This is a genomic window from Olleya sp. 1-3, assembly GCF_002836085.1.
GTDB classification, from domain to species: domain Bacteria; phylum Bacteroidota; class Bacteroidia; order Flavobacteriales; family Flavobacteriaceae; genus Olleya; species Olleya namhaensis.
The window spans coordinates 173015-230685 of sequence record NZ_PJBW01000006.1; the positions used below are offsets into that span (position 1 = coordinate 173015).

At 32.4% G+C, this 57671-nt stretch carries 66 protein-coding genes (2 of these 66 running past the window's edge); 41 read left to right on the forward strand and 25 right to left on the reverse strand.

Annotated elements, in window-relative coordinates:
• The 3 genes in view from lepB to CXF54_RS08595 are tightly spaced (at most 56 nt apart) and all read left to right on the forward strand, a layout consistent with a single transcriptional unit that may run on beyond the window.
• Positions 1 to 567: the end of a signal peptidase I gene (gene lepB, locus CXF54_RS08585; protein WP_101203227.1), read on the forward strand. It extends 1119 nt beyond the left edge of the window; 567 of the gene's 1686 nt are visible here — the last part of the coding sequence; its start codon lies off the left edge, out of view; its stop codon occupies positions 565 to 567.
• Positions 568 to 623: 56 nt separating this feature from the next.
• Positions 624 to 1241 carry a WbqC family protein gene (locus tag CXF54_RS08590; protein WP_101203228.1) on the forward strand — a complete coding sequence of 206 codons (618 nt, stop codon included), beginning with the start codon at positions 624 to 626 and terminating at the stop codon, positions 1239 to 1241.
• The gene (locus tag CXF54_RS08595; RefSeq protein WP_090839880.1) at positions 1242 to 1550 is read left to right on the forward strand and encodes a DUF6122 family protein; all 309 of its coding nucleotides are present in this window, start codon (positions 1242 to 1244) and stop codon (positions 1548 to 1550) included. It abuts the gene before it with no gap.
• A gap of 1 nt (position 1551) precedes the next feature.
• Here CXF54_RS08595 and CXF54_RS08600 read toward each other — a convergent pair whose 3' ends face one another.
• The 8 genes from CXF54_RS08600 to CXF54_RS08635 all read right to left on the reverse strand — a co-directional run bounded on the left by CXF54_RS08600 (position 1552) and on the right by CXF54_RS08635 (position 8017).
• The gene (locus CXF54_RS08600) at positions 1552 to 2568 is read right to left on the reverse strand and encodes an endonuclease/exonuclease/phosphatase family protein (RefSeq protein ID WP_101203229.1); all 1017 of its coding nucleotides are present in this window, start codon (positions 2566 to 2568) and stop codon (positions 1552 to 1554) included.
• Between the two features lie 14 nt (positions 2569 to 2582).
• Positions 2583 to 3449: a rhomboid family intramembrane serine protease gene (locus CXF54_RS08605; RefSeq protein ID WP_101203230.1), complete on the reverse strand. Its 867-nt coding sequence runs from the start codon at positions 3447 to 3449 to the stop codon at positions 2583 to 2585.
• Positions 3450 to 4277: a rhomboid family intramembrane serine protease gene (locus CXF54_RS08610; RefSeq protein WP_101203231.1), complete on the reverse strand. Its 828-nt coding sequence runs from the start codon at positions 4275 to 4277 to the stop codon at positions 3450 to 3452. It abuts the gene before it with no gap.
• 3 nt (positions 4278 to 4280) lie between these two features.
• Entirely contained in the window at positions 4281 to 6155 is a 1875-nt protein-coding gene (mutL, locus tag CXF54_RS08615; protein WP_101203232.1) for a DNA mismatch repair endonuclease MutL, read from the reverse strand.
• Positions 6156 to 6163: 8 nt separating this feature from the next.
• Positions 6164 to 6442, reverse strand: coding sequence for a riboflavin synthase subunit beta (locus CXF54_RS08620; RefSeq protein WP_101203233.1), 279 nt, complete (start codon positions 6440 to 6442; stop codon positions 6164 to 6166).
• Positions 6443 to 6450: 8 nt separating this feature from the next.
• Positions 6451 to 6669, reverse strand: coding sequence for a hypothetical protein (locus CXF54_RS08625; RefSeq protein ID WP_101203234.1), 219 nt, complete (start codon positions 6667 to 6669; stop codon positions 6451 to 6453).
• A 90-nt stretch (positions 6670 to 6759) separates the two neighbouring features.
• Positions 6760 to 7239: a 6,7-dimethyl-8-ribityllumazine synthase gene (gene ribH / locus CXF54_RS08630; RefSeq protein ID WP_101203235.1), complete on the reverse strand. Its 480-nt coding sequence runs from the start codon at positions 7237 to 7239 to the stop codon at positions 6760 to 6762.
• Positions 7240 to 7246: 7 nt separating this feature from the next.
• A complete protein-coding gene (locus CXF54_RS08635) occupies positions 7247 to 8017 on the reverse strand; it encodes a tetratricopeptide repeat protein (protein WP_090839895.1) in 771 nt (256 codons plus the stop codon).
• Positions 8018 to 8150: 133 nt separating this feature from the next.
• Between CXF54_RS08635 and recF the strand changes: the two genes are divergently transcribed.
• The 5 genes from recF to CXF54_RS08660 all read left to right on the forward strand — a co-directional run bounded on the left by recF (position 8151) and on the right by CXF54_RS08660 (position 10611).
• Entirely contained in the window at positions 8151 to 9230 is a 1080-nt protein-coding gene (gene recF, locus CXF54_RS08640) for a DNA replication/repair protein RecF (RefSeq protein WP_101203236.1), read from the forward strand.
• A gap of 1 nt (position 9231) precedes the next feature.
• A complete protein-coding gene (locus CXF54_RS08645; protein WP_090840126.1) occupies positions 9232 to 9645 on the forward strand; it encodes a lipocalin family protein in 414 nt (137 codons plus the stop codon).
• On the forward strand, positions 9645 to 9941 hold the full coding sequence (locus tag CXF54_RS08650) for a DUF721 domain-containing protein (protein WP_090839898.1): 297 nt from the start codon (positions 9645 to 9647) through the stop codon (positions 9939 to 9941). Before CXF54_RS08645 ends, CXF54_RS08650 begins: the two co-directional genes overlap by 1 nt.
• Before the next feature lie 111 nt (positions 9942 to 10052).
• Positions 10053 to 10244, forward strand: coding sequence for a cold-shock protein (locus tag CXF54_RS08655; protein WP_090839900.1), 192 nt, complete (start codon positions 10053 to 10055; stop codon positions 10242 to 10244).
• Positions 10245 to 10419: 175 nt separating this feature from the next.
• The gene (locus CXF54_RS08660; protein ID WP_090839902.1) at positions 10420 to 10611 is read left to right on the forward strand and encodes a cold-shock protein; all 192 of its coding nucleotides are present in this window, start codon (positions 10420 to 10422) and stop codon (positions 10609 to 10611) included.
• Between the two features lie 180 nt (positions 10612 to 10791).
• On the opposite strand, the gene CXF54_RS08665 is transcribed toward CXF54_RS08660, so the two are convergent.
• On the reverse strand, positions 10792 to 11211 hold the full coding sequence (locus CXF54_RS08665) for a nucleoside-diphosphate kinase (RefSeq protein ID WP_101203237.1): 420 nt from the start codon (positions 11209 to 11211) through the stop codon (positions 10792 to 10794).
• 145 nt (positions 11212 to 11356) lie between these two features.
• Between CXF54_RS08665 and CXF54_RS08670 the strand changes: the two genes are divergently transcribed.
• The 15 genes from CXF54_RS08670 (at position 11357) to CXF54_RS08735 (ending at position 23463) form a co-directional block, all read left to right on the forward strand.
• Positions 11357 to 12376, forward strand: a complete 1020-nt coding sequence (locus tag CXF54_RS08670; protein ID WP_090839906.1) for a DHH family phosphoesterase — start codon at positions 11357 to 11359, stop codon at positions 12374 to 12376.
• Entirely contained in the window at positions 12366 to 12911 is a 546-nt protein-coding gene (gene gldI, locus CXF54_RS08675) for a gliding motility-associated peptidyl-prolyl isomerase GldI (RefSeq protein WP_101203238.1), read from the forward strand. Before CXF54_RS08670 ends, gldI begins: the two co-directional genes overlap by 11 nt.
• Positions 12912 to 12928: 17 nt before the next feature.
• On the forward strand, positions 12929 to 14140 hold the full coding sequence (locus tag CXF54_RS08680) for a peptidylprolyl isomerase (protein ID WP_232782598.1): 1212 nt from the start codon (positions 12929 to 12931) through the stop codon (positions 14138 to 14140).
• Positions 14141 to 14341: 201 nt separating this feature from the next.
• The gene (locus CXF54_RS08685; RefSeq protein WP_101203239.1) at positions 14342 to 14974 is read left to right on the forward strand and encodes a low molecular weight phosphatase family protein; all 633 of its coding nucleotides are present in this window, start codon (positions 14342 to 14344) and stop codon (positions 14972 to 14974) included.
• 3 nt (positions 14975 to 14977) lie between these two features.
• Positions 14978 to 16024 carry an ACR3 family arsenite efflux transporter gene (arsB, locus tag CXF54_RS08690; RefSeq protein ID WP_090839912.1) on the forward strand — a complete coding sequence of 349 codons (1047 nt, stop codon included), beginning with the start codon at positions 14978 to 14980 and terminating at the stop codon, positions 16022 to 16024.
• Between the two features lie 334 nt (positions 16025 to 16358).
• Positions 16359 to 16547, forward strand: a complete 189-nt coding sequence (locus tag CXF54_RS08695) for a hypothetical protein (protein ID WP_101203240.1) — start codon at positions 16359 to 16361, stop codon at positions 16545 to 16547.
• A 689-nt stretch (positions 16548 to 17236) separates the two neighbouring features.
• A complete protein-coding gene (locus CXF54_RS08700; protein ID WP_157823420.1) occupies positions 17237 to 19312 on the forward strand; it encodes a T9SS type A sorting domain-containing protein in 2076 nt (691 codons plus the stop codon).
• A gap of 75 nt (positions 19313 to 19387) precedes the next feature.
• Positions 19388 to 19810 carry a hypothetical protein gene (locus CXF54_RS08705; RefSeq protein WP_101203242.1) on the forward strand — a complete coding sequence of 141 codons (423 nt, stop codon included), beginning with the start codon at positions 19388 to 19390 and terminating at the stop codon, positions 19808 to 19810.
• A gap of 84 nt (positions 19811 to 19894) precedes the next feature.
• On the forward strand, positions 19895 to 20140 hold the full coding sequence (locus CXF54_RS15915) for a hypothetical protein (RefSeq protein WP_317044434.1): 246 nt from the start codon (positions 19895 to 19897) through the stop codon (positions 20138 to 20140).
• A 36-nt stretch (positions 20141 to 20176) separates the two neighbouring features.
• On the forward strand, positions 20177 to 20458 hold the full coding sequence (locus tag CXF54_RS15920; protein ID WP_317044435.1) for a hypothetical protein: 282 nt from the start codon (positions 20177 to 20179) through the stop codon (positions 20456 to 20458).
• A 144-nt stretch (positions 20459 to 20602) separates the two neighbouring features.
• On the forward strand, positions 20603 to 21418 hold the full coding sequence (locus CXF54_RS08715) for a type 1 glutamine amidotransferase domain-containing protein (protein WP_101203243.1): 816 nt from the start codon (positions 20603 to 20605) through the stop codon (positions 21416 to 21418).
• On the forward strand, positions 21419 to 21811 hold the full coding sequence (locus CXF54_RS08720; protein WP_101203244.1) for an ACT domain-containing protein: 393 nt from the start codon (positions 21419 to 21421) through the stop codon (positions 21809 to 21811).
• 66 nt (positions 21812 to 21877) lie between these two features.
• Complete coding sequence (locus CXF54_RS08725) at positions 21878 to 22204, forward strand: DMT family transporter (RefSeq protein WP_101203245.1); 327 nt, start codon at positions 21878 to 21880, stop codon at positions 22202 to 22204.
• Between the two features lie 215 nt (positions 22205 to 22419).
• The gene (locus CXF54_RS08730) at positions 22420 to 22854 is read left to right on the forward strand and encodes a cupin domain-containing protein (RefSeq protein ID WP_101203246.1); all 435 of its coding nucleotides are present in this window, start codon (positions 22420 to 22422) and stop codon (positions 22852 to 22854) included.
• A 72-nt stretch (positions 22855 to 22926) separates the two neighbouring features.
• A complete protein-coding gene (locus CXF54_RS08735; RefSeq protein WP_101203247.1) occupies positions 22927 to 23463 on the forward strand; it encodes a peptide-methionine (S)-S-oxide reductase in 537 nt (178 codons plus the stop codon).
• Positions 23464 to 23567: 104 nt separating this feature from the next.
• Here CXF54_RS08735 and CXF54_RS08740 read toward each other — a convergent pair whose 3' ends face one another.
• Entirely contained in the window at positions 23568 to 24443 is an 876-nt protein-coding gene (locus tag CXF54_RS08740) for an EamA family transporter (protein WP_101203248.1), read from the reverse strand.
• A gap of 325 nt (positions 24444 to 24768) precedes the next feature.
• On the opposite strand from CXF54_RS08740, the gene CXF54_RS08745 reads away from it, so the two are divergent.
• A complete protein-coding gene (locus CXF54_RS08745) occupies positions 24769 to 25605 on the forward strand; it encodes a hypothetical protein (protein ID WP_157823421.1) in 837 nt (278 codons plus the stop codon).
• Positions 25606 to 25823: 218 nt separating this feature from the next.
• Here CXF54_RS08745 and CXF54_RS08750 read toward each other — a convergent pair whose 3' ends face one another.
• Positions 25824 to 27284: an aminoacyl-histidine dipeptidase gene (locus CXF54_RS08750; protein WP_090839952.1), complete on the reverse strand. Its 1461-nt coding sequence runs from the start codon at positions 27282 to 27284 to the stop codon at positions 25824 to 25826.
• 197 nt (positions 27285 to 27481) lie between these two features.
• Here CXF54_RS08750 and CXF54_RS08755 point away from each other — a divergent pair, with 197 nt between their 5' ends.
• From CXF54_RS08755 to CXF54_RS08770, 4 genes are all read left to right on the forward strand, one after another.
• Positions 27482 to 28549, forward strand: coding sequence for a DUF3810 domain-containing protein (locus CXF54_RS08755; protein ID WP_101203250.1), 1068 nt, complete (start codon positions 27482 to 27484; stop codon positions 28547 to 28549).
• Between the two features lie 85 nt (positions 28550 to 28634).
• The gene (locus tag CXF54_RS08760) at positions 28635 to 31619 is read left to right on the forward strand and encodes an amidohydrolase family protein (RefSeq protein ID WP_101203251.1); all 2985 of its coding nucleotides are present in this window, start codon (positions 28635 to 28637) and stop codon (positions 31617 to 31619) included.
• Between the two features lie 76 nt (positions 31620 to 31695).
• Positions 31696 to 32988 carry an amidohydrolase family protein gene (locus CXF54_RS08765; protein WP_101203252.1) on the forward strand — a complete coding sequence of 431 codons (1293 nt, stop codon included), beginning with the start codon at positions 31696 to 31698 and terminating at the stop codon, positions 32986 to 32988.
• 26 nt (positions 32989 to 33014) lie between these two features.
• Positions 33015 to 33374, forward strand: a complete 360-nt coding sequence (locus tag CXF54_RS08770) for a hypothetical protein (RefSeq protein ID WP_090839963.1) — start codon at positions 33015 to 33017, stop codon at positions 33372 to 33374.
• Positions 33375 to 33423: 49 nt separating this feature from the next.
• Here the strand turns inward: CXF54_RS08770 and CXF54_RS08775 are convergent, their stop codons facing one another.
• Together CXF54_RS08775 and CXF54_RS08780 are read right to left on the reverse strand one after the other, a co-directional pair.
• Positions 33424 to 34227, reverse strand: coding sequence for a DUF6503 family protein (locus tag CXF54_RS08775; protein ID WP_101203253.1), 804 nt, complete (start codon positions 34225 to 34227; stop codon positions 33424 to 33426).
• A 109-nt stretch (positions 34228 to 34336) separates the two neighbouring features.
• Complete coding sequence (locus CXF54_RS08780; protein WP_101203254.1) at positions 34337 to 35143, reverse strand: DUF6503 family protein; 807 nt, start codon at positions 35141 to 35143, stop codon at positions 34337 to 34339.
• A 243-nt stretch (positions 35144 to 35386) separates the two neighbouring features.
• On the opposite strand from CXF54_RS08780, the gene CXF54_RS08785 reads away from it, so the two are divergent.
• The 4 genes from CXF54_RS08785 to CXF54_RS08800 are packed head-to-tail and all read left to right on the forward strand — an operon-like array spanning position 35387 to position 39040.
• On the forward strand, positions 35387 to 36184 hold the full coding sequence (locus tag CXF54_RS08785; protein WP_101203255.1) for a TrmH family RNA methyltransferase: 798 nt from the start codon (positions 35387 to 35389) through the stop codon (positions 36182 to 36184).
• A gap of 4 nt (positions 36185 to 36188) precedes the next feature.
• Positions 36189 to 37421 (forward strand): M48 family metallopeptidase, encoded by a 1233-nt coding sequence (locus CXF54_RS08790; protein WP_101203256.1) that lies wholly within the window; start codon positions 36189 to 36191, stop codon positions 37419 to 37421.
• Positions 37422 to 37469: 48 nt separating this feature from the next.
• Entirely contained in the window at positions 37470 to 38276 is an 807-nt protein-coding gene (locus tag CXF54_RS08795) for an alpha/beta hydrolase (RefSeq protein WP_101203257.1), read from the forward strand.
• 35 nt (positions 38277 to 38311) lie between these two features.
• Entirely contained in the window at positions 38312 to 39040 is a 729-nt protein-coding gene (locus tag CXF54_RS08800; RefSeq protein WP_101203258.1) for a YoaK family protein, read from the forward strand.
• Between the two features lie 56 nt (positions 39041 to 39096).
• On the opposite strand, the gene CXF54_RS08805 is transcribed toward CXF54_RS08800, so the two are convergent.
• From CXF54_RS08805 to CXF54_RS08815, 3 genes are all read right to left on the reverse strand, one after another.
• Positions 39097 to 39999, reverse strand: a complete 903-nt coding sequence (locus CXF54_RS08805) for a TIGR01777 family oxidoreductase (protein ID WP_101203259.1) — start codon at positions 39997 to 39999, stop codon at positions 39097 to 39099.
• Between the two features lie 99 nt (positions 40000 to 40098).
• Positions 40099 to 40785 carry a tRNA (5-methylaminomethyl-2-thiouridine)(34)-methyltransferase MnmD gene (mnmD, locus tag CXF54_RS08810; RefSeq protein WP_101203260.1) on the reverse strand — a complete coding sequence of 229 codons (687 nt, stop codon included), beginning with the start codon at positions 40783 to 40785 and terminating at the stop codon, positions 40099 to 40101.
• Positions 40785 to 41315: a DUF4920 domain-containing protein gene (locus tag CXF54_RS08815; RefSeq protein ID WP_101203261.1), complete on the reverse strand. Its 531-nt coding sequence runs from the start codon at positions 41313 to 41315 to the stop codon at positions 40785 to 40787. The genes mnmD and CXF54_RS08815 overlap by 1 nt, the downstream gene beginning before the upstream one ends.
• Positions 41316 to 41422: 107 nt before the next feature.
• Here CXF54_RS08815 and CXF54_RS08820 point away from each other — a divergent pair, with 107 nt between their 5' ends.
• Positions 41423 to 42490: a branched-chain amino acid aminotransferase gene (locus tag CXF54_RS08820; RefSeq protein ID WP_101203262.1), complete on the forward strand. Its 1068-nt coding sequence runs from the start codon at positions 41423 to 41425 to the stop codon at positions 42488 to 42490.
• 85 nt (positions 42491 to 42575) lie between these two features.
• On the opposite strand, the gene CXF54_RS08825 is transcribed toward CXF54_RS08820, so the two are convergent.
• Positions 42576 to 42962 (reverse strand): nucleoside triphosphate pyrophosphohydrolase family protein, encoded by a 387-nt coding sequence (locus CXF54_RS08825; protein ID WP_101203263.1) that lies wholly within the window; start codon positions 42960 to 42962, stop codon positions 42576 to 42578.
• 64 nt (positions 42963 to 43026) lie between these two features.
• Between CXF54_RS08825 and CXF54_RS08830 the strand changes: the two genes are divergently transcribed.
• Positions 43027 to 43212, forward strand: a complete 186-nt coding sequence (locus CXF54_RS08830; RefSeq protein ID WP_090839988.1) for a hypothetical protein — start codon at positions 43027 to 43029, stop codon at positions 43210 to 43212.
• Between the two features lie 84 nt (positions 43213 to 43296).
• On the opposite strand, the gene CXF54_RS08835 is transcribed toward CXF54_RS08830, so the two are convergent.
• Entirely contained in the window at positions 43297 to 45336 is a 2040-nt protein-coding gene (locus CXF54_RS08835) for a dipeptidyl-peptidase 3 family protein (protein ID WP_101203264.1), read from the reverse strand.
• 96 nt (positions 45337 to 45432) lie between these two features.
• Here CXF54_RS08835 and CXF54_RS08840 point away from each other — a divergent pair, with 96 nt between their 5' ends.
• Complete coding sequence (locus CXF54_RS08840; RefSeq protein WP_101203265.1) at positions 45433 to 46479, forward strand: SRPBCC family protein; 1047 nt, start codon at positions 45433 to 45435, stop codon at positions 46477 to 46479.
• Positions 46480 to 46851, forward strand: a complete 372-nt coding sequence (crcB, locus tag CXF54_RS08845; RefSeq protein ID WP_090839994.1) for a fluoride efflux transporter CrcB — start codon at positions 46480 to 46482, stop codon at positions 46849 to 46851.
• A gap of 1 nt (position 46852) precedes the next feature.
• Here crcB and CXF54_RS08850 read toward each other — a convergent pair whose 3' ends face one another.
• Together CXF54_RS08850 and CXF54_RS08855 are read right to left on the reverse strand one after the other, a co-directional pair.
• Entirely contained in the window at positions 46853 to 47458 is a 606-nt protein-coding gene (locus tag CXF54_RS08850) for a DUF1684 domain-containing protein (protein WP_101203266.1), read from the reverse strand.
• 11 nt (positions 47459 to 47469) lie between these two features.
• Positions 47470 to 48012 carry a DUF4252 domain-containing protein gene (locus CXF54_RS08855; RefSeq protein WP_101203267.1) on the reverse strand — a complete coding sequence of 181 codons (543 nt, stop codon included), beginning with the start codon at positions 48010 to 48012 and terminating at the stop codon, positions 47470 to 47472.
• A gap of 262 nt (positions 48013 to 48274) precedes the next feature.
• Between CXF54_RS08855 and CXF54_RS08860 the strand changes: the two genes are divergently transcribed.
• Genes CXF54_RS08860 through CXF54_RS08870 form a run of 3 tightly spaced genes read left to right on the forward strand, consistent with a single transcriptional unit; the run spans position 48275 to position 50622 of the window.
• Positions 48275 to 49486, forward strand: coding sequence for an MDR family MFS transporter (locus tag CXF54_RS08860; protein ID WP_090840000.1), 1212 nt, complete (start codon positions 48275 to 48277; stop codon positions 49484 to 49486).
• Positions 49483 to 49860: a VOC family protein gene (locus CXF54_RS08865; RefSeq protein ID WP_101203268.1), complete on the forward strand. Its 378-nt coding sequence runs from the start codon at positions 49483 to 49485 to the stop codon at positions 49858 to 49860. The genes CXF54_RS08860 and CXF54_RS08865 overlap by 4 nt, the downstream gene beginning before the upstream one ends.
• A 3-nt stretch (positions 49861 to 49863) precedes the next feature.
• Positions 49864 to 50622 carry a DJ-1/PfpI family protein gene (locus CXF54_RS08870; protein WP_101203269.1) on the forward strand — a complete coding sequence of 253 codons (759 nt, stop codon included), beginning with the start codon at positions 49864 to 49866 and terminating at the stop codon, positions 50620 to 50622.
• Position 50623: 1 nt separating this feature from the next.
• Here the strand turns inward: CXF54_RS08870 and CXF54_RS08875 are convergent, their stop codons facing one another.
• The gene (locus CXF54_RS08875) at positions 50624 to 51064 is read right to left on the reverse strand and encodes an Lrp/AsnC family transcriptional regulator (protein ID WP_090840006.1); all 441 of its coding nucleotides are present in this window, start codon (positions 51062 to 51064) and stop codon (positions 50624 to 50626) included.
• 116 nt (positions 51065 to 51180) lie between these two features.
• Here CXF54_RS08875 and CXF54_RS08880 point away from each other — a divergent pair, with 116 nt between their 5' ends.
• Positions 51181 to 51576, forward strand: coding sequence for a hypothetical protein (locus tag CXF54_RS08880; protein WP_101203270.1), 396 nt, complete (start codon positions 51181 to 51183; stop codon positions 51574 to 51576).
• A gap of 3 nt (positions 51577 to 51579) precedes the next feature.
• Here CXF54_RS08880 and CXF54_RS08885 read toward each other — a convergent pair whose 3' ends face one another.
• The 4 genes from CXF54_RS08885 to CXF54_RS08900 form a co-directional block, all read right to left on the reverse strand.
• The gene (locus CXF54_RS08885; protein ID WP_101203271.1) at positions 51580 to 52194 is read right to left on the reverse strand and encodes a DEAD/DEAH box helicase; all 615 of its coding nucleotides are present in this window, start codon (positions 52192 to 52194) and stop codon (positions 51580 to 51582) included.
• A gap of 57 nt (positions 52195 to 52251) precedes the next feature.
• Positions 52252 to 52791, reverse strand: coding sequence for a sigma-70 family RNA polymerase sigma factor (locus CXF54_RS08890; protein ID WP_101203272.1), 540 nt, complete (start codon positions 52789 to 52791; stop codon positions 52252 to 52254).
• Positions 52792 to 53054: 263 nt separating this feature from the next.
• Entirely contained in the window at positions 53055 to 53528 is a 474-nt protein-coding gene (locus CXF54_RS08895; RefSeq protein ID WP_101203313.1) for an OsmC family protein, read from the reverse strand.
• Positions 53529 to 53733: 205 nt separating this feature from the next.
• Complete coding sequence (locus tag CXF54_RS08900; protein WP_101203273.1) at positions 53734 to 57147, reverse strand: methylmalonyl-CoA mutase family protein; 3414 nt, start codon at positions 57145 to 57147, stop codon at positions 53734 to 53736.
• Between the two features lie 144 nt (positions 57148 to 57291).
• On the opposite strand from CXF54_RS08900, the gene purU reads away from it, so the two are divergent.
• On the forward strand, positions 57292 to 57671 hold the 5' end (the start) of the coding sequence (purU, locus tag CXF54_RS08905) for a formyltetrahydrofolate deformylase (protein ID WP_101203274.1). 475 nt of this gene lie beyond the right edge of the window; 380 of the gene's 855 nt are visible here — the first part of the coding sequence; the start codon lies at positions 57292 to 57294; the stop codon falls past the right edge of the window.

The following is a 57671-nucleotide window of genomic DNA, read 5'->3' on the forward strand; positions in this document are numbered from 1 at the left end:
ATGACCGATGACCTAGCGTCTGCGATGCGCACTGATCCTTACGTTAAAGAAATTACTAAACAACTATCTTCTAGCACTACAGAAAACATTTTCCCTAACACACCAGGTTATACTTGGAACAGAGACAACTTTGGTCCTATTTACATCCCAGAAGCGGGTAAGACTGTTGCATTAACTATAGAGAATTTACCACTTTACAAACGTGCTATAACGGTATATGAAGGTAATACGCTTAAGGTTAACGGTAACCAGATATCAATTAACGGAGACGTTGTAGACTCTTATACGTTTAAACAAGATTACTACTGGATGATGGGAGATAACAGACACAACTCTCAGGATGCTAGAATGTGGGGATTTGTTCCTTTTGATCACGTAGTTGGAAAACCTGTTTTTGTATGGATGAGTTGGGATACCAATGGAAAAGGTATTAATAAAATACGTTGGGAAAGACTTTTTACAACCGTTGGTGGTGAAGGTAAATTAACGTCTTACTTTATTCCTTTTTTAGTGCTATTAGGACTAATTTTTGGATACAATAAATTTAAAAAACGTAAAAACGCTTAAACAATATATTAGTTAGCATGACTGCGAAACTGAGGGTTTAAACATTCTATTTAAAAATGAACATTCTATTACATCCGACATACTTCCCAAGCATAGCACAATTTGTAGCTATCGCACAAGCGGATAGTGTAACCTTTGAAATGTTTGATAATTTTCAGAAACAAACCTACAGAAACCGTTCTTACATTTATGGTGCTAATGGAAAACTAAAATTAAGTGTCCCAGTAATACATACACACAAAGAGCGCCAACTATACAAAGATGTCAAAATTAGTGACACAGAAAAATGGCAATTAATTCAGTGGAAAAGTTTAGAATCTGCCTATAAAACCTCTCCTTTTTTCGAGTTTTATGAAGACGAGCTTAAACCGCTTTTTACAACTCCATCAGAATCTATATTTGATCATAATATCAAATGCTTTCAGGTTATTTTAGATTGTTTACAGTTAGATGTGCCTGTAAAGTACACGTCAGAGTATGAAAAATCACCTGTAGGTCTAAAAGACTATAGAGTTTTAGCAAATGCTAGACAAGAGCAACAACTAACATTAGAATCATATACACAAGTTTTTAGTATCAAACACGGTTATATTAGTAACTTAAGTATTTTAGATTTACTTTTTAATGAAGGTACTAATGCCCTAAGTTATTTAGAAGCGCAACAATTACCTTAAATGATTAGACCATTTTTACACTACGGAATTCACTTTGGTCTACCACTAATAATAGCGTTACTATTTTTTAAAGGCACTTGGAAGAAAGCTTATATAATTATGGTTTTAGGGATGCTAATAGATCTTGACCATTTATTAGCCTCACCCATTTTCTCAGCTAACAGATGTAGTATTAACTTCCATCCGTTACATAGCTATTACGCTATAGCAGTATACGTTGCTTTACTTATACCAAAAAAAACCAGATTAGTAGGTCTTGGATTAGTTATTCATATCCTTGCAGATACTACCGATTGTTGGTTAATGTAAATTAGAAAGACACCTTGGTCATGATTGGAAAATGATCAGAATACTCCACATCATAAGTTTTAAAACTATCGACACTGTAAGATTTATCTATTAATAGAAAGTCTATACGCACTGGAAAAAACTTGAAGTTATACGTGCGCCCAAAACCGTTACCTTGTTGCTTAAAAGCATCTTTCATGTCTGCTTTAATAGTTTTATAAACGTATGAAAATGCAGAATTATTAAAATCGCCACAGATAATAACCTTGTATGGGCTTTTATTTTTGTGCTCTAAAAATAGTTTGGCTTGACTTTGCTGTAGTTTAAACGTCTCTCCTATTCCGTTTATTAGTTTTTCAGAATTCTCCGTTGTTAAACTTTGCACTCTAGGATCAATACGCAGCGATTGCAAGTGTAAATTATAAATCCTAACCGTATCCTTGCCTTTTACAATATCAGCGAAAATAGCGTTGTTTGCCGTATTAGGAAAAGCTACAGATCCAGAGTTAATAATTGGAAACTGAGAGAAAATAGCCTGTCCCATTTTAATCTTGTTACCCTCTAACTTTTCGTATTTATATTTATAAAACGAAAAATCGACATCGGCTTGTTTATGATACTCTTGAATACTTAAAATTTGCGGGTTTTCTTTTTTAACAAAGTCGACTAACTTTTCAGGAATTCCTTTTTCAGGAATCCAATCATAAAGGTTAAATAAACGCACATTATAGTTCATCACAGATAAACTATCTGTTTCGTCTTCTTCCCAATTAGAAAACTTATATAAAGACCCGAATAAAAAATAACCGATAGAAATTACAACCAAAGACAACATCAGTTGCTTTTTTATTTTAAATAGCCAATACACAAAAAACAAAACATTAAGTAGTATTAGAAAAGGTACGCCTAAACTTAGTACAGATAATGTGGCAAATGTTTTTGGTGGCACATGCGGTAATACGTAAGAAAGCAACAATAAAAAGGCCACAACAGAATTAACGAAGAAGACAACTTTCTCTAAAAATTTTAACTTCTTCATATATTATATCACTACTATTTACCTGCTTTAAATAAAAACTCTTTTTCGTCTTTAGACAAGCTATCATAACCACTTTTACTAATCTTATCTAAAATAATATCTACTTTTTTCTGATTATTAAATTGGTTAAATTCTTCTTTCTTAAATCCAGCCACTTTACTTTTTCTGTGTACTGTTTTCATGTTAGCTTTTTTTGTTGTCTTTGTTGCTTTAAATAGAGAAGATACCCAATCCATAAAACGACTAAACCCCTTACCTATATCTTGACCTTTAGCTAATTGATTAGCATATAAAAAGCCCAAAGCTGCACCACCTAAATGTGCTAAGTTACCGCCAGCATTACTACCACTTAAAACGTTTAAAACATCCAATCCAATTAAAAACGCACCAATCCACCATAACTTTAAGTTAAAGGTAAAAAACCTAATGTCCTTGTTTGGCATATAAGCACATAAAAATATAAGAATTGCTCTAACACCAGCAGATGCTCCAATTAAATACGCCGGTTGTAAAAAGACTTTAGGTAATAAATTATAACCTAATAAAAAGGCCAATCCACCTGAAATAATACCCATAAAGTAGATATTAAGTGCCATTTTAGGACTAAATAAATTAAGCATGATTCTACCTAAAAAGTAAAGCCATAACATATTAAATAGCATGTGTAACGGATCAAAATGAATAAACCCGTAAGTAATAATTGTCCAAGGTTTATACAAAAAACCTGTAAAATCACTTGGTAAACGTAACCAAACAAATAGCACAGGAACCAAACGTCTAAACAATAAGGCAAACAAAAACACAACAGCATTAATGGCTATAATTTTCTCTAAGACATTAAGTCTAGCGTACTTGTATTTTAGTTGCTCTATCTGATTCATCTATCTATCCCAACGATTTTTATTAAATTGTGTTTTACGCCAGTACCACATAATAACAAACCCCATAATAGCACCACCAACGTGAGCCAAATAGGCTGTATTACTAGGGCTAAAAAAGGACTGTCCTGTAAACGCTGATATAACATCTAAAAGTATAATACCCGGAATAAAATATTTTGCTTTGATTGGGATTGGTAAAAATAGCATCATAAGCTCAGCATTAGGATTCATCATACCAAAAGCCGCTAAGATTCCCATAATACAACCAGAAGCTCCCACCATTGTACTGTTATTAATTAAAACATTTGTTTCAAATAACGACTGCACAACAGATTGATTAATCAAACTTGCATTAATATTATTTTCAGCCACATAGGTTGTTAACTGTTGTTGTAACAACTGCCCTGTATACTGATTTCCGTCTAAAATATTAAAATTTATAATATCATTAATTGCTGATTTACTAAGCCCAGATTCAAGTAAACTTTTTAGAGCAGGCAAATAATCCCAATAATAACCTGACAACTGAAACAGTACGGCTGCTAAACCTGCTGAGAAGTATAAAAACAAGAATTTGTTTCGTCCTAAACGCTGTTCTACCGGTCCACCAAACATCCACAACGCAAACATATTAAATAGCAAGTGTGTAAAACCACCATGCATAAACATGTGTGTCACCACTTGCCAAGGTTTAAAAGCATCACTTGCAGGAAAATGCATTGCAAATAAATCATAAAACAAACGTCCGTCTCCAACCGTCATCGTACCAACAAACATTAGTACGTTTATGATAATTAAATGCTTAACTGTATCTGTTATTCTCATCATAACTTACATAAATTTTTTATCTAACTCATCCACAGTCATAGTAATAAATGTAGTTTTGTTAGTTGGTGATACGTTAGGTTCCTTACAACCAAATAAACGATTAACTAAATGTTCTTGCTCTTGGTTAGTTAGTGACTGCCCTGTTTTAATAGCTAAACTTTTTGCCATAGATTTTGCTAGTAAATCTGTTGCAGAAAAATTACTATCTGGCACTTCGTTTTCTACATCGCTTATTAATTGCTCCAAAATAATAGACACTTCACTTTCCGGCACATTTACAGGAACTCCTGTGATTTGCACGGTTTCGTTTTCTATAGATTGAAATATAAAACCTGTCGATTCTAAATCTTCTTTTAATTGGTTAATCAATGCTATTTCTTGATTAGAAAAATGTAATTCTAATGGAAATAATAATTGCTGACTAACGCCTTCTTTTATAGTAATATGTCTTAAAAAATCCTCGTACAACACACGTTGATGTGCACGATGTTGGTCAATAACTAACATTCCGGATTTAATAGTACTAATTATAAACTTGTTATTTAATTGATAGGTTGTTTGCTTTTGTTCTACCTCGTTTTCATTTTTAAAAAAGCTTTCGGTTTGAGGCTGACTTTCAAAATGAATTTCGCTAAAATCTGTAGCTGTTTTGGTTCCTTTAGATTCTAATCCGACATACAATCCATCCCAATTGGCACCAGAATCTTTTTTAAAAGAAGGACTACTAAATGATCCACCACTACTACTGGCCACAGTTTTTGTGGGAGGTGTATCTTGCTTAAATGGATTAAAACTCCTATCCACTTCTACACTTGGCATCCCCTTTTGCTCATAACTATATGGTGTATCCAAATTTGCATCGCGATCAAAATCTAAAACGGGTGCAATATTAAACTGTCCTAAACTATGCTTTACTGCTGATCTTAATATGGCATATAACGTATGCTCATCATCAAACTTAATTTCAGTTTTTGTTGGATGAATATTAATATCTATAGTTTGTGGATTTACTGTTAAATTTAAGTAATAACTAGGTTGTGCCCCATCTTTAAGCAACCCTTCAAATGCTGAATTAATAGCATGGTTTAAATAGGCACTTTTAATAAAACGATTGTTGACAAAAAAAAATTGCTCGTTTCTAGATTTTTTAGCAAACTCAGGCTTACCAACAAAACCAGAAATAATTAAGACTTCTGTTGCTTCTTCAACAGGTACTAATTTTTCGTTAGTTTTAGTTCCAAAAATATTTACAATACGCTGTCTGTAATTACTTGGAGGCAAATTATAGGTTTCGGTTCCATTACTAAACATAGAAAACCCTATGGATGGATGTGCTAAAGCCACACGATGAAACTCGTCAATAATGTGTCGTAATTCTACTGTATTCGATTTTAAAAAATTGCGTCTTGCAGGAATATTAAAAAACAAGTGCTTTACGGATAAAGACGTACCGGTTGGCGTAACAATAACCTCTTGAGACTTAACCTCACTACCTTCAATAACAATGGTAGTACCAAGCTCTTGATCGTCTTGTTTAGTTTTAAGCTCTACATGTGCAATTGCCGCGATACTAGCTAAAGCTTCTCCTCTAAATCCTTTTGTATTAAGTTTAAATAAATCGTCAGCAGATTTAATTTTAGACGTCGCATGACGTTCAAAACTTAATCTAGCATCAGTTGCGCTCATCCCTTTTCCGTCATCAATAACTTGGACTAATGTTTTACCTGCGTCCTTGATTATTAACTTGATAACCGTAGCATCTGCATCTATAGCGTTTTCTAATAGCTCTTTTACAACTGAAGCTGGTCGTTGTACAACCTCCCCTGCTGCAATTTGATTAGCAACGTGATCCGGTAATAATTGAATAATATCTGACATACATTTTGTTACGAAAAGAAGATGGAAAAATCGAAACCTATAACTAATAAGAATAAAAATATTAGAATGGCTACAATTACCAAGATGCGTCTATTGGCTGCTTTATCGGGACTGTTTTTAAACTCGTCAAAAGCATTATTAAATTTTTGTTTAAAGTTGGCATTTTCACCTACGGTAGTTCTATGCTCGTCAAACTTATGTTTTATCTCAAACGGACTGCCTTCACCTTTATAAAAACGAGGTGTGTAATCAAACTTTTTATTTTTACGTTTAGATAGCAATCCCATGGTATACTCTATTTTGTTTTAGATTCTAGGTAGTACATTAAAACACCAATAAAAATCAAAACACCTAAAAGTAAAAATAGGGTGTTTCCTTTTTTAGAGCTAGAAGACGTGCGTCTTGTCTCATCCCAACTAGTGTTTAAACTTTCTTTAAGTTTGGTAGCGGATTCGCCCTCTTTAGAGAACCGTGACTGGTAGCTGAATTTCTTATTTTTCTTTTGACTAAACAAGCCTTAGTAGTTTTAATGTGAATACTACTCAAAAATACTGAAAATACTACAGACCTATAGATTATGAATGCTAAAAATTGTTAACAGATATTAAGCGTTATGACGTAATGCTGCCATTTTTAATGCTGCAACACCTGCTTCTACACCTTTATTACCATGTTTACCACCAGAACGATCAATAGATTGTTGCTTGTTATTATCTGTAAGAACACAGAAAATAACTGGTGTTTCATCAATAACATTAAGGTCTTTAATACCTTGTGCTACTGCTTCGCAAACAAAATCAAAATGCTTTGTTTCTCCTTGAATAACACTACCAATTGCAATCACCGCATCTACCCTTTGGTTTTGCATTTTTTTACAACCGTAAATTAACTCGTAACTTCCAGGAACATCCCAAACTGCAATGTTTTCAGGAGACACGCCATGTTCTAAAAGTGTGCTTTTAGCACCTTCTAGTAAACCTTGTGTAATATCCTCGTTCCATTCTGAAACAACAATCCCAAACCGAAATTGCTCTCCGTTTGGGATTGATGCTTTATCGTATGCTGATAAATCTGTTGTTGCCATAAACTAATTAGTTAGACATCGCTTGCGCTTTTCCAATAAATACTTCCGCTTGAGTAGCTTCTGGTGAGTTTGGATAATTGTCTTTAATTTTATTTAATAATGTTAAAGCTTCTTTAGCTTCACCTAAATCTAAAGCTGTAATACCTGCTTTAAATAAGTATGTTGGTGTAGTAAACTGATTGTTACGTAAGTTTGCTGCTTGTTTATAGTAGTCTAATGCGTTTTTTGTTTCAGTTAACTGAATAAAAGCATCTCCGATTGCACCTTTAGCCATAGGAGCTAAAGCCTCGTCATCACTTTCAAATTTGTCAAGATAAACAATCGCCTCTTGGTAATTTTTTGTATTTAAGTAAGCCATACCTGCATAGTAGTTAGCAAGGTTACCAGCTGCTGTACCGCTATATTGATCAGCGATATCAGTTAATCCTAATTTACCTTCTCCTCCTTTTAAGGCTAAGTTATATAAAGAATCTTGTCCTACAGTAGATGTTACTGCTTCATTAAAGAATTTTTGTGCTTGATACATTTCATTCATCGCTTCACCTTGTTTAGGTTTTACAATAAATTGTTGATATACTAAGTAAATTAAAGCAAAAGCAGCAACAACACCAATAATAATAAAAATGTTTTTCTGATTTTTCTCTACAAACTCCTCTGCTTTATTTGCAGAATCATCTAATGTATTAAAAACTTCAGCAGTTGTTGAGTTGTCTTCAACTTCAATTTCCTTTTCTACTACTGTTTTTGGTTTGTATCCTCTTTTCTTGTAAGTCGCCATATTAATTTTATTAATGCGCACAAAAATATAATTTTTCTTCAGAAATAAAAGGTTATTATTTGATAATTTTCAATAATTTGCACATCCTTACAAGGCTTCCCTTTTTTAAGCCCTCTATTTTAGCAACAACTCTATGATTTTAAAGTCCTTATCGCTTTTAAACTATAAAAATTTTGACTCCAAAACCTTCACCTTTAATGAGACCATAAACTGTCTTGTTGGTAATAATGGGGTTGGAAAAACAAATGTACTGGATGCTATTTACCATTTATCCTTTGGTAAAAGCTACTTTAATCCTGTTGCATCACAAAATATAAAATACGATGAAGACTTTTTTGTAGTTAATGGATCATACGATAAAGACGAAAAAACAGAAAATATAGTTGTCAGCTTAAAAAAAGGTCAAAAAAAAGTTATTAAGCGTAATAGTAAGGCTTACGAAAAATTTAGCGATCACATTGGTTTTTTACCATTGGTAATAATTAGTCCTGCAGATAGAGATTTGATTATTGATGGTAGCGATACTAGACGTAAGTTTATAGATAGTGTTATTAGCCAAAGTGATAAAAGCTATTTAAGTAGTCTTATAAATTATAATAAGATAATATCACAACGTAACTCGCTTTTAAAATATTTTGCTGCCAACCACACTTATAATAATGATACTATTGAGGTGTACAATCAGCAATTACAGCTTTACGGAACAGAAATTTTTGAAAAAAGAAAACAGTTTTTAGAGGCGTTTATTCCGCTATTTAAGTCAAGATACAAGGCTATTAGTAACAATAATGAAGAAGTAAGCCTAAATTATAAAAGTGATTTATTTGACAGTAGTTTAGAACAACTGCTTAGAAAAGCAATAAATAAAGACAAGGCACTACAATATACTAGTGTTGGTGTCCATAAGGATGATCTAGAATTTAATATTGGCGACTACCCTATTAAAAAATTTGGGAGTCAAGGCCAGCAAAAATCATTTTTAATAGCTTTAAAATTAGCACAATTTGATAGTTTAAAAGCAATTAGCGGAGATAATCCAATATTGTTATTAGATGATATTTTTGATAAATTAGACGAAACACGTGTGGCACAAATTATAAAACTAGTAAACGACGAAAATTTTGGACAAATATTTTTAAGCGATACACATGCAGACCGTACAGAAAACGCAGTAAAACAAGTCCACCAATCTTATGAAATTTTTAAATTATAACATGAAAAAACTATATTACGCACTTTGTATTATACTAGTCAGTTGTTCTCAAAATCCAGAAGATTTTAAACAACACGTTACTGGTTATTGGGAAATAAGTGAGGTTATCTTAAACGATGGTACTAAAAAACAATATAAAATAAATGAAACTATAGATTATATTGAAATCACTAATGACTCAATAGGAATTAGAAAAAAACTAAAACCAAACTTCAATGGTACCTATGAAACTTCCAAAGACATTGAGAAATTTGTAGTTAAGATAGAAAACGATAGTTTAAACTTATATTACAAAACGCCCTTTTCTAGTTGGAAAGAAACTATATTAAAGGCTAGTGAAGACAAACTTCAAATTATAAACCAAAATAAAGTTTTATATTTATATAAACGCTACACACCTATAACAATAGACTAATGGCAAAACGCAACAACAATTTATTAAACATATCTGACGCCTTAAAAAACTTTGTAACAGAAAACAACCTTGAAAAAGGTTTAGACAAAGTTAATGTTAGGGACGCTTGGGCCAAGCTAATGGGTAATGGTATTAATAAATACACCACAGCAATCGAGCTAAAAAAAGACATCCTTTATGTACAACTTAGCTCTAGTGCACTTAGGGAAGAATTAAGCTATGGAAACCAAAAAATAATAACTTTACTTAACGAAGAATTGGGTAAAGATGTTATTAAAAAACTAATATTGAGATAATTACAACGTATTTAAAATATTATAGTAATTAAATTTTCGAAAAAAATAATATGTAATTACTATTTTATATTCTATCTTTGACTTTATTATTAACAAATTTTTTTTATTACAATGGCACAAGGAACAGTAAAATTTTTCAATGATTCAAAAGGATTCGGTTTTATTACTGAAGAAGGATCAGAAAGCGACCATTTTGTACACATTTCTGGACTTATTGATGAAGTTCGTGAAGGAGATGTCGTAGAATTCGACTTACAAGAAGGAAGAAAAGGTATGAACGCAGTAAATGTAAAAGTAGTATAATTATATATTTTCTATTTAAACTATTACAAAAAGAGCCTTTCCATTTGGAGAGGCTTTTTTAGTTAAAACATTTAACACCTAAGTAATTGAAAATAAATACAATAAATATCATTTATTAATTTTATTGGTATCATCTTTGTAATAATTAAACTAATTAATATTAAATTTTATTACGATGAGTAAAGGCACAGTAAAATTCTTCAATGACGCTAAAGGATTTGGATTCATTACAGAAGAAGGTGTAAACAAAGACCACTTTGTACACATTTCAGGATTAACAGATGAAATACGCGAAGGCGACGAAGTTGAATTTGACCTACAAGAAGGAAAAAAAGGATTAAACGCAGTTAACGTTAAAGTACTTTAACAGCAACCATATATCTTTAACAAAAAAAAAGCCTCTCTATTTATTTAGAGAGGCTTTTTTTTTATTCTATTACTTTAAATTAGCATTACTGACTTTATTTTTTTGATAAAAACCAAAAGTAGTAAACAAAAAAAATCCAGCTAAACGCTGGATTTTTTCTTAATTTATAGTGTTTTAAACTTAAAACATTTCACGTCCAGAAAAATGGAAAGCACCTTCAATAGCTGCATTCTCATCACTATCACTACCGTGTACTGCATTTTCTCCAATAGAAGCTGCATATAATTTACGGATAGTTCCTTCTGCTGCATCAGCAGGATTAGTAGCACCAATTAAAGTTCTAAAATCCTCTACTGCGTTATCTTTTTCTAAAATAGCAGCTACAATAGGTCCACGTGTCATGTACTCTACTAACTCACCATAGAAAGGTCTTTCGCTATGTACTGCGTAAAATGCTTCAGCATCTTGCTTAGTCATGTGTGTTAACTTCATTGCAACGATTCTAAAACCTGAAGCGTTAATTTTTTCTAAGATTGCGCCAATGTACCCTTTTTCAACAGAGTCAGGCTTAAGCATTGTAAATGTTCTGTTAGTTGCCATTTTTTTATTTTATTATTTATCTAATTTGTTTAAAAAAAACAATCTTTCTAATTAAAAAAAGTACCTGTTAATTTTCTGCAAAAGTAAGCCATTTATTAATAAAAACAATAAATTCAATTATTAAAAAATTGTATCTTCGTGGACTATGACAAAACAAGAGTATACAGACATAAATCAGTTATTGGCTACACCCAAAAAAATTGTAATTGTAAGCCACAAAAATCCAGATGGAGACGCTATTGGCTCTAGCTTGGCTTTGTTTCATTACTTAACAAAAACCAATCATTTAGCCACTGTAATCCTACCTAATGATTATCCAGATTTTCTAAAATGGCTTCCTGCTGAGGATTTAATTCTTAAATATGACAGCCAAAAAGAAGAAAGCGAAGCTAAATTAGCCGAGGCGGATATTGTGTTTACATTAGACTTTAATGCGTTTCATCGTGCTGGAGATATGGAAACTGTTTTAACAAACAATACGGCATTAAAAATAATGATTGACCATCATCAGCAACCAGATGACTATGCAAAATTCACCTATAGTGACGTTAGTATGAGCTCTACTTGCGAGATGGTTTATAATTTTATAGAAAACCTTAACGGTTTAGATGTAATAGATAGTAATATTGCCACAGCAATTTATGTGGGGATTATGACTGATACAGGGTCATTTAGATTTAGATCTACGACCAGTGCTACACATAGGATTATTGCCAGTTTAATAGACAAAGGCGCAGATAATACTATGATACATAATCAAGTGTACGACACTAACAGTTATAACCGTTTACAACTTTTAGGATGCGCTTTAAGTAACTTAAGAGTTATTCCAGAATCTAGAGCTGCTTATATCACGCTAACTCAGAAAGAGTTACAACAGTTTGACTACAAAAAAGGAGACACAGAAGGTTTTGTAAACTATGCCTTATCCTTAAATAATGTAGTACTTGCTGCTATTTTTATTGAAGATTTACAACAAGGAATTATTAAAATATCTTTACGATCTAAAGGTGATTTTTCTGTTAACAAAATGTCCCGTGAGCATTTCCATGGTGGCGGTCATACCAACGCTGCAGGAGGAAAAAGTGATGATAATATCCAAAAAACTATTGAGAAATTTATTAGTATATTACCACAATACAACACCTTATTAAATGAAGCGTAATCTTGTTATTATACTATTAGTTTGTATTACAGCGTTAAGTTGTAAAACACCAGAAGCTAGAGAACCTGTGACTGTAAATTCAGGCTCTTTTATTAATGAGTCTGTTGCCAGAAATAAGGCGTTGTACCAAAAAGAAACTAAAGTCATTGCAGATATTATAGCCGCACAACCCGAAAACAATTATCAAACATCTGGTAATGGGTTTTGGTACTACTTTAATACTGAAGTTACTAATGATAGCCTACCAACACCAACGTTTGGTGACCTTGTAAAATTTAATTACAATGTTAAGGATCTTAATGGCAATGCTATTTACACAAAAGCAGAACTTAAAGATCAAAACTACGCCATGGACCAGCAAGAATTATTTTCTGGATTACGTGAAGGTTTAAAGTTAATGCAAGCAGGAGAAGTTGCAACATTTATATTCCCATCTCAAAAAGCCTATGGTTATTATGGAGATGAAAATAAAATAGGGACTAACATTCCTATTATATGTGAAGTTTCTGTATTTTCGATTACCCAAAAAGAATAGTTATAAACCCAATAAAAATGAACAAATTAATTAACACAATGAAACTATTATTAATAGCCATAATGGTAAGTTTAACTACCAATTCTTGTCAACAACAATACCCTGATTTAGAAGATGGATTATATGCAGAAATTGTAACTAATAAAGGGACAATGGTCGCAAAATTATTTTACGATAAAGTGCCAGTTGTAGTCGCTAACTTTGTAGCTTTAGCAGAAGGGACACATCCTCAATTAGCAGATTCTTTAAAAGGAAAACCATTTTATAACGGTATTATTTTCCATAGAGTAATGGATAAATTTATGATCCAAGGTGGTGATCCAACAGGAACAGGAATGGGAAGTGCTGGATTTAAGTTTTTTAGCGAATTTGATACAAGTTTAAGTCATGATAAAGCAGGAATCTTATCTATGGCTAACTCTGGAGGTTATGATACTAACGGAAGTCAATTTTTTATTACAGAAGTACCAAAGCAAAACTTAGATGGGTTTAACGCAGATGGTAGCTTAAAAAACTGCAATGGACGTAATGTAAGTTGTCACTCTGTTTTTGGAGAACTTGTTCAAGGTTTAGAAGTACAAGATACTATATCTAACGTACCAGTAGGACAAAGAAACAAACCTAACGAAGATGTTGTGATTGAAAAACTTAACATTATCAGAAAAGGAAAAGCAGCTAAAGCATTTGATGCTCCTAAAGTATTTACAGAGCAAGAGCCTTTATTGTCTAAAAAATTAGAAGAGCAAAAAGCTAAAGAACAAGAAATAATTAAAGAAAAAGCTAAAGAAGCTGCAGTTAACTTTATTAAAGCAAATGCAGATATTAAAGGTGAGGTAAAAGAAATGCCAACTGGATTAGTAATGATTCATGATGCTAAGCCAAACGGAGTTACTCCTAAGCCTTCTGATCGAGTATTAATAGACTGTACAGGTCTTTTTGAAGACGGAAGTTTCTTTTTCTCTACAATTGCTGAAGATGCTAAAAAATACAATCAATATAATGAAGACGCTGCAAAACAAGGTGCATACCAAGCATTTGCAATGCCTTATAACGAGTCTGCAACTTTAGTTCCTGGATTTAGAGAAGCAATGTTAAACATGAATATTGGTGATAAAGCTAGAATTTTTGTACCAAGTTATTTAGGATACGGTGCTTCTGGACGTGGACCAGTACCACCAAATGCTAACCTTATTTTTGATATTGAAATAGTTAGCTTATCAACTAAATAAAACAAAATTCTGCTTAAGCAGAAATACCATTAAAAAGAGACTACTAAATTAAGTAGTCTCTTTTTTTTTGCTTTAAAACGACTAGTTCGCATTAGTATAACCAAAAATAAAAACTAAGTAAACTGCTTTGATAAACACAAAAAATAATTTGTATGCTAAATTATTAATCGTAATATTGCAATAAACTAATAAAGATTTAAAATGGGATTAGCCAAAACCGAAATGTTTACAGAAATAGACCAACTAATTAAAACTCTAAATACTGAGACTATAACCGTACAACGCAAAGCAGCGCTGCAACCATTAACTGATTTTATTCAAGGTAAGGTTTCAAAAAACCAAACCATTAGACTAAATTTTATATGCACTCATAATTCAAGAAGAAGTCATTTAACACAAGTTTGGGCACAAACTATGGCGTATTACTTCAATATTAAAAACGTGTTTTGTTATTCGGGAGGGACAGAAGCAACAGCACTTTTCCCGATGGTAGCAGAAACTTTAGTAAATTCAGGATTTAAGATAAATCCCATTTCTAAAAACGAAAACCCTGTTTACAGTATTAAATATGCTGACACAGAACATCCAATAATAGGCTTTTCAAAAAAACTAGATGATGCTTTTAATCCAACATCCGGATTTGCTGCAATTATGACGTGCTCTCAAGCAGATGGTGGTTGTCCGTTTATTGCTGGTGCAGAAAAACGAATCCCAATAACTTTTGAAGACCCAAAAGCATTTGATAATACACCGCAACAAGCTGAAAAATACACTGAAAGAAGCTTACAAATAGCAACCGAATTATATTACATCTTCTCACAAATAAACGCATAAACAATGGCAACTAAAAAACTAAGCTTTCTAGACCGGAATCTAACCTTATGGATCTTTGTAGCCATGGCTATTGGTGTTGGACTAGGTTATTTTATTCCAACATTCCCTGATATTATAAACTCATTTAGTAGTGGTACAACAAATATTCCGATTGCAATTGGATTAATATTAATGATGTATCCACCTTTAGCAAAGGTCAATTATGCTTTGCTACCTAAAGTATTTAGAAATGTAAAAATCCTATCTATTTCACTTATTCTTAATTGGATTATTGGTCCAGTATTAATGTTTGTTTTGGCCATTACTTTTTTACATGATTATCCAGAATATATGGTTGGACTTATATTAATAGGTCTAGCACGTTGTATTGCAATGGTTTTGGTTTGGAATGATCTTGCTGAAGGTAGTAGCGAATATGGAGCAGGTTTAGTAGCATTAAATAGTATCTTTCAGGTATTTGCCTATAGTTTTTACGCTTGGTTATTTATTACCGTGCTTCCACCCTATTTTGGGTTTGAGGGCGCTATTGTTGACATCTCAATAGCCACAATTGCAGAAAGTGTTGCCATATATTTAGGGCTTCCATTTGTATTAGGAATTTTAAGCCGATTAATATTGGTAAAACTTAAAGGTGAAGATTGGTATACTAACAAATTTATCCCTACAATATCACCAATTACTTTAATTGCACTATTATTTACCATCGTAATTATGTTTTCTCTAAAAGGCGAATTAATTGTCGAAATACCAATGGATGTACTAATTATCGCAGTGCCTTTACTTATCTATTTTACGTTGATGTTTATTATTGGTTTTTTCTTTACCAAAGCATCAGGAGCAGAATATGACAAGACAGCTTCAGTAGCATTTACAGCAGCCGGAAATAATTTTGAATTAGCAATAGCAGTGGCCATTGCTGTTTTTGGATTAAATTCCGGACAAGCCTTTGCAGGAGTTATCGGTCCTTTAGTAGAAGTTCCTGCTTTAATACTACTGGTTCGTGTATCCTTTTGGTTACGCAAAAAATATTATGGTAAAGCTTCGGCTTAAAGCCGAAAGTATTTACGGTTAATAGCACTTCTTTTGATTATCTAATTGCAGTTATTAACTTCCAATTTTATTAATGGGCCATTCTAAAACCCTTACAAAAAAGCACAATCTTAGGATGGTGCTTTTTTGTTTTCAATCGTATTTCCAAAAGAACATTTAACTTTTAATAGAAGACTATTAATCAACATAATCTTGACTTCTGTATTTATACACTAAAAACAACTATTTGAAATTGTGAGAATTTATAACTAAATTAGTCTTTACTAAAAATAAAGAAAAATCATTTTAAGACTTTGTCTTTATTCATAAAGTAATTTCAACTAACCACTAAATTATGAACAAAAAAAAACTACCAATATTCATCTTATTAATCGCGTTTATTCTCTTTTCTGCAAAAACATTCTTTGGAAAAGGATTAGAAAATGGTGTTGAAAACTGGAGATTTTACGCTTCATTATTTGGTTTATTAATTGCGGTTTCTTTTCTTTTTGTTTTTCTAAAATCACTAAAAAAGACTAATTAGCGTGAATTAAACTATACTAAACAAACAATGTCAGCTTAATAGAATGAACCGGCATAAAATAAAAATAGAAAAAATGTACTAGATAGATCAGTCGAGGTTTTTACATGTATACTCATTCTTATTTCAGCCAGTTTAATTTTAATATACTACAATCAACTTCCTGAAAAAATACAAATTAATTTCAATTGGTCTTCAAAAGATGAAAATGGTTTTGGAACAAAAAACACACTTTGGGCAAGTCCAATAATCTGCGGAATAATTGCAATTTCAATTTATAAGTTAAACCAATATCCATGGGTTTTTAATTACCCTGTTACAATAACAACAACAAACGCAAAGTATAATTACAAAATGGCGACACAAATGTTGCGCCTTATAGGACTTACTATTGGAGTAGTGTGCCTGACTATAACGGTAATTTCTATTTCTAATAGTCTTGGAAAAACCATAGCATTTCAAAAATATACTGATTCCTTATTTCCAATTATTTTGGTCGGTATTCCTGTTTATTTTATAATTAAAATAATAAAGAACACTAATAATTAATACCATCTCGTTTCAAAATTAATTTGAACACACACCAACTTGGCTTTCTGAAAAAATTGAACTAACTTCGTTGTACAACGTTTGTAATGTATTGACCTAGAATACAAAACGTTGCATTTAGTAGTAATAATAAATAACCTCAAATGAAACACCTACACTTTATTCTAATTACATTTTTACTAACCTCATTTAGTTGTTTGGCACAATTTGGAGCTGATTATTCTTCCTATGGTTTTAATTTTATAAATGACGCTAATAATCAAGGTTTAAAAAATTGGACAGGAAATAATATTGACGACACCAATAAGTTTTACATTTATAAGCAGGATGAATTAAACAATTACGCACTTGAATTAAAACCTATAAACGAAACTTTAAGCATAAATTACAACGATTTTGGATACATGGATTTAAATCCTTGTGCTTTTAAAATAAATATAAGAGTCAAAATAAATCAATATTCAGGTAATGATGATGCGCTTACATTTACGCTATTTACTGGTGCTAAAAAAGTAGAAATTGATTTTAAATCTAACGGAATATTTTACACAAACAACTTAAACACATCCCAATTAATTACAACTGCTCCTCCAATAAACCAATGGGTAACCTACTCTATTGCATTGGATAGTTGTAATGACATGGGGTCAATAATGTTAGAAAATGACGCGACTAATAGTTACACTTTAAGTCTACCAGACAATACCACTGCGCAAAATATAAACCTAGCAGCCACAACTAATGGAACAACTTCTTTTACATCAGAAATAGACCATTTATTTATCTACAGTAATCCTATAAAATGGTGGTTAGGACCGTCTAGTGCATTTATCAATGATACGCCTGCGGGTTACACTGGTACAACAGGAGATAGACAGCATTTTTTAACGTTGCCTAATGGCGAAAAAATTGGAATTAATGAAAACGGTGGTGGTTATGTTACTTTTACCGAGTTAACACCTGGTGGCCCAAATCTAGATCCATTTCCTAAATTTGGATCTGGTGGGACAAAAACACTTAGAGGCTATTTTCATACTAATAAGTTTAACCCTGTACAAGCTGGTGTTTCAAGTACATCTGGTGGACATTTAGCAAGTGTTATCTCACTACCTAATAAATTAATGGTTGAGAGTTTTCCGTTACACTCGTATTTTCAAGATGATTTTATAGAAAACACGCCTTTAGTATTTCCTAATAATGAAACACTTGAAGACGAAAATCATCCTGCCATAATTGATGATGATGTTTATGATGAATTTGGTCTGGACATGAGACACGAATTGATGAGCGAATTAGACTTTAATTCCTCAATAGAAAACGTTACACAGACTAACGGAATATCTACCGTTAGACATGCAGCGGAGTGGGAATATATTAGACATTCCTCTTTTATTCTTCAGTTTCATGAAGTCACCGTTAATAAAAGACCAGAATTTGAAAGCTTTACTGGTGCTAACAACGACATGGGAGACATGAGACATAAGTTTGAATTCAGACTGAATAAAGACTTGGGGTACGAGTGGATTTTATGGAGAGACACCAACAACACCTGGCAATCATTACATGTGGAAGCAGTTGGCGATTCTAAAAAAATTCAAATTAATATAAATACACCATTAGAAAATCGCTTTTTAGTCTTTTCTACATCTTCCAATCCTGACACACCTGGAGCTGTCTCTTGGTTTTATCCTGAAAGTGATTTTAACGCTAACTGTACTTTACAAAAAAGTAGAGTAAACAAAAGCACAATAACGTCCATGGATAGAAGAAACTCCATGCGTATAGTTGCCGATTGGAGAAAAACAAACTGGTGTAGGATGAATTTATATATTAGAAACGAAGGATTGGCTGCACCATCCAATGGAGATCCAAATGTGTATGAAGCCTTCCAAATGGAAGCTTTACAACTGTTTGGTACACCTAATCAAATCCTTAGCGAAGTTTTAAATTATAATACTACCTTAGATACTGAAACAGTAAGTTTAAACAATACAACCATTGCTTACCCAAATCCTTTTTTATCCGAAATAACAATAAAAGGATCAAACCTTCTAAACAAAACAATAAAACTCTACAGTACCATAGGTAAAGACATTACTAATGCATTACACATAACATCTCGCACAAACAACCAAATACAACTTAAAATAAAAGGCTTAAATTCTCAAATGTATTTTCTGAAAATTGGAGACAAAACCATAAAAATTTATAAAGAATAATTCTATTTTAGAATTTTAAATTAACTTCGTTTTGAATAAAATTCAGGCCAACTAATAGGAAAATAGTATCATTTTATGAAAATAAAATTCAACAAAAAAAAGATTCGTGTAAATATATTTGTCGGACTAACATGTATTGCATTAGGCATATTTAATATCTTAGAAACTGACAAAAAAGAATGGTCAGACTTCGCCTACTTAGTGCTTGGAGCTTTGGCTATTACACACTATTTATACGATTTAAAAACACAGTATCTAACCATTAATAACGGTACTATTAGTAAAAATATACTATATGGTTTAGGAGGAAAAATACAGTTAAAAGATGTGACTCTTATCAAATCGTATGCAGGAGATTTCACGCTAATTACGAATAGTAAAAAAATTAAAATCGATGCCGAATTTATTGATGATACGTCTTTGGAGAAATTAAAAGAAGTATTGTCAAATCTAAATTTAGCACCTGAGAATACACCTTTTAAAAAACAAGAGGCTTAATTACAACATTAAACACCACTTTTAATACCACTTTTAATACCACTTTTAATACCATAAAATAGCAAAAACTGACTACTACAATACATGGAACTAAGCCAGATTATTGATACAATATATCCGTTACCAACTGCTTCTAAAAACATAATAAAAGCAGCAATAACAGAAACGATATTACCAAAGGGTCATATTTTATTTAAAGCAAATAAAGTTGAAACTAGTATCTATTTTATCAAAAAAGGTATTGCAAGAGCTTATGCGTATTCTGATGCCAATCAAATCACGTTTTGGTTAGGACAAGAAGGCGATCCTATTGTATCCATGCAAAGTTAGGTCAATAATCAAAAAGGTTACGAAGACGTAGAATTATTGGAAGAATGCGAGCTGTACGAATTAAAAACAGAGAAACTTCAGGACCTGTTTTTGGAAGATATTAAGATTGCAAATTGGGGTCGTAAGTTTTCAGAATTAGAACTTATTAAATCAGAAAAACGTCTCATTGCTTTACAATTTAATACTGCAACCCAAAGGTATTTGGCGCTACTTAAAAATTACCCTAGCATTTTACAGCGTGTACCTTTAGCGCATATCGCGTCCTATTTAGGCATCACTCAAGTTAGCTTAAGCCGAATTAGAGCCAACATAAAATAAATGTCGTTTTTATCATTTGATAAATAGTTTAACCAAAATGTTTAAGACTTTTGTCCTGTTATATTCTTTATAAGAAATTGTAAAACTTTTTTACAATCACTACCTCAGAATACGCTAAACATTAATTTTAAAATATAGTTAAACATGTCAAAAACAATAACATTTAAAACACATTATTTTCTATTTGTATTTATAATTCTTCTTGCAAGTTGCAATAATACTAGTAAAAAAAGCTCTATAAAACCAACGGTTAACAAAGAAACTAAAGCCTTAAAAAAGATATTATTTGTAGTTACTAGTCATAATAAAAAAGGGGATACTGGAGAAAAAACAGGATACTATCTTGGAGAAGTTTCTCATCCTTGGGATGTTTTACATTCTGCCGGATATGAGATAGATTTTGTTAGCCCACAAGGTGGAAAAGCACCAGTTGATGCTTTTGATATGACAGACTCTATAAACAAGAAATTTTGGGATAATACGACTTATCGTAATAAAATTGAGCATACTAAAACACCTAGCGAAGTAAACCCAGAAGACTACATCGCGATCCATTATGCTGGTGGACACGGCGCAATGTGGGATTTTGCAGATAATACAGAAATTGCAGAAATAGCAAAGCAAATTTATGAGAACAATGGTGTAGTTAGTGCAGTATGTCATGGACCAGCAGGACTTGTAAACATTAAATTAAGTAATGGATCTTATCTTGTAGATGGTAAAAAAGTAAATGCTTTTACTAATGAAGAAGAAGTAAAAGTAAAACTAGAAAATGTGGTACCTTTTTTATTAGAGGACCAATTAATAGCGCATGGTGCTATTTTTGAAAAGTCTGCGCCTTTTACTAATCACGTTGTTTCTGATCAGAGACTAGTTACAGGACAAAACCCACAATCTGCCCATAGTGTTGGAAAAGCAACCTTAAATGAATTACAAAAACTAACTAAAAACACACAATAAATGAGTGGAGAAAAAAACTTAGCAATGCTTTTAAAATCAATGAAGCCAAAGCATAATATAGGCGAATTTGTATTTTGTAAAACTGAAGATCTAGATCAAATAAAATTGAGTCAAGTTATAATGACTTTTAAAGAAGACGAAAGCACTACCGTTATTGCAAAAAAAGAAGTAGCAGATCAATTAGGTTTAGAGTATACGTTTATAGCTTCTTGGATTACACTTACTGTGCACTCGTCTTTAGAAGCTGTAGGATTAACAGCTGTCTTTTCTAATGCTTTATCGGACCATGGTATTAGCTGTAATGTTGTTGCTGCCTACTATCACGATCATATTTTTGTTGACACAAAAGATACAGCAAAGGCAATGGAAATCTTACATACCTTTTCAAAATAAAGTTTACGTTATTAATCACACCGGTTTAAAAAACAGAACGGAATCACAATAACTAATCATTAAGATATGAATTGGATATTATTAATAATTGCTGGACTTTTTGAAGTCGGTTTTGCAACTTGTCTTGGAAAAGCCAAAGAAGCCTCAGGAATGGAAGCCACAAATTGGTACATTGGTTTTGCACTGTGTTTAGGAATAAGTATGGCGCTTCTTTTAAAAGTAACGCAAAACCTTCCTATTGGTAATGCTTATGCCGTTTGGACAGGTATTGGAGCTGTAGGAACTGTACTAGTCGGAATTTTAGTTTTTAAAGAGCCCGCAACCTTTTGGCGCCTGCTTTTTCTTATGACTTTAATTGCATCCATTATTGGTTTAAAAGTGGTTTCGCATTAAAAAATACACTAAAAAAAGCATCAAAAAAGCACACTCTTAAGGTTGTGCTTTTTTCTTTTTTAATCTAATTTTAAAATAACTAGTATTTTCTAGCAGTAGATAATAGCCAATTTGACGTTATCAAAATTTTCTACTAACTTCGTTTAGCTTAGGGTGTAATTCATTAAAATGAAACCAAACTAATTATTCATTTTATTCAATTTTAAAAAGAAATCATGACTGCAAAACAATATATAAAAACTGGTGAAGGCGAAAATTACAATTACTCTCAAGACCACTGTTTTGTTAAACTATCATCAAGAGATACTAATGGCGAACTATGTTTGATTGAAGACACCTTAAAACCAGGGTTTCATTTAAAGCGTCATCATCATAAAATTATGACTGAAGTATTTTATATGCTTGAGGGCCAAATGGAGCTTATTTTTGACGATGAAACAATAATTCTAAAGGAAGGCGATACTGTAACGGTACCTCCTAACGTTTGGCATGAAGCGATTTGCACAGCAGGAGGAAAAATGCTTACTATATTTAAAAATGGTCAATTTGATGTTTTTTTAGAAGAATTATCCAAAATGACTGATGCGGATTTCTCTAATGCAGAATTAATGAAATCTGTCTCCAATAAATTTGATATCTACGAAGCGTAAAAACGGTGTACAATACAGATCATAATGTAATACGTTAGAATCAAATTTGTTATACACTAGCACCAATTAAAAATGACAGAAAAAGAGCAATTAGAATCAATTAAAACAATACACCTAGCAGGTGGTTGTCTTTGGGGAGTCCAAGAATTTTTAAAACACATCCCTGGCGTGATTGATACTCAGGCTGGTCGAGCTAATGGCTTTACACAATCTACTAAAACAGACTATGATGGTTTTGCAGAATGTGTCAAAACAGTCTTTGACTCTTCCCTTGTTTCGCTTGAAGATTTGATACATTATTTTTTAGAAATCATTGATCCATATAGTGTCAACAAACAAGGAAATGATATAGGAGAAAAATATCGCACAGGTATCTACAGCACTGACAAAAATCTTCTTTTAAAAGCAAAACAGTGTATTAAGTCAATAGAGCAAACGCTAAATGATAAAAATAAAACCACAAAAAAAGTAGCTATAGAAGTACTTCCGTTAACAAATTTTGTCCCAAGTGACACAGAACATCAAGATAGATTAACCTTACACCCTAGTGACTACTCTTACTGCCATATCCCTTTAGACTTACTATATAAGTACAAAAACAACAATTAGCATGCAGTTAATCAGCTATAATGCAGTCAAAACGGTTCTTAAACTAAAAATAGAATTACCAATCGTAATAGGATTATCTATTCTTAATTAACAAGACTTAAGAGCTATTCCTTTACATATTTGTTTCTTTTATTTAGGTATTGGTTAATAGCCAGAGAAGCAAAAATAAGACTACCACCAATTAAAATCTTCTTAATATCTGCCTCCTTATTCCAAATAAGAATGTTAACAATTAACCCTAACGGAATCAATGCATTGTTCATAATTGCTAAGGCACCAGTATTTACCCTAATAACACCTTGGTTCCAAAAAAAATAGCCTAAACCTGAAGCCACAGCACCTAAGTATAATAACACACCCCATTGTACTGGTGTCGTTGGCATTTTTTCGGTTGAACCAAAAACAAAAAAAGCAATTAGTGAAACTACAAACGCTCCAATAAAAAATAACCCAAAAATAGTATGCTTTGGTGTCCTTTCTAATTCAGGTGTAGATTTTAATAAATACTTGTAAGCAACTTGACCAACAGCAAAGCACAAATTAGCACCTTGAGTAATCAAAAAACCAAAAACTACGTTTTCACTTATACTGGAATATTGAATATAAGCAGCACCTAAAACAGCGATTAAAGCAGTTAATAAAAAGCCTTTATGAAATTGCCTACTTAAAATATCATTTAACAACGTAATATAAATGGGTGTAAACACACTAAAAAGTAATACCTCGGGTACAGTAAGATAGTTAAACGACTGAAAATAAAAACAATACATCAAACCCAATTGTACCGCACCAATTGCAGTAAGTTTAAAAATTGTTTCCTTTTTTAATTTATTAAGCCTCAAAAATGGTAAAAATAGTAGTGTTGCAATACCAATACGCATCAATACAGAAAACCACGCATCTACATACCCAGAAAGGTATACACCGATTAAACTAAATGAAAAAGCCCAAATAATAGTCACTCCAAATAAATACCTCATAAAAATATCCTTAATCAAATAATGAGGTTAAATAGCACATAAAACATAGCCAAGACTAACTGTTTTATTAATCTATATCCATTACCAACAAAACGCTAGTAAATAACCTTCATTTAAAAGCGAATATATAAATTAAAGATGATGAATATTAATTAAACCTTCCGTAGCAATTATTATAATAAACAAAACGCTTGATTAATTGAAAATCTAAAACAAATAAAAACAAAATCACCTATTTGACTTTGTCATTTTTTTAACTAACTTCGTTTAACTTCGAATATAATTCATTGAAATGGAATCATATTCGCTACACGTTGTACCACATATGAGAAAAGTCCATTTAATATTATTAATCTTAATGACCTTATCAAGTTGTAAAACTTTTGATTATAAAAGTAGATTTGATGAAAAATATATAGGCAATCCAAAGAAAATTCAAATCACAATTTATGATGTAATTGAAATTGATGATACTATAAAAAAAGGAAAAATGAAATATTCAGAAATTTCATTCTTTGATAAAAAAAATAGAATATTTAAAGATTATAGTATCAATTCTAAAGGAGATACAATCGGAAAAAAATGTGAACGAATATTTAATAAAAAAGAACTTACTATAAAAAGCGTTTGTTATACAGATTCTACTGAAAATATTCTTTCTATATATAAGTTAAATAAGAATTTCAAAAAAAGCTCATTTAATTTTTTTCGTAACAATAAATTGTCTGGAAAAAGAATTTTTAAATACTCATCAAATAAAATTGATTATGTTGATTTTGGTTATGACAAAAACAATAAACTTAAAGATAAAACACTTATAATTCACGATAAAAAAGGTCGAATATTTAAATCTACAAGTTACAATCTAGATGACAATAGTATTAAAAATATCATTGAGCATAAATATGACAAAAATGGGAATGAATATGAACAGAACTGGTATAAGAAAGGAAAAAAACTTTTCCCTTCTTACACTAATAGAAAATTTGATGACAGAAATAATTATGTTTATGAAGAAAAACTTTTTTTCAAAAATTCAGACACTATAAAATCTATTACCACAATCGAATATAAATATGATAAAAAAGGGAATATTATTTATAGATTAATTAAGACGCAAAACAAACCATCTTTCATAGAAGAAAGAAAAATAATTTATTAAATACGTGGTACAACAACGTGTATAATTAATTGCTGATTCTGTTTGTACTCGGAAAATCCTGCAGATTTTCCTCTGGTTGGTTTTATTTTACTAATTTAATTGCTAGCCAACGCAACTAACCATACACCAAACGTCAAACAAACATCAATAAATCGCATAAAAAAAGCACAATCCTAAGATTGTGCTTTTTCTATTTTATATAATACGACTTAAAAAGATTACTTTTTAGGAATCTCCTTTAATATCTCTAATACAAAGTTCCAGTATTTTTTAGCAGACGATATTTGTGCACGCTCATCAGGACTATGTGCGCCTTTTATGTTTGGTCCAAAACTAATCATTTCCATATCTGGATAGTTTTGCCCTAAAATACCACATTCTAAACCAGCGTGGCATGCAGCAATATGTGCTTTTTCGCCATTTAACTTTTGGTATAAATTATCTAACACTTTTAATATAGCGCTATCCATGTTTGGTGTCCATCCTGGATAATCTCCTGACAGCTCAACCTCACAACCTGTAAGCTCAAATGCTGAACGTAACGTGTTTGCTAAGTCCATTTTACTACTTTCTACAGAGCTACGTGTTAAACACCCTATTTTTACGTGTCCATCCTTAACAATTACTCGTGCAATGTTATTAGATGTTTCTACCAATTCTGGAATATCTGCACTCATACGAAACACACCGTTTAAAGCAGCATAAATAGCACGTGTTAATCCTTCTTGAACACCAAGATCCATCATTAGTTCTGGAGTTTCTGTTTTAGAAACTTCAATCACTAAATCTGGTTCCATTGTTTTAAGTTCGGTTTTAATGCTATTACCTAACTCCTCCATTTCGCTGATAAAAGCAGCTTCGTGTACAGTGTCTATTGCAACTACTGCTCTACTTTCTCTTGGAATAGCGTTACGTAAACTTCCACCATCAATTTCCGAAATACGTAAACCAAAGTTTTCAAAACCATCAAATAATAAACGGTTCATTATTTTATTGGCATTACCTAAACCTTCGTGAATTTGCATACCTGAATGTCCACCTTGTAAGCCTTTTACTTTTACTTCAAATCCTGTTTTAAATTCAGGTGTTTCTTCTTGCTCATAAGTTCTTGTTGCTGTAACATCAATACCTCCTGCACAACCAACACCAATCTCATCATCTTCTTCTGTATCTAAGTTTAATAAGATTCCGCCAGTTAACAAACCACCTTTTAATCCCATTGCACCTGTCATACCCGTTTCTTCATCAATAGTAAACAAGGCTTCAATTGCTGGATGTGGTATATCTGTACTTTCTAAAAGTGCCATAATGGTCGCCACTCCTAATCCGTTATCTGCACCAAGCGTTGTTCCTTTTGCTTTTACCCAGTCACCTTCCACTACCATTTGGATCCCTTGTGTGTCAAAATCAAAATCTGTATCTGCATTTTTTTGGTGTACCATATCTAAATGCGATTGCATGACAATAGTCACACGATCTTCCATACCTGCAGTAGCTGGTTTTTTGATAATTACATTTCCAACCTCATCTTCTATAACTTCTAAACCTAAATTGGTACCAAAGTCTTTCATAAATTTAATCACGCGCTCCTCCTTTTTAGAGGGTCTTGGTACTGCGTTTAAATCTGCGAATTTATTCCATAATGCTTTTGGCTCTAAAGCTCTAACGTCTTGACTCATTTGTATAGTTTTTATTGAATTACAAAAGTACAAATTGCATATGCATTTAGACACCTTTTTGGGTTAGAAATAACATTAGTCGCTACTCCTGATGGTAGTGACATCCTTTTTTGCAAAAAAAGATATAACGGACAGCAGGTAGAAACCTTTTAAATAAACCTAAGTGATTGGTCCTAATTTTTAATTATTTTTGAGTCATGCTAAAAAACAAAAAACTGTGGATTGCCCTACTGATTATACCAATGTATATATTGGTTAAAGTTTCGGCTAAATTTCCGGACACAATCGAGGTTGTGTATAGTAATGGTTTATATCCTATTATTTCTAAATTGTTTAGATATACTTTGGGTTGGTTGCCTTTTAGTTTTGGCGATTTATTATATGCTTTTGGGATAATTTTTATCATCCGTTGGTTAATTTTAAACGTAAAACGCATCTGGAAAGATACAATAGGTTGGCTGATTGATGTGTTTGCTACTGCGAGTGTTATTTTTATTGCGTTTCATTTATTTTGGGGTTTTAATTATTACCGAAATCCTTTACATAAAAATTTAAATTTAGAGGACGATTATACTACTGAGCAATTAATTACAGTGACTAAAAACTTGATTAAAAAATCGAATACCATTCAACTACAGATTACTAAAAATGATAGTTTAAAGGTCGAATTACCGTTTACTAAATCAGAAATTTTAGCATTAACGCCTAAAAGTTATGAGGCTTTAAAAACTGATTTTCCGCATTTAGAATACCACCCTAAAAGTTTAAAAAAATCGTTATTTAGTGTCCCATTAACATACATGGGTTTTAGCGGTTATCTTAATCCGTTAACTAGCGAAGCACAGGTGGATTATATGATACCTGTCTATAAATTCCCGACAACTGCTGCGCATGAAGTGGCACACCAATTAGGTTACGCTAAAGAAAACGAGGCTAATTTTATTGGTTTTTTAGCAACCATTAGCAATACTAATATCTACTTTAAATATTCTGGTTACACCTTTGGTTTAAGGCATTGTCTAGGCGAAGTTTTTAGACGTGACCCTGATGTATATTACCAATTATTACCAACTATTAACACAGGGATTTTAAAAAATTATCAAGAGGTTAGAGATTTTTGGAATGACTACCAAAATCCGTTAGAACCTATTTTTAGATCCACTTACACAACCTATCTAAAAGCTAACAACCAAGCTAAAGGTATGGATAGCTACAGTTACGTGGTGGCGTTATTGGTTAATTATTTGGAAAATAAAACCTTATAAAAACGTTAAAATCCTATTTGAGGTTTGTTTGGCATATTGGCTTATGCTTATATTTAGTGTTTAAACAACCTTAAACTATCAACCAATGATTAAAAAATGGGCAGCATTAAGCCTGCTGTTGTGCGGTTATTTTTCTTTTGCACAAGAGTACGTTCCAAAAAACGATGGCGTAAAAACCAACACGTCTAATTACACAGCTTTAACAAACGCTAAAATTTATGTTACTCCTAATCAAATTATTGAAAAAGGAACCTTACTTATTAAGGATGGTAAAGTAGTCTCTTCTGGAGCATCTGTTACTATCCCGAAAAACGCTGTTGTTATTGATGTGACTGGTAAATCTATTTACCCTTCTTTTATTGATATTTATTCAGATTTTGGTGTAAAAGCACCAGATCGTGCTTCTGGAGATAGAAGAAACCCACAATATGATGCTAGTCGCGAAGGTTTTTACTGGAATGACCATATTAGACCCGACCAAAATGCAATAGACTTATTTGAGTTTGATAGCAAGAAAGCTCAAGAATTACGTAAAGCTGGTTTTGGTGTTGTAAACTCGCATATTGATGATGGTATTATCCAAGGGACTGGTGTTTTAGTAACACTAGCAGCTTCTGGTAGTGATGCTACTAGATTATTGGACGACAGGGTTGGTCAGTATTCTGGAACGTCTAAAAGTAAAACCTCTAGACAGGCTTATCCAACATCCTTAATGGGGACTATGGCGTTATTACGCCAAGTAAACCATGATGCAGATTGGTATGCTAAAGGTAATATTAAAGAAAAAGACCGCGCTTTAGAAGCGTATATAGCTAACAAAAATCTGGTTCAGTTTTTTGATGCTGGCAAAAAGATAAACGCGTTACGTTTTGACAAATTAGGAGATCAATTTGGTATCCAATATGTATTTGTTGGTGGTGGTGATGAGTATGAGTTGATTAGCGATATTAAAAACACCAACGCTAAATTTATCTTACCATTAGATTTTCCGGATGCGTATGATATGGAAGACCCGCTTTTAGCACAGTCTGTTAGTCTTGAAGATTTAAAAGCTTGGAACCAAAGTCCTGCTAATCCTAAAATTTTAGCCGAAAACAATATTCAGTTTGCGTTAACGACTCACAAATTAAAAGACGCTAAAGCGTTAATGCCGAATCTTTTAAAAGCTATTGCATATGGTTTAGATAAAACTAAAGCTTTAGAAGCATTAACGACTATTCCCGCCGGAATTATTGGAAAATCTTCAGAACTTGGTCATCTTAGATCTGGTGCTTATGCTAACTTTTTAATTACTTCTGGTGATGTTTTTGATAAAGAAACTACCATTTACGAAAACTGGGTGACAGGTATCAAAGACGAATTAACAGCAATGAATACCCAAGACTTACGTGGTAGCTATACTTTTAATTTTGACAATACGGCGTATGAGTTAGAAATTTCTGGTGAGATTGAAAAACTAAAATCTAAGGTTAAAACAAGTACTAAGGAATATGGTTCTAAAATAAGCTTTAGTGATAATTGGATGCAATTGACGTTTGCTGCTGCAGATAGTACTAAAAAGGACTTTATAAGAGTAGTCACTAACGTTACCAACCCAAAAACATTAAGCGGTAAATTATTTTATCCTAATGGTAACGAAGGGACATTTTTTGCAACTAAACAGGCAAAAGACGCTAAAAAGGAAGACAAAAAAGACAACGAGGACAAAGACGATAAAACACCAACTATATATCCTGTAACGTATCCAAATATGGCGTATGGTATGGAAAGCCTACCTCAACAAGAAACGTTATTGTTTAAAAACGTAACGGTTTGGACTAATGAGAAAGATGGTATTATTAAAAATACAGACGTTTTAATTAAAAACGGAAAGATTGCAAAAATCGGAATCAATTTAAGTGCTGGTAATGCAACTGTTATTGACGGAACAAACAAACATTTAACGTCAGGGATTATTGACGAGCACTCGCATATTGCAACAGAAAGTGTTAACGAAGCAGGACACAACAGTACTGCCGAAGTAACTATTGAAGATGTTTTAGATGCTGAAGATGTAGACATTTACCGTAACCTTGCTGGTGGTGTTACTAGTATCCAAATATTACATGGATCTGCCAATCCAATTGGAGGACGATCGGCTATTATTAAATTAAAATGGGGAGAAAAAGCCGATAATCTAGTCTACCAAAACAGCCCTAAATTTATCAAATTTGCTTTAGGAGAAAATGTAAAACAAGCCAATTGGGGAGACAATGCTAAAACGCGTTTTCCGCAAACCAGAATGGGTGTTGAGCAAGTGTTTACTGATTACTTCCAACGTGCGCAAGAGTATGATGCTTTAAAGAAAAGTGGCAAACCTTACCGTAAAGATTTAGAGTTAGAAACTATTGCCGAAATTTTAAATAAAGAACGTTTTGTCTCTTGTCACTCTTACGTGCAAAGTGAGATTAATATGCTAATGAAGGTTGCCGAAAAATTCAATTTTAGAATCAACACATTCACACATATTTTAGAAGGTTATAAAGTAGCTGACAAAATGGTAGAACACGGTGTTGGAGGCTCTACATTCTCGGACTGGTGGGCTTATAAGTATGAGGTTAACGATGCTATCCCATTTAACGCACCAATCATGCACAATGCTGGTGTGTTAGTTGCTATTAATAGTGATGATGCAGAGATGTCTAGACGTTTAAATCAAGAAGCTGCTAAATCTGTAAAATATGGAGATATTAGTGAGGAGGATGCTTGGAAATTTGTAACATTAAATCCTGCTAAATTATTACATATCGATGATCGCGTGGGTAGTATTAAAGTTGGTAAAGATGCAGATGTTGTGTTATGGAGTGATAATCCTTTATCTATTTACGCTAAAGCTGAAAAAACAATCATAGAAGGAAAAGTTTATTTTGATTTAGAGCGTGATGCTAAACTAAGAGAGACTATTAAAAAGGAAAAAAACGAATTAACAATGCTAATGCTGCAGGCTAAAAACAAAGGGTTAAAAACAAAACCTATTGAGAAAAAAGAAAAAGAGCTATTGCATTGTGATTCTATTGACCACCAACAGTAGTCAATACCTAAAGTAAAACGTAAAATATACACTCATAAAATTTTTCGCTTAAGCGGAAATAAAACGATAATAAATCATGAGAACACTCAAAATATTAATCCTAACGTTATGTGTTTCGGCAATTAGTTTTGCACAACAAACGCCTGGAGATAAACAAACCCAAGCCATTACTATTGAAGGTGCAACAGCACATTTAGGAAATGGTGATGTTATTGAAAACGCTTTAATAATGTTTGAAAATGGTACACTAACTTTTGTTGGTAGTGCTAACTCAAAAATTGCAAGAAAAGGAACTGTTATTGATGCCAAAGGTAAACATGTATACCCTGGCTTTATTGCACCAAATGCGACTTTAGGTTTAGTTGAAGTTGATGCTGTACGTGCTAGTGATGACGAAGACGAAGTTGGCGCTATGAATCCGCACATCCGTAGTCTTATTGCTTATAATACCGAATCTAAAGTAGTAGAATCTATGAGACCTAATGGTGTTTTAATGGCGCAAATCACACCTCGTGGTGGACGTATCTCTGGAACATCAAGTGTTGTACAATTAGATGCTTGGAACTGGGAAGATGCAGCGATTAAGGCTGATGATGCGATTCACTTAAACTGGCCAAGCAACTACTCTAGAGGACGCTGGTGGTTAGGAGAACCAAATGTTTTAAAAGAAAACAAAAACTACGCTAAAGAGATTGAAGAATTAACCAACTACTTTGCACAAAGCAAAGCCTATAACGCTAATAAAACAACACCAAAAGACTTACCTTTTGAAGCGCTAAATGGTTTAATGGATGGTAGTAAAAGACTTTTTGTACATGTAGATTATGAAAAAGGAATTACGGATGCAATCAATTTTGCTAAAGCAGAAAACATAAAACACCTTGTTATTGTTGGTGGTTATGAAGCTAATAATGTTGCCGACCTATTAAAGCAAAACAACGTCCCTGTGTTATTGCAACGTACACATTCTAGACCAAAAGGAGACGATCATGATTACGACTTGCCATACAAATTAGCAACGCAATTAGTAAATTCAGGTATTTTAGTTGGTTTGGAAAATGCTGGAGATATGGAGCGTATGAACACTAGAAACTTACCATTTTTAGCTGGGACAACCGTAGCACACGGATTAACAAAAGCACAAGCACTAAGCTTAATAACATTAAACACTGCTAAAATATTGGGTATAGATGACATTGTAGGCTCTTTAGAAGTTGGTAAAGACGCTACCCTTTTTATTAGCCAAGGTGATGCTTTAGACATGAGAACAAACAAACTGGACCAAGCTTTTATCCAAGGTCGTAATATTAGCTTAGAAACGCACCAAACAGAATTATACAAGCGTTATTCTGAGAAGTATAAGAAATAAACAGTACTAATTTTAAAACTATAGCTATGAAATATTTTTTGACACTTAGTTTAACACTTGTAAGTTACTTAGGTTTTTCGCAAGAAATTATAGTAGAATCTAATACTAGTAAGCCAGTACAAGTAATAAATTATCCTGATTTTGATAATGTGTATGATAGACTAAAAGCTATTAGCACTAATATTAATGAAACACTAGTCCTAATTGATCGTTTAGATGAAATGAGACAAGGTCAATTGATAATAAACACAACTAATATCGGAAAATCTTTTGAAGGCGTTACATTAGATATAAGACCAAGTTTAGATATAGAATTACAAAACGTAATGTATACCGGCACATTTCTAAATCCTAATGGAAATAATCGGATAAACTTTAAAAAATAAAAAAAGCGACCCAATGGGTCGCTTTTTTTTATAATATTAATCGTAGTATTTACTCTACTACAGTTGCAGCTTCTGGCTTTGCAAATGTACTTGCAGGTAATGCTTGCTTAGATAAAGTAACATCAGTAAACTGCAAATCGTTACGTTTTTTAACTGGTAAATTATCTTCAACAATATACCATGTTAAAGTCTTAGGTAATACCATACCTTCAACTGTATGCCAATTACTATATTTAATAAACGACCATTTTTCGCTTTTAGCTTTACTATTAAAAGTAACAGTATATGCTAACCATTCCATTTTAAATGTTGTTGGGTTGTAATACAACACATACTCGTCATCAGATGACTCTCCTACGCCATTATCATAACTAATTTTAATTCCAGGATATTCAACACCTTCAAAACTTAAAGGTTTTGTAACTTCATAGTTAATTCCACTATCAGCCAATACAAATGGCATTGTATGAAAATAGAACATTAAATTATAATAAAACTTTGGGTTACCTTTATAAACCTCAGCACTTTTATTATCTAACCATACGGTGTTACCATCATATCCTAAAACGTGATCTGGCATTGTAATTAAAGACTGTCTAGATTTTAAATTTACAGCAGTTACCTCTTTACCGTTTGGCTTATTCATTGTAAACGCAACAGATTGCATCTGATTCCAATTATCCAAACCACCATGCGCCTTAAATACATTAGATATATTTTCTGGATAGATTGACGTTGTTACGTCAAGTGTTTCTTTTGAGTAATCTGTTTCAACTGTTGTTTCTGTTTTAACTTCACCTTTACAAGAAAAAAGTAATAATCCTAAGGCTAAAGTGTACACTAATTGTTTCATTTATATTCTGTTTTATTTAAGTATTTTAATTGAGTCGTAATTAATTATATTCATTACAAAAAAAAGCTTCAGTTAAATACTGAAGCTTTTAATTAGTTTAATGTTGTCGTTAATTTACAAAATTTGCTTTTTCAGGCTTATCAAATAACGATTGATCTGGAGCTGTTTTTGTTAATTTAATGTTTGTAAAAACATTTGGTGATTTTGGAGTCGTTGGCTTATCATCTTTAAAACCGTAACCTGTTATAACTTTAGGTAAAATTAAACCGTTTACAGATTGCCATTCGCTATATCTTCTAAAGTGTAACTCCTTAGTATCTATTCCAGGTACAAAGTTTACAGTATATCCTAACCATTCCATTTTAAAAGTATCCTCATTATAGTATAGCACATATATATCTTCTGGTGTTGCTCCCACTCCATTATCGTAAGAAATTTTAATTCCAGGATACGTCACACCTTCAAAAGTAAGTGCTTCCGCCTCAGAAAATTTAATTCCGTCGTCAGACAAAATAAAAGGCATTGTATAAAAATAGAACATTAAGTTATATCCAAATTGAGGATCATAACCTTTATACTCTACGTTAGATTTATTTAATAACCATGGATTTTGACCATCAAAACCAATTGCGTGATCTGGGGACTCTATCTTAGCTTTTCTATTCTTTAAATCTGTAATGGTAATTTCTTGTCCTGATGGTTTTACTTGCGTAAATTCTAAAGCTCTCATAGATTTCCAAAGCTTCAAACCACCATGAGCATCAAATACTTTTCTTAAGTTCTCAGGATATTTTGTCATATCGATTTCAACTATTTTTTCTGTTGTATCAGCAGTAATAGTGGCCTCTTTTTTTGTTTCTGTTTTACAAGAAAACAATAATAACCCTAGGGATAATGTGTAAAATAAATGTTTCATTTAAATATTGGTTTTTTAGTATTCTTTACTTGCACGAAAATAATTACTATTCTTTACATAAAAAAAGTTATAATTTTTATTTAACATTTCATTTTAATATTTCAAAAACCTTGCATTTACTAGGGTTTACGATATCGTTTGTGAACATAACATCTAAATTTTTCTTAGTAAATGCCTAGCATGGTATACTGCAAGAATTACCTTAAATTTGTACAATCTAAATCAAAGGGTACACAAATTAGCATGAGCAATAAACAAATAAGTAGCACTCAAAATCCATTAATAAAACACATTGTTTTATTAAAAGACAAATCTCGCGAACGTAAAAAAACAAATACTTTTGTTTTAGAAGGTGAACGCGAAATACAATTGGCTTTAAACGGACAGTATGCTATCGAAACTATTTTAGTGTTACCTGAAATTTATGACACCAAAAAACTAATTAATTTCCCTGATACTATCGATATCATTGAAGTCTCAAAAGACGTCTACCAAAAAATAGCTTATCGCGAAACTACGGAAGGCATCATGGCTATTGCCAAAAGTAAACCGCATCAATTAGAGTCTATTGTTTTTAATAATAACAATCCTTTAATTTTAATTGCCGAAGCTCCTGAAAAACCAGGTAATATTGGTGCTATTTTACGTACTGCGGATGCTGCTAATGTAGACGCTGTGATTATTGCAAATCCAAAAACAGACTTATACAATCCAAACATAGTACGATCTAGCGTTGGTTGTATTTTTACTAATCAAATTGCAACAGGAACAACTGAAGATATTATCGCCTTTTTAAATCAAAATAATATTGCTATTTACAGTGCTATTTTACAAGATGCTGTGCATTATCACGAGCAAGATTATAGTAAAGGAAGTGCTATTGTAGTTGGTACGGAAGCGGATGGTTTAAGTGATACTTGGCGAAAAGCATCTAAGCAAAATATAAAAATACCTATGCAAGGTGCCATAGACTCCATGAATGTGTCTGTTGCAGCTGGAATATTAATTTTTGAAGCTAAACGTCAGCGTAATTTTAAATAATCTAATGACAGCAACTACTTTATTTTATATTTTAATAGCTATTATAACCATCAGTTTTATAATTGATAACATTTTAGATGTGCTTAACGCGAAACATTATAACGATGCTTTGCCATCAGAATTACAAGATGTTTATGATGACGCAGAATACAAAAAATCGCAACGTTATAAAGCTACTAACTATAAATTCGGGTTGCTTACCTCAACGTTTTCATTACTACTTACATTAGGATTTTTCTTTTTTGATGGTTTTGCTTACGTAGATCAAATAGCTAGACAATTAACAGAACATTCTATTTTAATTACTTTAATTTTCTTTGGAATAATCATGTTAGGTAGTGATGTACTAACCACTCCCTTTTCTTACTACAAAACCTTTGTTATCGAGGAACAGTTTGGGTTTAATAAAACCACAAGAAAAACCTTTATCCTAGACAAAATTAAAGGTTGGTTTATGACCATTTTTATTGGTGGTTTAATATTAGGTGCATTAACTTGGTTTTATCAAACTACAGGTTCAACATTTTGGATATATGCTTGGTTATTAATAACCGTTTTCACGGTGTTTGTTAACCTGTTTTACTCTAGGCTAATTGTCCCTATATTTAATAAACAAAGTCCATTAGAAGCCGGAAGCTTGCGCACTGCAATCTCTGACTATGCCAACACTGTAGGTTTTAATTTAGATAAAATTTATATCATTGATGGTTCTAAACGTAGCACAAAAGCAAACGCTTATTTTTCTGGTTTTGGAAGCGAAAAACGTGTCACACTTTATGACACTTTAGTTAATGACTTAAATGAAGATGAAATTGTTGCTGTCTTGGCACACGAAGTTGGTCATTACAAAAAGAAACATATTATTTTTAACTTAACAACCTCTGTAATATTAACCGGGTTTACCTTATATATTTTATCGCTTTTAATAGGAAACCCAATGTTAAGTGAAGCATTAGGTGTGGCAACACCAAGTTTTCATATTGGACTAATTGCGTTTGGTATTTTATATTCGCCTTTATCCGAAATTACAGGATTATTAATGAATTGGTTTTCACGTAAGTTTGAATACCAAGCCGATAATTATGCTAAAACCACCTTTAAGTCTGAACCTTTAATTACGTCGCTTAAAAAATTGTCTAAAAATAGTTTAAGTAATTTAACGCCTCATCCAGCCTATGTCTTTATGCATTATTCGCATCCTACATTACTGGAAAGAATTAAAAATTTAAGACAATAATTTTACCTTGATTTATTTTTTGTTTTAACTTGTAGTCAAATCGTTATTATGAAAAAAATCAGCTGCTACTTAGTATTATGTTTAGTGTTTTTTGGATGTAAAGACAACACACAAATCATAGATCCAATACCAGAACACGACACGTTTACAATAGCTTCTAAAGCAGTAAACGAAACTAGAGTTATCACTGTTTGGACACCTCCCGAATATAAAACATCTACTACTACCTTCCCGGTATTGTATATGCCTGACGGCGGAATTAAAGAAGATTTCTCGCATATTGCTAATACACTTGCAGAACTTATAAAATCCAAAAGTATTTCTCCGATTATTCTTGTTGGAATAGAAAACACGGACAGAAGAAGAGATTTATCCGGATTTTCTAAAGTTAAAGAAGATGAACAATATTGTCCATTAACGGATGGTGCTAAAAACTTTAGAGCATTTATTACTGATGAGTTATTTCCTGAAATCAATTCGCGTTACCGCACAAATGAAAGAAAGGGTATTGTTGGCGAATCTCTAGCTGGTCTTTTTGTTGTCGAAACCATGTTACTAAAACCAGATACTTTTAATTTTTATATAGCTATGGATCCATCATTATGGTGGAATGATATGCACTTAGTCAAAACTGCATCGGATAAATTAGCTGCATTAAACAATAAAGAAATTAAATTTTGGTTTGCAGGGTCTAACGCTAAAGACATATCCATTGCGACAAACACATTAGACAAACTATTAAAAGCAGAGGCGCCAGAAAACTTAATTTGGCAATACTCTGATGCCCCTAATGAACAGCACAACACCATTTTTAGAGCAACTAAAGACAAAGCTTTTAAATGGACGTTACAGTAATTGCTTATCACTTATAGTAACTAAAACAAAAAAGAATGTTTAGACATCAAGGCAAAAGCAGAAACTTAAAACATAATCTGCGTATTGCCACGGTATTATCCTTTGTTGCCGGAATTGTTAATGTTGTAGGCTTTTTAGCTTTCAAACAATTAACAACAAATGTAACAGGTCATTTTGCACTATTTATTACGGACGTTGCTAATCTTGACGTTTGGAAAGGAACGATCTATTTTCTATATATATTCTCATTTTTATTAGGATCCTTTACCTCTAGTTTTTTAATTGAGTTTTTTAAAGAAAACAAACAGCTAAATGTTTACGTTTTACCCACACTTATTGAATGTTTTATCTTAATATCTATTGGCTGTTTAAGTAATTTTATAATTATCACTTCTCCCAACATTATTGTTTGCTTGCTTCTTTTTGCAATGGGGCTTCAAAACTCTTTTGTAACTAAAATTTCAAATGCAGTTGTTAGGACCACACATCTTACTGGTCTTTTTACCGATCTAGGTATTGATCTTTCTCTATTGTTTTTTCCGAAATTTGACACAATAAGAGCAAAACTAAAAGCAAATATTAAACTTCGTATTTATATCATTTTATTCTTTTTTGCTGGTGGACTTATTGGTGGATTCTTTTACTCTAAAGTAAACCTAAAGTTGAATACCTTGATTATAGGTGCTGTCATTTTACTAATAAGTTTGTTCTATGATGATCTTAGGTATAAAGTAATAAAGACTAGAAGAAAAAAAATCAAATAATAGTAGTTCGTTAATCTCATAAAAACAGTATAACAAACTATTGTAAACAAATCCTCCTAATACTCCTCCTGTAAGGCGCTTTGAAGATTATAATGTGTAAAATTAAAACCTGTTTCTTCAACTTTTTGAGAACTTACACGTTGACTCTCAAATAACAAGATATGCATATCTCCTAAAATAAGCTTCATTGCAAACTCTGGAATATTAGGCAATAGTAATGGTCTTTTTAATTGCTTTGCTATTGCTTTTGTTAAATAAGTATTAGTCTCTGGATTTGGTGCTACACCGTTATAAATACCTTCTAATTTATGTTCTAAAACATGTAAAAACAAATTAGCAAGATCTGAAATATGTATCCAAGATTGCCATTGTTTACCAGACCCAAATGCCGCACCGACACCAAACTTAATAGGTTTAGCCATTTCTGGAAGCGCTCCGCCTTTTGCAGATAGGACTAATCCAATTCTAACTTTAGAAACCATAATATCCAAACTAGAAAAGGCATCTACTGCTTGCTCCCATTGTTCCACTACTTGACCTAAAAAGGACGTGCTAACTTCTTTCGAGTCCTCCGTATAATAATTAGTTAATGAATTTGGATAAATACCAATAGCACTAGCTGAAACAATTTGAGTAACTTGATTAGGATTATTTTGCAATGTATTGAATATTAATTGAGAGGTCTGAACACGACTTAACAAAATAGTCTTTTTATACGCTTCTGTCCAACGTTTAGAAATGCTAGCACCAACCAAATGGATAATTGCTTGCACATCTTCTAAGCACGCCACATCAATCTCGTTTTTAGAGGGATCCCAATAAAAACCTTTGTAGTTTTCGGCTTTAGACAATTTGGATTTACTTGTTGTTAAATAATTAACAGCAATATTATTTAAGCGACATTGTTTTACAATTTCGCTTCCAATTAATCCTGTTGCTCCCGTAATTAAAATTCGCATTACTTTTTTTATTAAAAATACGAATAAGTAATACTAACTTTTAACGGTTTAAGTAAGCTTTAACGTTTAATTATAAGAATAAAAAAACACTTCGGACAACTAAATTTTTACAGCTCTTAAAATATGACGTTTATTTGGCGGTCCCGGTAATCGATCAACTTTAAAACCTGCACTAATCATAGCACGTCTTGCTGCACCTTGTGCACAATACGTAATTAATATACCGTTTGTTTTAAGCGCCTCGAACATAATTTTAAAAATAGGCTCTGTCCATAATTCTGGTTGTGCACCTGGACCAAACGCATCATAATAAATGACATCATATTGTGCTTTGTCCTCTAATTTAAAAATATCAAGATTACGCTTTTCAAGACTAAATTGGTCTGTAAGTTGATGTTGCTCTTCCCAAGAGACATCGTGCATTTGATTAAAAACTGATTGCTTGTCTTTTTTCAAAAATAAATCAGGGTAATTTAATTGTGCTACAATATCTAGTCCTATAGGAAAGGTTTCTATACCAACATAGTTGATATTTACTGGCAATGCTTCTGTTTTTAAAAACGTATTAAAAGCATTTAATCCAGACCCAAAGCCAACTTCTAAAATAGAACAGGATTGTTTTAAGTCCTGCTCCTTTTCAGAAGACAAAACAGAAAACAATCCTGCATTTATATATACAAAGTTAGACTCTTCTATTGCGCCATAAGTAGAATGATATAAGGCATTATACTTGGGATGTAACAAAGTTGAAGATCCGTCTTTTGTTAATTCTATTTGTGGTTTCACTATTTAGTATCTACTAATAGTACACCATCTGCTTCAAAAGAATACGTACGTTTTGGTTCTGTAATTTTCTCAATTTCTTCTTTAGTTGCGCCTTTATCTTCAGCATAATGACGTTGCTCATCTACAGGCACCTCTTTAACATATGCCATTCCATTTACAATTACCATTTGTCCAGCAATATCTTTTGGCATAAAAAAACCATAGTCTTTAAACTTTACCATCACTTCATTACCATCTCCTAAATCTGCTGTCATCCAACAACCTTTAGCTTGGCAAACTTCTTTTACTTTTAACGTTACTTTAGCAGGAATGCTATCTCCAGACTTTAAATCTTTATAATGGGCTATCATGGATCTAGATGCAATAGCGTCGTTAGCTATAATCTCTTTTCCAAACGGCTTAAAAGTAATAGCATCTGCTCGCTCCGTTGCTTCTTTTTTAGCAACTTCTGATGCATCTTGCTGCTTAGTGTCGTTTTTACAAGCAACTATTGTTACTAATAGTGCTAATAAGATGAAATAATTTCTCATGGTGTTATCTATTAAATTATGTTATTCAAAGATAGTATTTTAAGTGCAATAGCATACTTTCTAATTTATATTTCTGTATTTTTGTGTCAGAAAAACAACCACAAAATATGGCAGCTTTAACCAAAAACGACATAAAAATTACACGAACTGAATCTTCAAAAATAAGTTCGATTGATTTTAACAATTTAGCATTCGGACAAGTGTTTTCTGATCACATGCTAATTTGCGATTATAAGGATGGTAAGTGGCACACTCCAGAGATTGTTCCTTACAGCCCAATTACTTTAGATCCATCAGCGAAAATTTTTCATTATGGACAGTCTATTTTTGAAGGTATGAAAGCCTACAAAGATGATAAAGAAGATGTCTTTATGTTTAGGCCTATGGATAATGTAAGACGCTTAAATGTGTCTGCTAAACGTTTATCTATTCCTGAGTTACCAGAAGCGTATTTCATGGAAGGTTTAAAAGCCCTTTTAGAAGTGGAAAAAGATTGGATCCCAACTGCAGAAGGAAGCTCATTATATATTAGACCATTTATTTTTGCATCAGGAAAAGGATTTCATGCCTCTCCTGCTGATGAGTATAAATTTATTATTTGTGCGGCACCTTCAGGCGCTTATTTTTCTGGAAAAGTTAATGTTTTAATAGAAGAAACGTACTCACGTAGTGCAAACGGTGGTGTAGGATTTGCTAAAGCTGGTGGTAATTATGCTGGACAGTTTTATCCAACACAATTAGCAAAAGCAAAAGGATACCAACAAGTCATTTGGACCGACGATACTACGCACGAATTTATAGAAGAAGCTGGTGCGATGAATGTCTTTATTCGTATTAACGATACCCTTTTAACATCTCCTGTAAGTGACCGTATTTTAGACGGAATTACAAGAAAAAGTATTTTACAGTTAGCAGAAGCTGAAGGTTTAAAAACAGACGTTAGAAAAGTAAAAGTTAGTGAGTTAGTTGAAGCATCTAGAAATGGAAGTTTAAAAGAAATGTTTGGAGCAGGAACAGCTGCAGTAATTTCTCCAATTTCTGGTTTTGGATTTAGAGGCGAAGATTTTATAATTCCAGAACAAGACGCTTCTTTTGCATCAAAATTAAAAAATCGTATTGTAGCAATACAAACTAATAAAGTTGAAGACCCATTTGGATGGCGTGTAAAACTTTAATTAGAACATATAAATATATCTAGTTTTAGATAGCAAAAAAAAGCAACCAATTGGTTGCTTTTTTTTGTGCTTATATGTTAATAAATTACTTATCCAATATTGCTTTTATATTTGGCTTAAAATAATTTGGTCCTTTTAATACTTTTCCATCTTCACGATAAATAGGTTCTCCGTCTTCACCTAATTTACTCATGTTACTGCGTTGTATTTCGTTAAATACTTGTTCAATTTTATGTTGCATACCATGCTCTATAATAGTACCACATAAAATATATAACATATCTCCTAAAGCATCTGCAACTTCGACTAAATCGTTATTTTGTGCAGCCTCTAAATATTCTGCATTTTCCTCTCGCATTAGCTCAAAACGCAATTTATTTTTAGCCTCACCTAAATCCGCTTTTGGCGCCTCTTTATGTCCTATTTTAAAAGCTGTATGAAAAGCTTTTACTGCTTCAATTTTATCTTGCATGTAATTGTTGTTTTATTCTTTGATGTTAGTCCTTAGTTTTAGTAATTTTGCTTAAAAATAAATTATGTTTAGTAAAGGACAAATCGTTTTTGGAGTTTTATTCGCTATTGCTTTTATTTTAGTGCTTATAAGAATGTACAGAAAAGATTTAAAACTACATAAAGCACACTTTAAAGGTGTCCCATGGGTACTTCTAGCCTTCCTTGGTTTTATTGGGATGATTGTGGCTATTAAAGTTATATTTAAATAAAAACGACACTATTTTTAAGTAATAAAAAAAGCCTTAATCTAAATTAGATTAAGGCTTTTTAATTTCCGCGTAAGCGTTATAATTTTAGTTTACTTCTGGTAAAAAACTGTAGTTTTTACTGTAAAATAACATTTGACCATCAAAACTTTCTGGTTGTGTTACTTTAATAGCAGTAATCTCTCCATCAGCATTTGTTTCTGGCACTAATACAGGATTTACAAAACCGCTGTAAGCAGGAGATGTAAACTGTTTGTTACGCTCTAAAACTTCTTTATGAATAGCTTGGTCCACTTTTACACCATAACCTTCTACTAAGTCTTCTACAGCTTTATAATCGCCTTCAGACTTGATACGTTGTGTTTCGCGCAATAACTCGCCAAAAAGACTATGAAGTTTTTCATAATCATTGATGTTAAAATATGTTTTTCCATCACGAGTAATTTTTTCTATTACGTTATCAGCTTTTCCTTTTTCAAATACCCAAGCACTAACCCATTGTCTGTTACGCATATGCGCTTCTTCTACTTCGTCTCCGATATTTAATCTAATTAACTGAGTCATTAATCCATTACGGATGTAACCATCATAGGCTGCCATACCAACGTTTTCCCAATCGTCAACCAATCCTAAATCTTGAATTTTTGGATTATACAAGTAGTATAAACCAACTAAATCAGCACGACCTTCTTCTAAAGTAGAAGCATAATTTTTAAGTGTTTCTTTAGTCTCTCCTACACCTGGATTTAATTGTCCTGAGGCGTGTCCAATAACTTCGTGTAATGCTGTATGCAACTTATCTGCTATTTGCCCGTATTTTTCTTCTAAAATATACTCTTGGTCATCGTTTACAAATTCTTTTAAACGCCCCGTACTTCCTGCGTTGTTGTACGCATGAATAATATTACCTAAAGACACTGACTTACTTCCTACAGCTGCACGAATCCAGTTAGCGTTTGGTAAGTTTACGCCAATTGGTGTGCTAGGTGATGCATCTCCTGCCTCTCCTGCTACATTTACTACCTTATAAGTTACACCAACCACATTTTTCTTTTTGTGTGCATCCATTAAAGGTGAATTATCTTCAAACCATTGTGCGTTTTCTGATAATACAGCCATTTTTGCTGACATGTCAAAATCGTTGATTTGTACAACTGTTTCGTAAGATCCTCTATATCCTAATGGGTCATTATAAACTTCAATAAAACTATTAATATAATCTACATTTCCTGCAGTAGCAGCAGTCCAAGCTACGTTATAATTATCCCAAGTTTGTAAATCTCCTGTTTTGTAGTATCTAATTAAAAGCCCCAAAGCAGTACCTTGTTCTTTATTTTCTGCAACGCCTTTTGCTAATTCTAACCATTTAACAATTTGGTCAATAGCTGCACCGTATAAACCACCAGACTTATACACACGTTCTTTCAAAACACCATTCTCTTTAACTAACTGAGAGTTTAAACCATATGATAATGGCTTATCTGGGTTTGGCGATTTCATTTTTTTGTAAAACGATTCTACATCTGCATTAGTAACACCAGGTCCGTAAAAGTTAACAGCAGATAATGCAACATTATCAACCCCTTTAGATAGGTTTACTTTTTTGCTATCTGTATCATTAAACAAGACATTAAACGCTTCTCCAGCTAACGTTGTGTTAGTTGCAGTCATAATTTCCTGTAAATACTCTTTTGAAAAACCTGGCTTAAGCTTATCGTTAGAATAGTGGTGGTGGATACCATTACTAAACCATACACGTTTTACGTAAGCATCAAAAGCTTTCCAATCTGCAGTAGCTTTATCTCCTGAAAAGTTAGTATAGATATTTTCTAATGCTTTTCTGATTTTTAGATTATGTCTGTAGTTTTGGTCCCACATAATATCGCGACCTGCCAAACCTGCTTGTGTTAAATAATAAACTAGTTTTTGTTCTTTTAAGGTTAGATTTTCCCAACCCGGAATTTGATATCGTAGTATTTTAATATCTGCAAATTGCTCGACATTAAAGTCAAAAGCTGTTTCGGCTTTTGCTGTTTCCTGTGTTGCTGGCTTTTCTGCCTTATCATTACCACAAGAAAACAATAGTGTTGCAACAAACGCAGCACTTAGTATTGATTTTAGTTTCATAATTAATATAGTTTTTTAAAAGTCTTTAAAGATAAGAATTTAACAAATTGTAAATTGATTATCTTTGAAATAACTAACTATTTAATTTTGCTCAGAATGAAATACATAAAGTACCTATTGTTTCTTTTATTAATTGCAATTATAGCAATAGCTATTTATGTAGCAGTACAACCTAATGATTATACAGTAACTAGAAGTAAAACTATACAAGCACCTGCAAGTCTAATTTACAATGAAGTTATTGATTTTAAAAACTGGGAAGATTGGAATGCTTGGATTGAAGAAAAGCCAGAAATGACTATTACTTATCCTGAGCAAACAAAAGGTATAGATGGTGCTTATTCTTGGACTGATAATGGCGAAACGGGCACAATGACCACAACAGATAACAATCCAAATAAATCGATAACACAAGTCATGCAATTTGGAGACTATCCTAGCTCTAATGTTATATGGAATTTTAAACCAAACCCTGACGGAAGTACGGCGGTAAAGTGGACCATTTCTGGGAAAGATTTACCGTTTGGATTTAAAGCATATAGTGCGTTTTCTGGAGGGATGGACAAGCAAATAGGGCCATATTATGAGCGTAGTTTGGACCTTCTAGATCGTAAGGTTACAGAAAGTATGAAACAACATAGCATAACAATAAATGGTGTTACGGAACATGGTGGTGGCTTTTATGTATACACCACCACTTCTTCTAAAATGGAGACTTTTAAAGGAAAAATGGAGCAAATGTTTCCAAAATTAAAACAATATTTTAAGGACAATAATATCACGCCATCTGGAGCACCATTTGTAATTTATCATAAATGGGATTTAGAGAATAATGCAGTTATGTTTTCTTGTGCAATGCCAACTGCAGATCGTATTATTACTTCTCAAGATGATATATTAACTGGACAATTAGAACCTTTTAGCGCTTTAAAAACAACCTTAAAAGGAAACTATTCTCACTTAGAAAAAGCATGGAATACTGCAATGAGCTACCAAACAGATAACAACTTAGTTGCAGATAAAACAGGTGTAACTTTGGAAGTATATGTGACAGATCCAACCAACACACCAAATCCATCAGATTGGATTACAGAAATATATTTACCTATACTAATAGAAAACAACACAACTTTAAGTAATTAAATGAAACAACTTGTATTAGTCTTTGTAGGTGGTGGTTTTGGAAGCGTCCTGCGTTATATTATTGGAAAAGCACTTAATAATACTGAAAACGGGATTCCGTATGGCACCTTTTTAGCCAATATTTTGGGTAGTTTATTAATAGGGATTATTCTAGGTTTAGCCTTAAAAAACAACACCCTTAACAATAATCAAACGTTATTATTAGCGACTGGTTTTTGTGGTGGATTCACAACTTTCTCTACGTTTGCTTATGAGAATCACTTGTTTTTAAAATCAGGAGATTTTACAAGTTTTGCTCTTTATACTATTACCAGTTTTATACTTGGTTTTTTAGCAGTGTTTTTTGGGATGTGGGTTGCTAAACAATTTTAATCTAGTCTTTTTTATACTTTTTAACTCCAGCTTCAATGCGCACATATAAAATGTTTTCGCTTGGTACAATGGGGCAAGAATACTTTTTATTATAAGCACAATAGGGATTATACGCCCTATTAAAGTTTATAACCATTTGGTTATTTTCCGGTAATTTAACCTCGACATAACGTCCGCCCTTATAGCTTTCTTCTCCGTTTGTATTATCCATAAATGGCAAAAACAGAGCTTCCTCCTCGCCTAGTTGCTTTACAGATTCGATATTTTGATAGACGTTTAGATTTTGCTCTTTTCCGTCTATAGTAAAAGTAACTTCGCCATATTTTACATAATCTACTAAACGATCTGTAGTTGTTTTCATTTTAAAAGAAGACTCATTTGGTGTTCTTTTAAACGCGGCAGTAACTACGTAAGTACTATCAAATTTAAAAAAATCTAAACTTCTAAAGGCTTTACGGTCACTATCCTTTAAAGGCGATTTTGCTGCATCTTTAAAATTAGCATTCATTTCGCGTTGGTACTCAGTATCTCCTAACAAGGGTAGCTTATCTTGAGCACAGCTTAATGTAACAGAAATTATGATAAATAAAACAACAGCTTTTTTCATAAATTATAGACTTAGTTATTTGGGTTAAACGAAGGACTAATAGTTATATTGCTATTAGATTTATAAGATTGTAATAAGTCCTGAGAAAAGGCATCAAAATTTTTAGCCTCTGATAAGACTTTTATTTTATCGGGATCAAAACTACCTTTTAAATAAAACGCTGTCGTTTTTAAATTATTACTATTAAAAATAATGACATCTGTTAAAATATTACCACGTTCTTTGACCGAAATAATTCTAGTCTCGGCAACCTCATTTTTTCTAAACATATCAGTAAAACCAGAGTTTGTAACTGCATTCATTTCAGAAATAACAGAGGCTCTTCTTTGCTCGCTTACCTGTTCTAATTGGATGTATTTTAAATCTTGTAAATTTCCAATAACACTTTTTGTTTGCACAGAAACCGAACTTAGCAAAGCTTTCATAAAATTAGGCACTTGAAAAGACGTCGCACCCAAGTCTGTTTTATGAGCATTATAAAACCCTTGAAATGAAGCGCTTCCGCAAGAAAAAAACAGCGTAAAAAGTGATATGATAAATAACGTTTTTTTCATTTATAAAAATTTATTTAATTGTGGTTTAAAAAAATAGGCTCTTCAAAAATACAACTTAATAAAAATTTTTGTCTAGATTTGAACTCAATAAAGCAAAAAAAAATGAATTTAGTCATTACATATTTACCTAAACAAACCTCTTGTAGACATACGAGTAGTTGGACCTGTTATATATTATGATGATTTAAATATCAATTTATACAATACAAAAAAGTCCAACCTAACCGTTGGACTTTTTACATTTATACTAACTACCAAACCAATGAAAAAACTACTAAAAAATTACATAAGCACTTTTGACGGACTGTCAAAAGAAGTATGGTGGCTGTCTTTAATTACCTTAATTAACAGAGCCGGTACCATGGTTATTCCTTTTTTGTCTTTGTATTTAACAGAAGACTTAGGATTTACTTTGTCAAACGTCGGTACAATAATGACCGCTTTTGGACTTGGATCTGTCATCGGATCATGGTTAGGCGGAAAACTAACCGATAAGATTGGTTACTATAAAATAATGGTTTTTAGTTTATTTATTTCTGGCTTCATGTTTATTGGCTTGCAATACCTAAAAACAATTTACACCTTGTCCTTAGGTATTTTCGCTTTAATGGTTGTTGCAGATATGTTTAGACCAGCCATGTTTGTAGCGTTAAGCGCCTACAGTAAACCCGAAAACAAAACTAGAAGTGTCACTTTAATTAGATTAGCTATTAATTTGGGCTTTTCTGCAGGTCCCGCTGTTGGAGGTTTAATAATTGTTAGCTTAGGTTATGGTGGTCTATTTTGGGTAGACGGTATAACTTGTATTGCTGCCACACTATTATTAATAAAGGTGCTAAACCCTAAAAAGACACGCGTACAAGATGAAATTAAAGTAGACAACCCCTACTCTGCCTATAAAGACAAACCGTTTATTATCTTTTTATTTGCACTGTTTTTGTTTGGTTTTATATTCCTGCAATACTTTTCTACAATGCCTTTATATTACAGAGAAAGACACTTGTTAAGCGAATTAGAAATTGGATTACTACTAGGTGCCAATGGTTTTTTTATCTTTTTATTAGAAATGCCATTAATTAAGTATTTAGAAAATACGCGCTTTGCTAAGACGTCACTAATATTATTTGGTGCTTTTTTAACTGCCATTAGTTTTCTAATTCTTAATTTTTCTAACTGGTCAGGCATTCTAATTTTTGCTATGTTTTTAATGACGCTTGGCGAAATGATAGCTTTTCCTTTCGCTAATGCGTTTGCATTACAACAAGCTAAAAAAGGAAACCAAGGAGAATATATGGCATTATATTCCATAGCTTTTTCTTTTGCCCACATCTTTGGTCATAAATCAGGAATGGAGCTTGTAGAAGGTGTCGGCTATGATAACACATGGTATATCATGACTGTCTTAGGTGGTTTATGCATGCTACTTTTATATATCTTAAATCAATTTATAAAACGTAAAAAATTAGTTAGATGAATTTAAACCAAGTCACTATATCATCTGTTAATTTAGAAAAAGCTGTGGCATTTTATACTTTATTAGGTCTCAAACTTATTGTAGATGCGTTACCGCGTTACGCAAGGTTTGAGTGTCCTGATGGAGACGCTACATTTTCTATTCATTTTAATGAAAATAAACAACAACACAATAACACTATAGTTTACTTTGAAGATGAAAATTTAGAAGCTTTAGTTTTTCAACTGAAACAAAAAGGTATTACTTTTATATCAGAACTAGAACACAAGTCATGGCTTTGGACCGAAGCCCATCTTTTAGATCCCGACGGGAATAAAATTATATTATTTAAAGCTGCCAAAAACCGAAAAAATCCACCTTGGCGCATAAACTAGATTATGAAACATATACTATACCTTTTTACTGTATTACTTTTTGTTAGCTGTAATTCTTCTGAAACTAAAAAAGAAGATAAAACTAATACTAGTCCTATAGAAGAAACTAAAATAAAAAAGCAATTCCCAGATTTAAAACCAGACCGTTATAATGTCGCGTTTTTAATTATGGATGGCACATTTAATACTGAATTAACTGCCCCTTATGATATTTTTCAGCACACTATATTTAGAGATAGTATTAAAGCTATGAATGTATTTACGGTTGCTAATACAGACCATCCAATAACTACATTTGAAGGTATGCGTTTGCTACCTCATTACAACTATATTAAAGATAGCTTACCCAAAATTGATATACTAGTTGTACCAAGTGCAGAGCATCATTTAGATACAGATTTAGACGATATAGCATTAATCAATTTTGTTAAGCAAGTAGATAAAACTGCCACATTTGTAACCTCGCATTGCGATGGTGCTTTTGTATTAGCTGAAGCTGGTGTCTTAAACAATAAAGTATCCACAACGTTTCCAAGTGATATTGATACCATGCGTAAACGCTACCCTGATTTAGATATTAAAAAAGAGGTGCTTTTTGTGCATGATGGTAAATATATTACGTCTGCTGGAGGTGCTAAAAGCTTTGAAGCAGCCTTGTATTTATGTGAGTATTTATACGGTAAAGAAGTAGCACAATCCTTAGCTGGAGGCTTGGTTATAGATTGGGACTTAAATACAGTACCACACCTAATTGTAAACTAAATTAAAATTTTTTAATAGAATTATTTTTAACAACGTGAGACAAGATAATTTGTGTTTTGCATTCGCCATACACAATTAACTGATCTATAAATGCTTCTAAATGTTTGTGGTTTTTCAATACCACTTCCATCACTATGTTTTCGTTACCCGTAATTCTATAGCAATTTACAACCTCATCAAGTGTTTTTACTTTTTCAAGGAAAGGCTTTAATTTTCCCATAAACGCTTGTAAAGTAATTAACGCCTTAAGTTGGTATCCTACTTCAAAAGGAGAGATTAATGTAATGTGATTTTGGATAATTCCTAAATCCTCCATTTTCTTAATACGCTCTGAAACAGCAGGAGAGGTAATTCCTACTTGTCGTCCAATAGCAGCGTTTGATTGTCTTGAATTTTGTTGCAAACACTTTAAAATCTTCCAACTTAGGTCATCAACAATCATATTAAAGTATTTTTGTAAAATTATTTAATTATTAAAGCAAATATACATATTTACTTTAAAATCGAAAGATAAAAATACAAGCTTGTTATTATTTTTGATAAAAAAGAAAAAGTAAAATGTCGGCTCCAATTCCTTCTCATCTTTCAGAACTACCTATATATAAGCAAGCTATGCAAATATTTATGTTGTCTAGAAATATTTCTAGTTACTTAAATCATGATTTAGCGTATTTATACGACGATGGTAGAGAGGACTCAAATATTTATGTGTCTGGAGATATTGTACAGCAATCTGTGTCTTTAGCACCAGAGATTATTAGTGCGGAACTAGAGCATTGTCATGATAAAAAGCATAGACATATTGCATCCGTAAACCTATTAACCAATAGGCTATACAAAAACTGTAGTCGTTTAGAATCTTGTAATAGTAATGGTAAAGATTATTTACCAATATTAAAAAGAGAAATCCGTAAGTTTAGAAAACTACAAACTACTTGGATGTTAACGCTGTAGATTTTAAGTAAAATCTACTATCCTCGCATTATACATAAAGGAGTCTTGAAAGGCCTTAATTTTTGCATTAAACGTTTCAGAAAAAATTACAAATTTGGCTTTAGGTGCACTTTCGCTTAATCTTAGAATATAATTATGAAAGTTATTTCTTACAATAAAATCAGCATCATGCAGCATAAACAACTGTAATTCACCTAAATGCAAACTATTTAAGTGATATAACTTACTTAATCGTTTTGGTGTAGCAATTAGTATATCAACACCATAATACACTTCTTCACGTTGTTTTTCTAAATCATACTCTTCATAAGCACAATATAAACGTAAATCTGTTCTTTTTGTAAACACTTCAAAACGCTCCCTTAAATCTAAAGCAGCTTTTTTATCTTTGACTACAATTAATGCTCTTGCAGAATCCTCAAAAGCTTCAGCACCCAATTTTTGAATGGTACTAATAATCATTGCTGTAGTCTTACCGCAATCTTTTGGACCAATAGCATACACATCGCTTCCTGCTTTTATTAAAGGCATCACTTGTTTTTGAAACGGATTAGTAGTTTCAAAACCTGCTTTTTCAATATTTTCTTTTAATGAAGGATGGTATTTCTTGAAAGACATTTATTTAATTATGATAAGTAAACTATTAGTGTAATCTATAGTTGGCAAAGATACTAATTAATGGCACATTTTACAGTCTGCTTTATCTTTAACTTCTCCAACCAAAAAACCATCATCATTAACCACAAAATCACAACAGTCTACAAAACCTTGTGCAATTAGTTTTCGTCCGCGTTGTATTTGAGATTTAACTGTTGGTAATGCCAAATGTAATTGTGCTGCAATCTCTGATTGCTTTACACCTTTTATATCACTTAAAAATAGTGGATCTCGATACTTTTTAGGCAAACTTTTAATAATCCCATGTAAACAATCAGCTTCTGTATGTTCTAATTTTTGTTCTTCAAAAATAAAATCTTCGTCAGTCGTTTCATAAACTATTTTTTGACTTCTAAAATAATCTAAAACAGTATACCTTGCTATAGAAAACAACCAAGACTTCAGTTTGTCTTTATCCTTTAAAGTATTTAATTTAGTGTGCACTTTTATAAACGTTTCTTGCAATAAATCGTCCGCTACCACAGCATCTTTTACTTTACTAAAAATAAAATATTTGATGTCGTCTGCATGTAATTTCCAAATGTCTTGAGTATCCATAGTTATGTATTAAAAGAAACGCTAATCTTAGTATAAAGTTACCAAAACTAGCGTTATTATTACTTCTTTTAAGTGTTGCTTAACAGTTGCAATTTGTACAAGTACAATTATCGCAAGTACAGTTTTGGCAATTTCCTTTTGAGCAACCTTCACAGTTACAATTACAGTCTTTATTTTTCATGATATCTATTTTTATGTTCATATAATAGACGTGAATACTTTAAAAAAGATGCAAAACATGTGAATTATTTTTTAATACTTGATTATCGTACTACTATTTTCGCGTCATGAACAATAGGAAAATTGCATGAATTAGCTATAAAACAAAGTTGATTAGCTTTAGTATGAAGACTTTTTGCCAACTCTTTTTGACTTGCGTCTTTTATACTTACAACTGGTTTTAATCTTACCGTTTTAAAACTACCACTACCTGAAGCATTGACTTCTAAATCGCCTTCAGCATTATCTGTATAACTTAATACTTCTATATTATTTTGAGCACAGACGTATAAATAAGACATCATGTGGCATGATGTTAACGCCGATAATAATAAATCTTCTGGATTGTATAAAGCGTCATCACCTCTAAATGGTTTTGCTGCGGATACTTTTAAAGGCGTTGCCTTGTTCTCTATCAGAACCTCATGATTACGACTGAAGGTTCTTGGGTTTTGCGTGCTTTCGCCTTCATTTATATTCCAATTTATAGTAGCTTTAAAAGTATGATTGATAGACATATTTTTTTTTATTGAATATAAAAAAAGCGTTTCAGATTGAAACGCTTTTTTTGTTTTATGTATTGATATTATTGGTTTGCTCTTAATGACAAACGCTAGTTTATCTTTTTCGTTATTCACGAAAAGTAATTTTCTTAGATCCCAAATCAAGTTTGGGATAAGCGATTCGCACCATTTTTACAAAAAATAAAAATGGGCTCTCTGCTTACATGTTGCGACGATACTGTCCTCCTACTTCAAATAAAGAGGATGTAATTTCTCCTAAACTACATACTTTACAGACTTCCATTAAAGCCTCAAATATGTTTTCGTTGTTAATAGCACGTACTTGTAAATCTTTTAACAAGGCTTTTGTTTCATTTGCCTCATGAAGATTTGCCAAGGTTTTAATTTGAAACTGCTTCTCTTCTTCTGTTGCTCTAATCACTTCCGCAGGAATAACCGTTGGCGATCCTTTACTACTTAAAAAGGTATTTACGCCAATAATTGGGAATTTCCCGTTATGCTTTAACGTTTCGTAGTATAAACTTTCTTCTTGTATTTTACTACGTTGGTACATGGTTTCCATTGCACCAAGAACACCACCTCTTTCTGTAATTCTATCGAATTCTAAAAGCACCGCTTCTTCTACTAAATCTGTTAATTCTTCAATAATAAAAGAGCCTTGAATTGGGTTTTCGTTTTTATTTAATCCTAATTCTTTATTTATAATTAATTGAATTGCCATCGCACGTCTAACCGATTCTTCTGTAGGCGTTGTAATAGCCTCATCATACGCATTTGTGTGTAATGAGTTACAGTTATCATAAATAGCATACAAAGCTTGAAGCGTTGTACGAATATCATTAAAGTCAATTTCTTGAGCGTGTAAACTACGTCCTGACGTTTGAATATGATATTTCAACATTTGTGCTCTTGCATTAGCACCATACTTGTGCTTCATTGCTTTTGCCCAAATTTTACGTGCCACACGACCAATTACAGCATATTCTGGATCAATTCCGTTTGAGAAAAAGAATGATAAGTTTGGACCAAATTTATTGATGTCCATACCACGACTTAAATAATATTCCACGTAAGTGAAACCATTAGATAACGTCAACGCTAATTGCGTAATTGGGTTTGCACCTGCTTCTGCAATATGATACCCAGAAATTGATACTGAATAAAAGTTACGGACGTTATTCTCGATAAAATACTCTTGAACATCTCCCATTAGTCTTAATGCAAATTCTGTAGAAAAAATACAAGTATTTTGTGCTTGATCTTCTTTTAAAATATCTGCTTGAACCGTCCCTCTTACTTGCGCAATGGTATTCTTTTTAATCTCTGCATAAACGTCTGCTGGTAACACTTGATCTCCTGTAACACCTAAAAGCATTAAACCTAAACCATTGTTTCCTTCAGGTAAATCGCCATTATAAGATGGACGCACTTTACCTTTATAAAGCTTAACAATTTTTGCTTCAACTTCTTTTTCAAGACCGTTTTCTTTAATGTAAAACTCACATTGTTGGTCGATAGCAGCATTCATAAAAAATCCTAATAGCATAGGCGCAGGACCATTAATTGTCATACTTACCGACGTCATAACATTTGCTAAATCAAAACCAGAGTACAGTTTTTTAGCATCGTCTAAACAACAAATACTAACTCCTGCATTACCAATTTTACCATAAATATCTGGTCTTAAATCTGGGTCGTTTCCGTAAAGCGTTACACTATCAAAAGCGGTAGACAAGCGTTTTGCTGGTAAACCTGCACTTACATAGTGAAAACGTCTGTTGGTACGTTCTGGTCCACCTTCTCCTGCAAACATACGTGCTGGATCTTCTCCAGTACGTTTAAATGGATATAATCCCGAAGTATATGGAAATTCTCCTGGTACGTTTTCTTGTAAATTCCAACGTAATAAATCGCCCCAAGCTTGATACTTTGGTAAGGCTATTCTTGGGATTTGCAAGTGTGATAATGACTCAGAATGTGTTTCAATCTTAATCTCTTTATCTCTTACTTTAAAACTATAAATTGGATTTTTGTATTTGTTTACTTTCTCATCCCAACCTGTAATCACTTCCCAATTGTAAGGATCTAAGTTTAGTTTTACTCTGTCAAATTCGCCAACTAAAAGTTTAACAAAGTCTTTATTATCGGCTGTTGCTACAACTGATTCTGAAGCTATTCCAGCTTTATCTAATGCTACAGTTCCTTCTAAAACAGATTCAATAGTTTTATAAATTCCGTAAAGTTTTTGTGCAACTTCAACTTGTGTATTTGCTGTTTTGTCATAGGCACGATTACTTTCTGCAATTTCAGATAAGTAACGTGTACGTGAAGGTGGAATAACGAAAATTTTCTCGCTCATTTCCTGAGAAATTTCAAATGTCGATTTTAAAACCGAATCCGTTTTCTCTACTAACTTATCCATGATGGCTTTGTAAAGCGTGTTCATCCCAGGATCGTTAAATTGCGACGCAATAGTACCATAAACTGGTAAATCATCTTGGTGTACATCCCAAAGATTATTGTTACGCATGTATTGTTTTTTAACATCACGAAGGGCATCTAAAGACCCACGTTTGTCAAATTTATTGATGGCAACCAAATCTGCAAAATCAAGCATGTCGATTTTTTCTAATTGTGTTGCTGCACCAAATTCTGGAGTCATAACGTATAAAGCTACGTCAGAATGTTCCATAATTTCTGTATCAGATTGTCCAATTCCAGAGGTTTCTAATATAATTAAGTCATATTCCGCAGCTTTTAAAACTTGAACGGCTTCATTTACATATTTAGATAATGCTAAGTTAGATTGGCGTGTTGCCAAACTACGCATGTATACTCTTGGCGAGTTGATAGCATTCATTCTAATTCTATCACCTAAAAGTGCTCCTCCTGTTTTACGCTTAGAAGGATCTACAGATACTAAACCAATTGTTTTTTCTGGAAAATCGACTAAAAAGCGACGCACTAACTCGTCTACTAAACTAGATTTACCTGCTCCACCTGTTCCTGTAATTCCTAAAACTGGTGTTTTAGACGCTTTATTTTTAATATGAATTTTATCTAAAGTCGCTTTAGCAACGTCAGGAAAATTTTCTGCCGAAGAAATAATCCTAGCAATTGCTTTAGGATTTTTAGTTGGTAAAATATCCAACTCGTTACTTAAAACATCTCCAATAGCAAAATCTGATTGTTCAACTAAGTCATTAATCATGCCTTGTAATCCCATGGCACGTCCATCATCCGGAGAATAGATACGAGAAATACCGTAATCCATTAAATCCTTGATTTCTGAAGGTAAGATTACACCACCACCACCACCAAAAATCTTGATGTGCTCTGCGCCTCTTTCTTTTAATAAATCATACATGTATTTAAAATACTCGTTATGACCACCTTGGTAAGAGGTTAAACAAATAGCATTTGCATCCTCTTGAATTGCGGTGTTTACCACTTCGTCCACACTTCTATCGTGTCCTAAGTGGATTACCTCAACTCCTGTAGATTGGATAATACGACGCATGATATTTATGGACGCATCATGACCATCAAATAAGGCTGCTGCTGTTACTATTCTAACTTTATATTTTGGTTTGTATGGTGTTGCTTGTGTCATTCTTAAAATATAATGGGTTTTGAGGTTGCAATTTACGGAATATTCAAAAATATTGCTCTATAATCTGTAATTATCTAAAAGTTAAAAGCAAAAATAATAAGATGGCTTTTTTAGAGTAATTTTAGTCATTAATACCCATTGAAAATGAACAAATTAACCATCTTAATACACTGCAGTGATCAATCAGGAATTATTGCTAGCGTCACAAATTTTATTGCCACTAATAAGGGTAACATTGTTTATATAGATCAGTACGTAGATAGAGAGCAAAATATATTTTTTATGCGCTTAGAAAGCGAATTTGAAAGTGCTACATTTAAAACTGAGGCTTTCAAACATACTTTTAAGCAAGATTTAGCCGATCGTTTTAAAATGAAATGGCGTATTTACTCTACCGAAACAAAACCGAAAATGGCCTTATTTGTATCAAAATATGACCATTGCTTGTATGATATTTTGGGACGTTATAACTCTGGAGAACTAGAAGTGGACATTCCGTTTATAATTAGTAATCACAACACACT

Coding starts and splice junctions, on each gene's coding strand:
- CXF54_RS08590 (WP_101203228.1), top strand. CDS start 624: ATGAACATTCTATTACATCCGACATACTTCCCAAGCATAGCACAATTT.
- CXF54_RS08595 (WP_090839880.1), top strand. CDS start 1,242: ATGATTAGACCATTTTTACACTACGGAATTCACTTTGGTCTACCACTA.
- CXF54_RS08600 (WP_101203229.1), bottom strand. CDS start 2,568: ATGAAGAAGTTAAAATTTTTAGAGAAAGTTGTCTTCTTCGTTAATTCT.
- CXF54_RS08605 (WP_101203230.1), bottom strand. CDS start 3,449: ATGAATCAGATAGAGCAACTAAAATACAAGTACGCTAGACTTAATGTC.
- CXF54_RS08610 (WP_101203231.1), bottom strand. CDS start 4,277: ATGATGAGAATAACAGATACAGTTAAGCATTTAATTATCATAAACGTA.
- mutL (WP_101203232.1), bottom strand. CDS start 6,155: ATGTCAGATATTATTCAATTATTACCGGATCACGTTGCTAATCAAATT.
- CXF54_RS08620 (WP_101203233.1), bottom strand. CDS start 6,442: ATGGGATTGCTATCTAAACGTAAAAATAAAAAGTTTGATTACACACCT.
- ribH (WP_101203235.1), bottom strand. CDS start 7,239: ATGGCAACAACAGATTTATCAGCATACGATAAAGCATCAATCCCAAAC.
- CXF54_RS08635 (WP_090839895.1), bottom strand. CDS start 8,017: ATGGCGACTTACAAGAAAAGAGGATACAAACCAAAAACAGTAGTAGAA.
- recF (WP_101203236.1), top strand. CDS start 8,151: ATGATTTTAAAGTCCTTATCGCTTTTAAACTATAAAAATTTTGACTCC.
- CXF54_RS08645 (WP_090840126.1), top strand. CDS start 9,232: ATGAAAAAACTATATTACGCACTTTGTATTATACTAGTCAGTTGTTCT.
- CXF54_RS08650 (WP_090839898.1), top strand. CDS start 9,645: ATGGCAAAACGCAACAACAATTTATTAAACATATCTGACGCCTTAAAA.
- CXF54_RS08655 (WP_090839900.1), top strand. CDS start 10,053: ATGGCACAAGGAACAGTAAAATTTTTCAATGATTCAAAAGGATTCGGT.
- CXF54_RS08660 (WP_090839902.1), top strand. CDS start 10,420: ATGAGTAAAGGCACAGTAAAATTCTTCAATGACGCTAAAGGATTTGGA.
- CXF54_RS08665 (WP_101203237.1), bottom strand. CDS start 11,211: ATGGCAACTAACAGAACATTTACAATGCTTAAGCCTGACTCTGTTGAA.
- CXF54_RS08670 (WP_090839906.1), top strand. CDS start 11,357: ATGACAAAACAAGAGTATACAGACATAAATCAGTTATTGGCTACACCC.
- gldI (WP_101203238.1), top strand. CDS start 12,366: ATGAAGCGTAATCTTGTTATTATACTATTAGTTTGTATTACAGCGTTA.
- CXF54_RS08680 (WP_232782598.1), top strand. CDS start 12,929: ATGAACAAATTAATTAACACAATGAAACTATTATTAATAGCCATAATG.
- CXF54_RS08685 (WP_101203239.1), top strand. CDS start 14,342: ATGGGATTAGCCAAAACCGAAATGTTTACAGAAATAGACCAACTAATT.
- arsB (WP_090839912.1), top strand. CDS start 14,978: ATGGCAACTAAAAAACTAAGCTTTCTAGACCGGAATCTAACCTTATGG.
- CXF54_RS08695 (WP_101203240.1), top strand. CDS start 16,359: ATGAACAAAAAAAAACTACCAATATTCATCTTATTAATCGCGTTTATT.
- CXF54_RS08700 (WP_157823420.1), top strand. CDS start 17,237: ATGAAACACCTACACTTTATTCTAATTACATTTTTACTAACCTCATTT.
- CXF54_RS08705 (WP_101203242.1), top strand. CDS start 19,388: ATGAAAATAAAATTCAACAAAAAAAAGATTCGTGTAAATATATTTGTC.
- CXF54_RS15915 (WP_317044434.1), top strand. CDS start 19,895: ATGGAACTAAGCCAGATTATTGATACAATATATCCGTTACCAACTGCT.
- CXF54_RS08715 (WP_101203243.1), top strand. CDS start 20,603: ATGTCAAAAACAATAACATTTAAAACACATTATTTTCTATTTGTATTT.
- CXF54_RS08720 (WP_101203244.1), top strand. CDS start 21,419: ATGAGTGGAGAAAAAAACTTAGCAATGCTTTTAAAATCAATGAAGCCA.
- CXF54_RS08725 (WP_101203245.1), top strand. CDS start 21,878: ATGAATTGGATATTATTAATAATTGCTGGACTTTTTGAAGTCGGTTTT.
- CXF54_RS08730 (WP_101203246.1), top strand. CDS start 22,420: ATGACTGCAAAACAATATATAAAAACTGGTGAAGGCGAAAATTACAAT.
- CXF54_RS08735 (WP_101203247.1), top strand. CDS start 22,927: ATGACAGAAAAAGAGCAATTAGAATCAATTAAAACAATACACCTAGCA.
- CXF54_RS08740 (WP_101203248.1), bottom strand. CDS start 24,443: ATGAGGTATTTATTTGGAGTGACTATTATTTGGGCTTTTTCATTTAGT.
- CXF54_RS08745 (WP_157823421.1), top strand. CDS start 24,769: ATGAGAAAAGTCCATTTAATATTATTAATCTTAATGACCTTATCAAGT.
- CXF54_RS08750 (WP_090839952.1), bottom strand. CDS start 27,284: ATGAGTCAAGACGTTAGAGCTTTAGAGCCAAAAGCATTATGGAATAAA.
- CXF54_RS08755 (WP_101203250.1), top strand. CDS start 27,482: ATGCTAAAAAACAAAAAACTGTGGATTGCCCTACTGATTATACCAATG.
- CXF54_RS08760 (WP_101203251.1), top strand. CDS start 28,635: ATGATTAAAAAATGGGCAGCATTAAGCCTGCTGTTGTGCGGTTATTTT.
- CXF54_RS08765 (WP_101203252.1), top strand. CDS start 31,696: ATGAGAACACTCAAAATATTAATCCTAACGTTATGTGTTTCGGCAATT.
- CXF54_RS08770 (WP_090839963.1), top strand. CDS start 33,015: ATGAAATATTTTTTGACACTTAGTTTAACACTTGTAAGTTACTTAGGT.
- CXF54_RS08775 (WP_101203253.1), bottom strand. CDS start 34,227: ATGAAACAATTAGTGTACACTTTAGCCTTAGGATTATTACTTTTTTCT.
- CXF54_RS08780 (WP_101203254.1), bottom strand. CDS start 35,143: ATGAAACATTTATTTTACACATTATCCCTAGGGTTATTATTGTTTTCT.
- CXF54_RS08785 (WP_101203255.1), top strand. CDS start 35,387: ATGAGCAATAAACAAATAAGTAGCACTCAAAATCCATTAATAAAACAC.
- CXF54_RS08790 (WP_101203256.1), top strand. CDS start 36,189: ATGACAGCAACTACTTTATTTTATATTTTAATAGCTATTATAACCATC.
- CXF54_RS08795 (WP_101203257.1), top strand. CDS start 37,470: ATGAAAAAAATCAGCTGCTACTTAGTATTATGTTTAGTGTTTTTTGGA.
- CXF54_RS08800 (WP_101203258.1), top strand. CDS start 38,312: ATGTTTAGACATCAAGGCAAAAGCAGAAACTTAAAACATAATCTGCGT.
- CXF54_RS08805 (WP_101203259.1), bottom strand. CDS start 39,999: ATGCGAATTTTAATTACGGGAGCAACAGGATTAATTGGAAGCGAAATT.
- CXF54_RS08815 (WP_101203261.1), bottom strand. CDS start 41,315: ATGAGAAATTATTTCATCTTATTAGCACTATTAGTAACAATAGTTGCT.
- CXF54_RS08820 (WP_101203262.1), top strand. CDS start 41,423: ATGGCAGCTTTAACCAAAAACGACATAAAAATTACACGAACTGAATCT.
- CXF54_RS08825 (WP_101203263.1), bottom strand. CDS start 42,962: ATGCAAGATAAAATTGAAGCAGTAAAAGCTTTTCATACAGCTTTTAAA.
- CXF54_RS08830 (WP_090839988.1), top strand. CDS start 43,027: ATGTTTAGTAAAGGACAAATCGTTTTTGGAGTTTTATTCGCTATTGCT.
- CXF54_RS08835 (WP_101203264.1), bottom strand. CDS start 45,336: ATGAAACTAAAATCAATACTAAGTGCTGCGTTTGTTGCAACACTATTG.
- CXF54_RS08840 (WP_101203265.1), top strand. CDS start 45,433: ATGAAATACATAAAGTACCTATTGTTTCTTTTATTAATTGCAATTATA.
- crcB (WP_090839994.1), top strand. CDS start 46,480: ATGAAACAACTTGTATTAGTCTTTGTAGGTGGTGGTTTTGGAAGCGTC.
- CXF54_RS08850 (WP_101203266.1), bottom strand. CDS start 47,458: ATGAAAAAAGCTGTTGTTTTATTTATCATAATTTCTGTTACATTAAGC.
- CXF54_RS08855 (WP_101203267.1), bottom strand. CDS start 48,012: ATGAAAAAAACGTTATTTATCATATCACTTTTTACGCTGTTTTTTTCT.
- CXF54_RS08860 (WP_090840000.1), top strand. CDS start 48,275: ATGAAAAAACTACTAAAAAATTACATAAGCACTTTTGACGGACTGTCA.
- CXF54_RS08865 (WP_101203268.1), top strand. CDS start 49,483: ATGAATTTAAACCAAGTCACTATATCATCTGTTAATTTAGAAAAAGCT.
- CXF54_RS08870 (WP_101203269.1), top strand. CDS start 49,864: ATGAAACATATACTATACCTTTTTACTGTATTACTTTTTGTTAGCTGT.
- CXF54_RS08875 (WP_090840006.1), bottom strand. CDS start 51,064: ATGATTGTTGATGACCTAAGTTGGAAGATTTTAAAGTGTTTGCAACAA.
- CXF54_RS08880 (WP_101203270.1), top strand. CDS start 51,181: ATGTCGGCTCCAATTCCTTCTCATCTTTCAGAACTACCTATATATAAG.
- CXF54_RS08885 (WP_101203271.1), bottom strand. CDS start 52,194: ATGTCTTTCAAGAAATACCATCCTTCATTAAAAGAAAATATTGAAAAA.
- CXF54_RS08890 (WP_101203272.1), bottom strand. CDS start 52,791: ATGGATACTCAAGACATTTGGAAATTACATGCAGACGACATCAAATAT.
- CXF54_RS08895 (WP_101203313.1), bottom strand. CDS start 53,528: ATGTCTATCAATCATACTTTTAAAGCTACTATAAATTGGAATATAAAT.
- CXF54_RS08900 (WP_101203273.1), bottom strand. CDS start 57,147: ATGACACAAGCAACACCATACAAACCAAAATATAAAGTTAGAATAGTA.